This window comes from Nostoc sp., from assembly GCF_036917155.1.
Lineage (GTDB): Bacteria > Cyanobacteriota > Cyanobacteriia > Cyanobacteriales > Nostocaceae > Nostoc.
In genome coordinates, this window is sequence record NZ_JBALDZ010000107.1 from 1 (window position 1) to 57,671 (window position 57,671).

General features: G+C 42.0%; 53 protein-coding genes and 2 pseudogenes. 34 read left to right on the top strand and 21 right to left on the bottom strand.

Annotation, left to right across the window (positions count from 1 at the left end; genetic code table 11):
* Nucleotides 1-189: 189 nt before the first annotated feature.
* On the bottom strand, nucleotides 190-693 hold the full coding sequence (locus V7K67_RS15220; RefSeq protein WP_335167242.1) for a GNAT family N-acetyltransferase: 504 nt from the start codon (nucleotides 691-693) through the stop codon (nucleotides 190-192).
* A 44-nt stretch (nucleotides 694-737) separates the two neighbouring features.
* Nucleotides 738-899, bottom strand: coding sequence for a hypothetical protein (locus tag V7K67_RS15225; RefSeq protein ID WP_334730241.1), 162 nt, complete (start codon nucleotides 897-899; stop codon nucleotides 738-740).
* Nucleotides 900-1,279: 380 nt separating this feature from the next.
* On the opposite strand from V7K67_RS15225, the gene V7K67_RS15230 reads away from it, so the two are divergent.
* Complete coding sequence (locus tag V7K67_RS15230; RefSeq protein WP_334710575.1) at nucleotides 1,280-1,774, top strand: beta-lactamase hydrolase domain-containing protein; 495 nt, start codon at nucleotides 1,280-1,282, stop codon at nucleotides 1,772-1,774.
* Between the two features lie 750 nt (nucleotides 1,775-2,524).
* Here V7K67_RS15230 and V7K67_RS15235 read toward each other — a convergent pair.
* A complete protein-coding gene (locus V7K67_RS15235; protein ID WP_334730240.1) occupies nucleotides 2,525-3,463 on the bottom strand; it encodes an NAD-dependent epimerase/dehydratase family protein in 939 nt (312 codons plus the stop codon).
* A gap of 294 nt (nucleotides 3,464-3,757) precedes the next feature.
* Between V7K67_RS15235 and V7K67_RS15240 the strand changes: the two genes are divergently transcribed.
* The 4 genes from V7K67_RS15240 (at nucleotide 3,758) to V7K67_RS15255 (ending at nucleotide 8,321) form a co-directional block, all read left to right on the top strand.
* Nucleotides 3,758-4,900: a glycosyltransferase gene (locus tag V7K67_RS15240; protein ID WP_334730239.1), complete on the top strand. Its 1,143-nt coding sequence runs from the start codon at nucleotides 3,758-3,760 to the stop codon at nucleotides 4,898-4,900.
* 111 nt (nucleotides 4,901-5,011) lie between these two features.
* The gene (locus V7K67_RS15245) at nucleotides 5,012-5,770 is read left to right on the top strand and encodes a sugar transferase (protein ID WP_334730257.1); all 759 of its coding nucleotides are present in this window, start codon (nucleotides 5,012-5,014) and stop codon (nucleotides 5,768-5,770) included.
* Between the two features lie 503 nt (nucleotides 5,771-6,273).
* On the top strand, nucleotides 6,274-7,353 hold the full coding sequence (gmd, locus tag V7K67_RS15250; protein ID WP_334707342.1) for a GDP-mannose 4,6-dehydratase: 1,080 nt from the start codon (nucleotides 6,274-6,276) through the stop codon (nucleotides 7,351-7,353).
* A gap of 23 nt (nucleotides 7,354-7,376) precedes the next feature.
* Nucleotides 7,377-8,321: a GDP-L-fucose synthase family protein gene (locus tag V7K67_RS15255; RefSeq protein WP_334730238.1), complete on the top strand. Its 945-nt coding sequence runs from the start codon at nucleotides 7,377-7,379 to the stop codon at nucleotides 8,319-8,321.
* On the opposite strand, the gene V7K67_RS15260 is transcribed toward V7K67_RS15255, so the two are convergent.
* Nucleotides 8,306-8,605 carry a hypothetical protein gene (locus V7K67_RS15260; RefSeq protein ID WP_335167245.1) on the bottom strand — a complete coding sequence of 100 codons (300 nt, stop codon included), beginning with the start codon at nucleotides 8,603-8,605 and terminating at the stop codon, nucleotides 8,306-8,308. The two genes, V7K67_RS15255 and V7K67_RS15260, sit on opposite strands and share 16 nt — an antisense overlap.
* A 251-nt stretch (nucleotides 8,606-8,856) precedes the next feature.
* Here V7K67_RS15260 and V7K67_RS15265 point away from each other — a divergent pair, with 251 nt between their 5' ends.
* From V7K67_RS15265 to V7K67_RS15275, 3 genes are all read left to right on the top strand, one after another.
* Nucleotides 8,857-9,432, top strand: coding sequence for a 5-formyltetrahydrofolate cyclo-ligase (locus V7K67_RS15265; RefSeq protein WP_334707345.1), 576 nt, complete (start codon nucleotides 8,857-8,859; stop codon nucleotides 9,430-9,432).
* A gap of 38 nt (nucleotides 9,433-9,470) precedes the next feature.
* Nucleotides 9,471-10,481, top strand: coding sequence for a catalase family protein (locus V7K67_RS15270; protein ID WP_335167247.1), 1,011 nt, complete (start codon nucleotides 9,471-9,473; stop codon nucleotides 10,479-10,481).
* 401 nt (nucleotides 10,482-10,882) lie between these two features.
* Nucleotides 10,883-11,719 (top strand): carbohydrate ABC transporter permease, encoded by an 837-nt coding sequence (locus tag V7K67_RS15275; protein WP_335167251.1) that lies wholly within the window; start codon nucleotides 10,883-10,885, stop codon nucleotides 11,717-11,719.
* Between the two features lie 199 nt (nucleotides 11,720-11,918).
* Here V7K67_RS15275 and V7K67_RS15280 read toward each other — a convergent pair whose 3' ends face one another.
* Together V7K67_RS15280 and V7K67_RS15285 are read right to left on the bottom strand one after the other, a co-directional pair.
* On the bottom strand, nucleotides 11,919-12,572 hold the full coding sequence (locus V7K67_RS15280) for a sugar transferase (RefSeq protein ID WP_334730233.1): 654 nt from the start codon (nucleotides 12,570-12,572) through the stop codon (nucleotides 11,919-11,921).
* 350 nt (nucleotides 12,573-12,922) lie between these two features.
* A complete protein-coding gene (locus V7K67_RS15285) occupies nucleotides 12,923-17,005 on the bottom strand; it encodes a hypothetical protein (protein WP_334730232.1) in 4,083 nt (1,360 codons plus the stop codon).
* A 536-nt stretch (nucleotides 17,006-17,541) separates the two neighbouring features.
* Between V7K67_RS15285 and V7K67_RS15290 the strand changes: the two genes are divergently transcribed.
* The 10 genes from V7K67_RS15290 to V7K67_RS15335 all read left to right on the top strand — a co-directional run bounded on the left by V7K67_RS15290 (nucleotide 17,542) and on the right by V7K67_RS15335 (nucleotide 23,933).
* Entirely contained in the window at nucleotides 17,542-18,243 is a 702-nt protein-coding gene (locus V7K67_RS15290; RefSeq protein WP_179065484.1) for a Crp/Fnr family transcriptional regulator, read from the top strand.
* A gap of 292 nt (nucleotides 18,244-18,535) precedes the next feature.
* Nucleotides 18,536-19,276 (top strand): DUF2232 domain-containing protein, encoded by a 741-nt coding sequence (locus V7K67_RS15295; protein ID WP_334707350.1) that lies wholly within the window; start codon nucleotides 18,536-18,538, stop codon nucleotides 19,274-19,276.
* Nucleotides 19,277-19,408: 132 nt separating this feature from the next.
* Nucleotides 19,409-20,611 (top strand): nicotinate-nucleotide--dimethylbenzimidazole phosphoribosyltransferase, encoded by a 1,203-nt coding sequence (locus V7K67_RS15300; RefSeq protein WP_334730231.1) that lies wholly within the window; start codon nucleotides 19,409-19,411, stop codon nucleotides 20,609-20,611.
* Nucleotides 20,612-20,700: 89 nt separating this feature from the next.
* On the top strand, nucleotides 20,701-20,868 hold the full coding sequence (locus V7K67_RS15305; protein ID WP_334730230.1) for a hypothetical protein: 168 nt from the start codon (nucleotides 20,701-20,703) through the stop codon (nucleotides 20,866-20,868).
* Between the two features lie 18 nt (nucleotides 20,869-20,886).
* Nucleotides 20,887-21,447 carry a Uma2 family endonuclease gene (locus tag V7K67_RS15310; RefSeq protein WP_335167254.1) on the top strand — a complete coding sequence of 187 codons (561 nt, stop codon included), beginning with the start codon at nucleotides 20,887-20,889 and terminating at the stop codon, nucleotides 21,445-21,447.
* Nucleotides 21,448-22,056: 609 nt separating this feature from the next.
* Nucleotides 22,057-22,287, top strand: a complete 231-nt coding sequence (gene vapB, locus V7K67_RS15315; RefSeq protein WP_334730228.1) for a type II toxin-antitoxin system VapB family antitoxin — start codon at nucleotides 22,057-22,059, stop codon at nucleotides 22,285-22,287.
* Entirely contained in the window at nucleotides 22,284-22,670 is a 387-nt protein-coding gene (locus tag V7K67_RS15320) for a type II toxin-antitoxin system VapC family toxin (RefSeq protein ID WP_335167256.1), read from the top strand. The genes vapB and V7K67_RS15320 overlap by 4 nt, the downstream gene beginning before the upstream one ends.
* Before the next feature lie 67 nt (nucleotides 22,671-22,737).
* Nucleotides 22,738-23,319, top strand: coding sequence for a Uma2 family endonuclease (locus V7K67_RS15325; RefSeq protein ID WP_334730226.1), 582 nt, complete (start codon nucleotides 22,738-22,740; stop codon nucleotides 23,317-23,319).
* Nucleotides 23,320-23,389: 70 nt separating this feature from the next.
* The gene (locus V7K67_RS15330) at nucleotides 23,390-23,722 is read left to right on the top strand and encodes a DUF4258 domain-containing protein (protein WP_334707359.1); all 333 of its coding nucleotides are present in this window, start codon (nucleotides 23,390-23,392) and stop codon (nucleotides 23,720-23,722) included.
* Nucleotides 23,712-23,933 (top strand): YgiT-type zinc finger protein, encoded by a 222-nt coding sequence (locus V7K67_RS15335; protein ID WP_334707360.1) that lies wholly within the window; start codon nucleotides 23,712-23,714, stop codon nucleotides 23,931-23,933. Before V7K67_RS15330 ends, V7K67_RS15335 begins: the two co-directional genes overlap by 11 nt.
* Before the next feature lie 261 nt (nucleotides 23,934-24,194).
* Here the strand turns inward: V7K67_RS15335 and V7K67_RS15345 are convergent, their stop codons facing one another.
* Nucleotides 24,195-24,440: a UPF0175 family protein gene (locus V7K67_RS15345; RefSeq protein WP_334730224.1), complete on the bottom strand. Its 246-nt coding sequence runs from the start codon at nucleotides 24,438-24,440 to the stop codon at nucleotides 24,195-24,197.
* A gap of 196 nt (nucleotides 24,441-24,636) precedes the next feature.
* The gene (locus tag V7K67_RS15350) at nucleotides 24,637-25,764 is read right to left on the bottom strand and encodes an ABC transporter ATP-binding protein (protein WP_334730223.1); all 1,128 of its coding nucleotides are present in this window, start codon (nucleotides 25,762-25,764) and stop codon (nucleotides 24,637-24,639) included.
* 293 nt (nucleotides 25,765-26,057) lie between these two features.
* On the opposite strand from V7K67_RS15350, the gene mrdA reads away from it, so the two are divergent.
* The 3 genes from mrdA (at nucleotide 26,058) to V7K67_RS15365 (ending at nucleotide 28,751) form a co-directional block, all read left to right on the top strand.
* Complete coding sequence (mrdA, locus tag V7K67_RS15355) at nucleotides 26,058-27,899, top strand: penicillin-binding protein 2 (protein WP_334730222.1); 1,842 nt, start codon at nucleotides 26,058-26,060, stop codon at nucleotides 27,897-27,899.
* Nucleotides 27,900-28,018: 119 nt separating this feature from the next.
* Complete coding sequence (locus tag V7K67_RS15360; protein WP_334730221.1) at nucleotides 28,019-28,270, top strand: helix-turn-helix domain-containing protein; 252 nt, start codon at nucleotides 28,019-28,021, stop codon at nucleotides 28,268-28,270.
* A complete protein-coding gene (locus tag V7K67_RS15365; RefSeq protein ID WP_335167260.1) occupies nucleotides 28,248-28,751 on the top strand; it encodes a hypothetical protein in 504 nt (167 codons plus the stop codon). Before V7K67_RS15360 ends, V7K67_RS15365 begins: the two co-directional genes overlap by 23 nt.
* Here V7K67_RS15365 and V7K67_RS15370 read toward each other — a convergent pair.
* Both V7K67_RS15370 and V7K67_RS15375 read right to left on the bottom strand, forming a co-directional pair.
* Entirely contained in the window at nucleotides 28,717-29,478 is a 762-nt protein-coding gene (locus V7K67_RS15370) for a DNA cytosine methyltransferase (RefSeq protein WP_334730219.1), read from the bottom strand. The two genes, V7K67_RS15365 and V7K67_RS15370, sit on opposite strands and share 35 nt — an antisense overlap.
* 75 nt (nucleotides 29,479-29,553) lie before the next feature.
* Nucleotides 29,554-30,363 (bottom strand): M15 family metallopeptidase, encoded by an 810-nt coding sequence (locus tag V7K67_RS15375; protein WP_334730218.1) that lies wholly within the window; start codon nucleotides 30,361-30,363, stop codon nucleotides 29,554-29,556.
* Nucleotides 30,364-30,465: 102 nt separating this feature from the next.
* On the opposite strand from V7K67_RS15375, the gene V7K67_RS15380 reads away from it, so the two are divergent.
* Nucleotides 30,466-31,383, top strand: coding sequence for an AEC family transporter (locus V7K67_RS15380; RefSeq protein WP_334707383.1), 918 nt, complete (start codon nucleotides 30,466-30,468; stop codon nucleotides 31,381-31,383).
* A 219-nt stretch (nucleotides 31,384-31,602) separates the two neighbouring features.
* On the top strand, nucleotides 31,603-32,511 hold the full coding sequence (locus V7K67_RS15385) for a nucleotidyl transferase AbiEii/AbiGii toxin family protein (RefSeq protein ID WP_335167263.1): 909 nt from the start codon (nucleotides 31,603-31,605) through the stop codon (nucleotides 32,509-32,511).
* Between the two features lie 253 nt (nucleotides 32,512-32,764).
* Here the strand turns inward: V7K67_RS15385 and tsaB are convergent, their stop codons facing one another.
* Together tsaB and V7K67_RS15395 are read right to left on the bottom strand one after the other, a co-directional pair.
* Nucleotides 32,765-33,421 (bottom strand): tRNA (adenosine(37)-N6)-threonylcarbamoyltransferase complex dimerization subunit type 1 TsaB, encoded by a 657-nt coding sequence (gene tsaB, locus V7K67_RS15390; protein WP_334730216.1) that lies wholly within the window; start codon nucleotides 33,419-33,421, stop codon nucleotides 32,765-32,767.
* A 161-nt stretch (nucleotides 33,422-33,582) separates the two neighbouring features.
* A complete protein-coding gene (locus V7K67_RS15395) occupies nucleotides 33,583-34,179 on the bottom strand; it encodes a 6-aminohexanoate hydrolase (RefSeq protein WP_335167266.1) in 597 nt (198 codons plus the stop codon).
* 239 nt (nucleotides 34,180-34,418) lie between these two features.
* Between V7K67_RS15395 and V7K67_RS15400 the strand changes: the two genes are divergently transcribed.
* The 4 genes from V7K67_RS15400 to V7K67_RS15415 all read left to right on the top strand — a co-directional run bounded on the left by V7K67_RS15400 (nucleotide 34,419) and on the right by V7K67_RS15415 (nucleotide 40,295).
* The gene (locus V7K67_RS15400) at nucleotides 34,419-35,219 is read left to right on the top strand and encodes an RMD1 family protein (RefSeq protein ID WP_334707371.1); all 801 of its coding nucleotides are present in this window, start codon (nucleotides 34,419-34,421) and stop codon (nucleotides 35,217-35,219) included.
* A gap of 299 nt (nucleotides 35,220-35,518) precedes the next feature.
* A complete protein-coding gene (locus tag V7K67_RS15405; RefSeq protein ID WP_334732714.1) occupies nucleotides 35,519-36,316 on the top strand; it encodes a TIGR00297 family protein in 798 nt (265 codons plus the stop codon).
* 545 nt (nucleotides 36,317-36,861) lie between these two features.
* Nucleotides 36,862-37,644: a peptidylprolyl isomerase gene (locus V7K67_RS15410; RefSeq protein ID WP_334710386.1), complete on the top strand. Its 783-nt coding sequence runs from the start codon at nucleotides 36,862-36,864 to the stop codon at nucleotides 37,642-37,644.
* On the top strand, nucleotides 37,593-40,295 hold the full coding sequence (locus tag V7K67_RS15415; protein ID WP_334732713.1) for a type I secretion system permease/ATPase: 2,703 nt from the start codon (nucleotides 37,593-37,595) through the stop codon (nucleotides 40,293-40,295). Before V7K67_RS15410 ends, V7K67_RS15415 begins: the two co-directional genes overlap by 52 nt.
* 273 nt (nucleotides 40,296-40,568) lie before the next feature.
* On the opposite strand, the gene gndA is transcribed toward V7K67_RS15415, so the two are convergent.
* Nucleotides 40,569-41,999, bottom strand: coding sequence for an NADP-dependent phosphogluconate dehydrogenase (gene gndA, locus V7K67_RS15420; protein WP_334710388.1), 1,431 nt, complete (start codon nucleotides 41,997-41,999; stop codon nucleotides 40,569-40,571).
* A 435-nt stretch (nucleotides 42,000-42,434) separates the two neighbouring features.
* Between gndA and V7K67_RS15425 the strand changes: the two genes are divergently transcribed.
* The 5 genes and pseudogenes from V7K67_RS15425 to V7K67_RS15445 form a co-directional block, all read left to right on the top strand.
* A complete protein-coding gene (locus tag V7K67_RS15425; RefSeq protein WP_334732712.1) occupies nucleotides 42,435-43,163 on the top strand; it encodes a Ycf66 family protein in 729 nt (242 codons plus the stop codon).
* Nucleotides 43,164-43,687: 524 nt separating this feature from the next.
* A complete protein-coding gene (locus V7K67_RS15430) occupies nucleotides 43,688-44,080 on the top strand; it encodes a sugar ABC transporter permease (protein WP_334710391.1) in 393 nt (130 codons plus the stop codon).
* Nucleotides 44,081-45,829: a caspase, EACC1-associated type gene (locus V7K67_RS15435; protein ID WP_335167271.1), complete on the top strand. Its 1,749-nt coding sequence runs from the start codon at nucleotides 44,081-44,083 to the stop codon at nucleotides 45,827-45,829.
* A pseudogene (locus tag V7K67_RS15440) lies at nucleotides 45,826-46,050 on the top strand (diversity-generating retroelement protein Avd); the annotation flags it as partial. The gene V7K67_RS15435 and the pseudogene V7K67_RS15440, both read left to right, overlap by 4 nt.
* A gap of 100 nt (nucleotides 46,051-46,150) precedes the next feature.
* A pseudogene (locus V7K67_RS15445) lies at nucleotides 46,151-46,732 on the top strand (RNA-dependent DNA polymerase); the annotation flags it as partial.
* Between the two features lie 246 nt (nucleotides 46,733-46,978).
* On the opposite strand, the gene V7K67_RS15450 reads toward V7K67_RS15445, so the two are convergent.
* Both V7K67_RS15450 and V7K67_RS15455 read right to left on the bottom strand, forming a co-directional pair.
* The gene (locus V7K67_RS15450; RefSeq protein WP_334732708.1) at nucleotides 46,979-48,004 is read right to left on the bottom strand and encodes a GGDEF domain-containing protein; all 1,026 of its coding nucleotides are present in this window, start codon (nucleotides 48,002-48,004) and stop codon (nucleotides 46,979-46,981) included.
* Nucleotides 48,005-48,577: 573 nt separating this feature from the next.
* A complete protein-coding gene (locus tag V7K67_RS15455; protein WP_334710396.1) occupies nucleotides 48,578-48,778 on the bottom strand; it encodes a heavy-metal-associated domain-containing protein in 201 nt (66 codons plus the stop codon).
* A 244-nt stretch (nucleotides 48,779-49,022) separates the two neighbouring features.
* Here V7K67_RS15455 and alaS point away from each other — a divergent pair, with 244 nt between their 5' ends.
* Both alaS and V7K67_RS15465 read left to right on the top strand, forming a co-directional pair.
* A complete protein-coding gene (gene alaS / locus V7K67_RS15460; protein WP_335167274.1) occupies nucleotides 49,023-51,665 on the top strand; it encodes an alanine--tRNA ligase in 2,643 nt (880 codons plus the stop codon).
* 350 nt (nucleotides 51,666-52,015) lie between these two features.
* Nucleotides 52,016-52,141 (top strand): hypothetical protein, encoded by a 126-nt coding sequence (locus V7K67_RS15465; RefSeq protein WP_334710398.1) that lies wholly within the window; start codon nucleotides 52,016-52,018, stop codon nucleotides 52,139-52,141.
* Nucleotides 52,142-52,388: 247 nt separating this feature from the next.
* Here the strand turns inward: V7K67_RS15465 and V7K67_RS15470 are convergent, their stop codons facing one another.
* The 6 genes from V7K67_RS15470 to V7K67_RS15490 form a co-directional block, all read right to left on the bottom strand.
* On the bottom strand, nucleotides 52,389-52,883 hold the full coding sequence (locus V7K67_RS15470; protein WP_334732718.1) for an ureidoglycolate lyase: 495 nt from the start codon (nucleotides 52,881-52,883) through the stop codon (nucleotides 52,389-52,391).
* A gap of 118 nt (nucleotides 52,884-53,001) precedes the next feature.
* Complete coding sequence (locus V7K67_RS15475) at nucleotides 53,002-54,021, bottom strand: RpoD/SigA family RNA polymerase sigma factor (protein WP_334710399.1); 1,020 nt, start codon at nucleotides 54,019-54,021, stop codon at nucleotides 53,002-53,004.
* A 643-nt stretch (nucleotides 54,022-54,664) separates the two neighbouring features.
* Nucleotides 54,665-54,907, bottom strand: coding sequence for a DUF3172 domain-containing protein (locus tag V7K67_RS34405; protein WP_442943842.1), 243 nt, complete (start codon nucleotides 54,905-54,907; stop codon nucleotides 54,665-54,667).
* A 539-nt stretch (nucleotides 54,908-55,446) separates the two neighbouring features.
* Entirely contained in the window at nucleotides 55,447-55,824 is a 378-nt protein-coding gene (locus tag V7K67_RS15480; protein ID WP_335167283.1) for a deaminase, read from the bottom strand.
* Between the two features lie 9 nt (nucleotides 55,825-55,833).
* Nucleotides 55,834-57,021, bottom strand: a complete 1,188-nt coding sequence (locus V7K67_RS15485) for an RNA-guided endonuclease InsQ/TnpB family protein (RefSeq protein ID WP_334732706.1) — start codon at nucleotides 57,019-57,021, stop codon at nucleotides 55,834-55,836.
* A 173-nt stretch (nucleotides 57,022-57,194) separates the two neighbouring features.
* Nucleotides 57,195-57,593, bottom strand: coding sequence for a hypothetical protein (locus V7K67_RS15490; RefSeq protein ID WP_334732705.1), 399 nt, complete (start codon nucleotides 57,591-57,593; stop codon nucleotides 57,195-57,197).
* Between the last annotated feature and the right edge of the window lie 78 nt (nucleotides 57,594-57,671).

Genomic DNA, 57,671 nt, shown 5'->3' on the forward strand with positions numbered 1-57,671 from the left:
TATTTTTATCTCTTTTCATAAATAAATTTAGGGGCTTTAAACCCTGTATTCGGGGCTAATTTTTTTTCTGTTCCCTGTTAAGAGTTCCCTGTTCTCGCCCCGAAGTGGCTTGGTAAAAAAAGCGGTTATAACTTGGGAAAAATAATCTTGATACCAGCATTTTTAAAGTTATTGAAAATCTTTACCCTCTCAAATTGATTTCGGTGCGGTAGCTAATGTTTTACTCATTTTAGTAACTGGAACAACTATCCCACTTCTTAAATAATGAGGCGCTCTTTGGATGGCAGTAAATCCCAGTCGTAAATAAAACCCTTCAGCATAAAGGCTAGCATTTGTAATTACCTTATCTATACCTTGCTCAGTTGCTTCGTCGCAAAAATGTTGAACTAAAATACGCCCAATCCCTTTTCTTTGATATTTAGGATGGACGTACAGCCCGATTAGTTCATCAAGAATGAAACTAGCAAAACCTATAACAGCATCTCCCTCGATCGCAACCCAGAAAGTTTCCGCTTTCATACTTTTCAAGATATTTGAACCATCAGCTTTGTTGCGGTAATGACGCCAAGCTAAAAGTTCTTTTTGGGTGTAAAAAGTTGCAGGTAGAGCCTTGATAGCAGCAATATGAATTGCACTCAGCACCCAGGCATCTGTTTCCTGGGCAGGTCGAAGAGATATTTCGTTATAGCTCATAGGTTGAGAACTGGCATTCAGATTATACCATTTTGGATTTTAGACTATGCGTAGCGTTCCACAGAGAAAAAGTTAATCAACACTTCAAAGTCCCAATCATTTTGTAAATTGGTATTTGGTTCGAGTGTTTCCGCCAGTAGATATAATTGCACCTTTGGCAATTTAGCAAAGACTTCATAGAGTTCAGTGAAATCTAACTGTGTCACATTTGGGAACAATATTATTTCAATAGATTAAAGAAGGAACCTGTTCTATGGCAGTGATGATTTATACCCCTGTCCACAAAAATCTTGATCCAATTGCTTCCCCAACTTGCCCAATAGTATAACTCCTGAAATATAACCTACGGTAATTGTATCGGCATAAAGTATAATAAGCTTTAATCACCAGTAAATCTATCGGCAAACCGTATATTATGGATGAAGCAATAAAATAATCAGCTTCAAAAGACTAATTTTGAAGTAATAAAGCAATATCTTGTGATATTTGGCTAATTTTGCGGTGTTTGTTTGAATATCTTCTCAAAGCTTGCTCCCTTAGAGTATTTATCAAGCTGGAAGACATTAGAAAGTCAAAAGGAGTGAATGTGATCAACGCCATACAGATTAACGAAAACTTGACAACCACAGGACAAGTCATACCGAAACAGCTTGAGCAAGCTATCCAAGAAGGTTTCAAATCCGTTCTAAATTTGCGATCGCCTGATGAACTAGGATTTTCTAAGGATGAGCAAAAAATAGCAGAAGCATTAGGGCTGTATTATCAAAATGTTCCACTCAAGGTGGATCTAAAAAATTTAAATGAAGAAGTGATTACCAAAATCCTCATGACACTAGAGCAAATCCCTAAACCAGCTGTTGTGCATTGTGCTGCCGGGATGCGCTCGACTGGAATTGCGCTGTTGAGTATTGCTATCCAGGAAGGATTAACACCAGAACAAACCTTAGCAAAAGCTAGAAATTTGGGCTTTGGATTCTTTGAACACGCTGGCATTAGTCCCCGATTGAAGCAATTATTTGTAGACTACGTTAACAAGCATGCAAAGGTAACTGTACCTACTAGTACAAGAAGGCAAAAGTAAAAAGGCAAAAGTAAAAAGAAAGAATGCTTATTTTTTAAAAGGGAACAGGGAACGGGCAACAGGCAACAGGGAAATCCCCATAATTAAAATCAGGGGATTTGTACAAGGACACATTGAAACATCGTGGCTGACGCCATCTCGTTTCAAATATTTTTATCTCTTTTCATAAATAAATTTAGGGGCTTTAAACCCTGTATTCGGGGCTAATTTTTTTTCTGTTCCCTGTTAAGAGTTCCCTGTTCCCGCCCCGAAGGGGCTTGGTAAGCTTTCTGGCTATTTTAAATGGGTGGTTTATTTCCGCCGTGTTGTATATGAAAACGCGATCGCATCAGTCAACTTAAGCGAAACGGGCGGTTAGAAACCGCGTCTACACAAACAAAAGCTACCGATCCTGGGTTTCAAACCCTTAATTTGACTTTAGTCTGCGGAGGCGGACAATGCCAGTGTAGCCGCGTACTCCTGCACAGAAGCAAGCTACACGCAGTGTGCCGCAGGCAATTCTATTCGCCCTGGCTACTGCACAGCGATGTACCCCTAAACATCTTTACCATACTCAGCACTGAGTGCTGAGTAAAGAAGATTGAATACTCAGTACTTTTGCACTATGGTAAAAGCCCCGCCCCTTGTGGGTGGAATCTTTTGGTCAGGAGAAGGTTGATACCCCGCCCGCAAGTGGCGCGGTCTTTCAACTCAGCACGGGCTAAACGCCCCGCTATCCATGTACAGCACTATGTACTCAGCACTCTTCATTCACAACGCTTGTAAAATCTCCTCATCTACAGAGAAATCAACATCGGCTTGATCTTTTGCATTAGCCAAATAATCATTTTCTAGAGAGTCTTGTAACCCAGAAATCAAATCATATTCAGGATGCCAGTTTAATTCTGTTTGCGCTTTATTCACCGAAGCAAAGAAATGCTGCACCCGCATGGGAAAAGCTTTGCGCTTGCCGAAATCAAATTTTTTCGGGTCGTAATGGACGATTTTTACAGCATCAGGTGATTTACCAGCTGCTACAGCACTAGCACGGGCTAAACCATCAAAAGTGACAAAGCGATCGCCAGAGATATTATAAATCTGTCCTATGGCTTGTTTATTACCCAAAACCTGAGTCATTGCTAGTGCCAAGTCTTTTACATGACCTAGCTGGGTGATATGCAGGCCATTTCCGGGGATGGGAATGGGGCGATCGCGCACAATTCTGTCAAAAAACCAGCCTTCCAACTCATTATAATTACGAGGGCCGTAAATATAAGTAGGGCGAATCGAAGTAAAGGGCAATCCTAATTGAGTCAGGTAGGCTTCTGTTTCATGCTTGCCCTTATGCCGACTTTTGGGATCTACTGGATCGCCTTCTATGTGGGGCAATTGGTCAGATTTGAGATAAACCCCCGCAGAACTCATATACACAAAATGTTGCACTCGGTCTTGAAAAATCTCTGCTAGTGGTTGAGTATCAGTAAGTTCCCGCGCGTTATTGTCAAAAATGACATCAAAGTTTTCTTGTGATAACTTTGCTTTTAATTGAGTAGCATCTGTGCGATCGCCTATAATTTGTCCTACTCTTTGTAAAGAAGGTGCTGGACGATTCCCACGATTGAACAGCACCACCTCGTGTCCTTGTTCCACTAGTAGTTGAGTTAAATAGACACCAATGAACCGAGTACCACCGATAATCAGAATTCGCATAAATTCACCCTTTATATATCAGTTTTCATCAAGAGATTGGGGAGTAGAGTAGGGACTGGGGATTGAGGACTAGGGAAACAACAAGGAGAATAACCCATGCCCAATGCCCAATACCCCATTCCCAATCTGAGATTATCAGGTTGCAGCATCCATCTGGAACCTCTCAGGGAAAGATACCGTCTTATGTGCTAATCTGGGGCGCTTCCCATTCATTAATCACAAGAGGAAACTTTTCAGTCGGAGTCTAAGAAAACTATCTTGAATTTTGAATTTTGAATTTTGAATTGTTTAGCTGTGCCCTTGAAATATGCTCTAGTTCATGAGTGGCTGACACCCAAAGCCACCGGTGGTTCAGAACTCGTTGTACGAGAAATTTTGAATCACATTGATGCTGATTTGTATGCTCTCATCGATTTTGAATCCAGCAATAGAGAAAGTTATTTATACAAGCGTCAAATTGGCAAGACGTTTCTCCAGAACTTTCCCTATGCCCGTAACGGTATACAAAAATACTTGCCTTTGTGGCCTTTGGCAATTGAACAACTTGATTTGCGGCATTATGATGTAATTCTGTCTTCATCTCACGCTGTTGCCAAAGGAATCCTGACCACTCCCGAACAGATGCATATTTGCTACTGTCACAGCCCTATGCGCTATGCCTGGGACTTGACTTTTGATTATCTGCACCACAGCAAACTAGGTAGTGGCTTACCTGGGTGGGTGACGCGATATTTATTACATCGTTTGCGCCAGTGGGATGTATTGAGTGCCAATCGCGTTGATTACTTCATTGCCAACTCGCAGCATACATCTCGGCGGATTTGGCGTTGCTATCGGCGAGAAGCAACAGTCATTTACCCACCAGTGAATATTGCGGAATTTCCATTTTTATCTGAGAAAGAGGACTTTTACCTGACAGTTTCCCGGTTGGTAAGTTACAAGCAAATATCGTTGATTGTCAAGGCTTTTAATCAACTAAAACGACCATTAGTAGTCATTGGTACAGGAGATGAAATGAACAAGATTCGTGAGATGGCAAACTCCAACATCCAAATACTGGGATGGCAACCCGATAATGTGGTAAAAAAATATATGTCTAGGGCTAAAGCTTTTGTATATGCAGCTTGTGAAGATTTTGGGATTGCCCTAGTGGAAGCACAAGCCTGTGGCACGCCAGTGATTGCCTACGGTGCAGGAGGCGCTCTAGAAACAGTGCGAGATATCCACTCTGGTGTGGATAAAGTGACAGGTATATTTTTCAGAACGCAAACAGAAGCGGCTTTAGTGGAGGCAGTAGAAAAGTTTGAAGTTTATCAGGGTTCGTTCAGTTCCGAGTATATGCGATCGCACGCCGCGCAGTTTTCACCGCAAATCTTTGCCGAGCGTTATCTAGACTTTGTAAACAAATGCAACGAAAAAAGACCGTTTTCGCAATGATGGTCTTGGTTAACCTCTTATTTTTTTAGGCTTTTGGCAATTTCCCCCAGAAGAACCTCATTTTGGCTTTAATATTGGGACTATGTGTGGTGTGGATTATTAAGGAGTATGATGACTGCCCAGAGCTCACTCCTCTCCGGCAAGCGGGGCGTACGGCAAGACACTAAAGCGTCTACGCGTACTTTCTTAAAACGCGGTCAAAAAACAAAGACGCCAAAAGTTAAACCCAAAGGTTTACCTTTTCAGGGTTTAAACGGAGAGTTTGCCAAACGACTGTTCGATATAGTGTTTTCGCTGTCGGTATTAATTTTGTTCTTCCCCGTCTACTTAATTTTGGCTTTGCTGATTGCCTTCAGTTCAGAAGGCCCAATATTTTATGTCCAGGAACGGGTAGGAAAAAATTACAAAGCGTTTAATTGTATTAAATTCCGAACTATGGTAAGCAATGCAGACGAAATCCTCATGCAAATGATGGAAACATCGCCCGAATTGCGACAAGAATTTGAAAGCAGTTTTAAGCTGAAACAAGACCCCCGGATAACCAAAATTGGTCAATTTTTGCGAATTACTAGCTTAGACGAATTTCCCCAGTTCTGGAATGTTTTAAAAGGGGACATGAGTGTAGTCGGCCCTCGACCCTTGGTAGCAGAAGAACTGCCAAAATACGGTTGTCACATTGATGAGATTTTAACAATCCGTCCAGGAATTACTGGTTTGTGGCAGGTATCTGGGCGTAATGACATTCCCTACCCTCGGCGAGTCCAAATAGACCTGCATTATGTCAAATTTCGGAATTTCTGGCTTGATTTATGGATCATCTTGAAAACTATTGATGTGGTCATTTTGCCCAAAAATAACGGGGCATACTGAGTAGCTACTTAGGGTCGATTCTGTGGGGCAGTTAATGCCCCTAAACAGCAATTATTTCCCTAAAACTAAAAAATTGTTCATCTTTCTTTATATAATTATCTATATTTTCTGTCCTTCTACTTAACTCAGAATTCTCTGAGTGTTTATCAGTGGCTCCTTTTGCCCTAATTCAGATTTTTGCCAAAAGTCTAATTTCAAATACCTATTTGATTCAGTCTTCACAAAATCAGAAATATGTGAAGTTTTGACAAAAATAACAAAGTGTACGAAAAGAATCTTAATTTATTTGGTAGGAGAAAAAATATACATAATTAAACAATCTTGATCTATCTAAGGTTGGACTTACGTGTTAGATTACTTTTATTAAGTATATTTATTTACGTAAAAATTTTCATAGCAATCAGAACTCGTAGGTTTCCCATTAGGCAATTGAGCAATTAGTTGCTAGGTTGTATCAGATTGCCTGTAATTTTTTAATCAAATACAATAAGGTATAATTGAACATGACGCAACAGAAGCGAGCGTTAATTACTGGTATTACTGGTCAAGATGGTTCATATCTGAGTGAGTTTTTGCTGGAACAAGGTTATGAGGTTCATGGCATCATTCGCCGGACTTCTACCTTCAACACAGACCGCATCGATCACATTTACGAAGACCCTCACAAAGATGGAGTGCGGTTGTTTCTTCACTACGGAGACTTGACAGATGGTACGACGTTGCGGCGTATTTTAGAAGAAGTAAAGCCAGTAGAGATTTACAACCTCGGCGCTCAATCCCATGTTAGAGTCAGCTTTGATTCACCAGAATACACGGTGGATGCTGTAGGAATGGGAACGCTGCGTCTGTTGGAAGCAATTCGAGACTACCAACATCGTACTGGTATTCAGGTACGATTTTACCAGGCGGGTTCTTCAGAAATGTATGGTTTAGTACAAGCAGTACCTCAAACTGAGACAACGCCCTTTTATCCCCGCAGTCCCTATGCCTGTGCGAAAGTTTACGCCCACTGGCAAACTGTAAACTATCGTGAGTCTTATAATTTATTTGCTTGTAACGGCATACTTTTTAACCACGAGTCACCACGGCGGGGTGAAACCTTTGTAACCCGTAAAATTACTAGAGCCGTGGCTGGTATCGTTGCTGGTAAGCAGAAAAAGATTTATATGGGTAATCTAGATGCCAAGCGAGATTGGGGCTATGCAAAGGATTACGTCAAAGCAATGTGGTTGATGGTGCAGAAAGACCAGCCAGACGATTATGTAATTGCGACTGGTGAAACCCATTCAGTGCGGGAGTTTTTGGAACTGGCCTTTAGTTATGTGAATCTCAATTGGCAAGATTATGTAGAGTTTGATGAGCGTTACCTCCGTCCATCTGAGGTGGAACTGTTGATTGGCGATTCTACCAAAGCACGGCAGAAGTTAGGCTGGGCACCATCAGTAACCTTTGAAGAACTAGTTTCCTTAATGGTAGAAGCAGACTTACAAGCATTGGGTCATACTTCACCTAATGGTAATGGTTCGCAATTTCCAAATGATATTGCGACTATTCGTCAACAACTGGGCGCTTTACACTTCTGATTTACACCACAGAGGATAAAAATATGACCGCCTTAGAACTAAAAAATAAACGCATTCTCGTCACCGGTGGGTCGGGGTTTCTAGGTCGTCAGGTGATAGATCAACTGTGTAAAGCTGGGGCTGATCGTGAGAAGATTACGATACCGCGATCGCGTGATTCTGATCTGCGTGTATGGGAAAACAGCCAACGTGCAGTTGACCAGCAAGACATCATTATTCACCTAGCAGCTCATGTCGGTGGTATCGGTTTAAACCGCGAAAAACCCGCAGAGCTGTTCTACGATAACTTGATCATGGGAACCCAGCTAATTCACGCTGCCTATCAAGCTGGAGTCGAAAAATTTGTTTGTGTTGGTACAATCTGCGCTTATCCTAAATTCACTCCAGTGCCATTCAAAGAAGATGATCTTTGGAATGGCTACCCAGAGGAAACTAATGCCCCTTATGGTATTGCGAAAAAAGCGCTTTTAGTCCAATTGCAATCTTACCGTCAGCAGTACGGTTTTAATGGGATTTACTTACTGCCAGTAAATTTATATGGCCCAGAAGATAACTTTGACCCTGGAAGTTCCCATGTGATTCCCGCATTAGTTCGCAAAGTTCACGAAGCCCAAATTAAAGCAGAAAAGCAACTTCCAGTTTGGGGTGATGGCAGTCCTACCCGTGAGTTTCTGTATTCAGAAGATGCAGCGAGGGGGATTGTTTTGGGGACTAAATTGTATAACGAATCGGAACCAGTTAACTTGGGAACTGGTTATGAAATCTCCATCCTTGATTTAGTAACTCTAATCGCCGAATTGATGGAGTTTAAGGGGGAAATTGTTTGGCAAACTGACAAGCCTAATGGTCAACCCCGTCGCTGTTTAGATACTGAACGGGCGAATCTTGCCTTTAATTTCACGGCTCAGGTGAGTTTTGAAGAGGGGCTAAAAAATACCATTGAGTGGTATCGTCAACACGCTGCTTGACACTTCCCGGACTGAACAAATTTCGCTTTGCTTATTTGTTCGGAAAGTCCGGGGATTCTTGATTCCACGAGTCCACTTAGAACTGTTCCACCAGCATTTTCAGCTTTGCGTACTAGTTCTGATTGAAAACTTGAGGGGGACTTAAAGCTAATAGACTTACCCCAATTTTTCTGCCACGCAATGACCGCCACCTTCTCGGTTTTGATATGTTTACCGAGTTTCAGGGTTTGATTAACTAGCCTGCCATGAGATGATTTACGTTGAGCCGCTTGCTTACGTTCCATAGAGGCAAACTGACCTTTTTGTTTGAATCTGACTTTTTTAGCCTTGCCGAAAGCCATTCTTTCTAAAGCCTTAAAAGCTCTAGTGGCTATTTTCTGAATGGTATTAGCATCAAGGTGAGACTTAATCCAAATACTTGCAATAGCTGTTTTGTTGGCAAAAGATTGTAAATCATAATCACTAAATCCTTTTGCAACTCTTGCTTTTTGGAATGCTGTAGATTTGGCTTTTTTATTTGACGCTATAAATTTTCATGGACAAAGTTAATCATCAATTAAATAAAGCAGAACTACGCCGCACTCTACTCAAAACACGTCAATCAATGTCCGTTGGAGAATGGAGAGAAAAAAGCGATCGCTTATGCTCTCATTTACAAAACTCTACTTTGTTTACCCAAGCAAAAACAATCCTCGCTTATTTTAGCTTTCGCCAAGAACCTGACCTCAGTCCCCTATTTGCAAACACCAAATATCGCTGGGGATTTCCTCGCTGCGTTGATAAATCTCTGTGTTGGCATATTTGGACACCTGATGATTCTGTCCGAAGCGGCGCTTATGGCATTATTGAACCTCACCCCGACGCTCCAATTTTAGATGCTGCCGAAGTAGATTTAATTCTCATCCCTAGTGTAGCTTGCGACTATCAAGGTTATCGCCTCGGTTATGGCGGCGGATATTACGATCGCTTGCTCAGTTTACCGCAGTGGCAGACAAAGCCGACTATCGGAATTGTCTTTGAGTTTGCCTACTTATCCCAAATACCTATTGAACCTTGGGATAAACCACTACAGGCTGTTTCTACGGAAACCGGATTGACTCGGAAAGGCTGAAGGATTCAGGATAATGAAGACACATTATCAAATGTTTTATGACTAACCCAACATCATCTAACACTGAGCAGGAAGCAATAATTGACGAGATTATCGCAGGTAGTCTCCAAGCTCAACAAAAAACCGGCCCAGACCTCCGCCAAATTCATAGCAAAAGTCATGGACTCCTTTCGGGAGAGTTTATTATTGAACCGAATCTTCCTGAAGACCTGAGAGTAGGTTTATTTAAAACGCCCCAAACCTATCCTACATGGATTCGTTTCTCTAGTGGTGGTTCGCCTGAAAAACGTGGTAAATTCCACTCTGATAGCCAACCTGATGTTCGCGGTATCGCCATCAAGGTGATGAATGTGGACGGGCAGAAAGTACTGGATGATGAAGAAAAAACCCAAGATTTTATACTCAACAATTATCCGACTTTTTTGGCCAAAGATGTTCGTGATTACGCGGATCTCTCCAAAGCAGGTAGTGGACAACTTACCCCAGAACGGCTGAAAGAACTTGGTTACGCATTTGCGATCTTGCAAAAAATTGGTAGCCAAAAGGTAGGAAATCCGCTTTTGATTCAATATTGGAGCATGGCTCCGTTTAAATTTGGTAGTCGCATTGTCAAATTATCTGTCAAATCTCAACAGCCTGAACAAACACCAGAAACACTTCCAGAATCGGAAAATTATCTCCGAGAAACGCTGGTCAAATATTTGACTGAAGAAGGACGAGAAGCATTTTTTGACTTCTTCATTCAGTTTTATGTAGATGATGAGAAAACGCCGATTGAAGACCATATTAAAGAATGGCAAGAAGCAGATTCACCATTTATAAAAGTTGCAACTGTCCGCATTACTAGTCAGAAATTTGACTTTGAAGAACGCAAACGCTTAGATGAGGGTTTGCTATTTTCACCTTGGCATACACTGCTAGAGCATGAACCTGTTGGAAGTGTGAATCTTTCTCGCAAGAGGCTTTACAGCGAACTTGCAAAGTATCGACGAGAACAAATTGCCAAGCGCTTGCGGGAACCACAACCTTATGTAGCGGTTGAAGATTAACTACTGTGAATTGGCTTCAAACTGTAGGATGATAGGCTATAAGCTTACTTGATTAGATCCGATTTTTGGTGTTGCTGATTTGATGTATAAAATTTATAAGTTTTGCAACCAAAACTCTTGTAGAGACGTAAGATTTTATGTCTCTACATCTATCTATATGGATTTAGATTCTGATTTATTAAAGAAGTCGGCAATTGCTTTAACCAGATTTTTGATGATAGGTTACGATAAAATTAACCAAATTCTTAAGTAAAGCTATAGGACTCCTATTTGATTGTTGAAATACACGTAGGGTATGAAAGCTTAAAATATCTCAAAAAACTTGGCGATCTTGTTTATAACGAACGATATAGAATTGCTTTAACCAAATTGTATAATTACAATGGAAAATTCGTAATCAAATGCTGAACTGGAAAAAATCACGATCGCAGATTCTACTAATATATGCAGTGTTGGGAGCGATCGCACTGGTGATGCTCTTTCCTTTACTGTGGCTAATTAGTACATCCTTGAAATCGCCGACGGAAAATATTTTTCAGTCGCCGCCACAGTTGCTACCCAGTCAACCGACACTAAATAACTTCTCTAGTGTGTGGAACTCTCTACCTTTTGGACAATACCTCTATAACAGTACATTGGTGTCAGTGCTGACTGTAGGCTTAAATCTGCTGTTTTGCGCCTTAGCTGCCTATCCGTTGGCAAGATTGTCATTTGTGGGGCGAGACTGGATTTTTGTAGCGATCGTCTCCACGATTATGATTCCCTTCCAAATCGTGATGATTCCCCTCTATATTTTGACAGTCCAGTTGGGTTTGACAAATAGTTATTTGGGGATGATTTTTCCCAGTTTAGCTTCTGCCTTTGGCATTTTTCTGTTGCGCCAAGCTTTCATGAGTGTCCCCAAAGAAATAGAAGAAGCCGCCCGCATGGATGGCAGCTCAGAGTTAGGATTGTGGTGGCATATTATGTTACCGGCAGTTCGCCCAGCGCTGGTAACTTTAGCTATTTTTGTATTCATTGGTGCTTGGAGTGACTTTTTGTGGCCTTTAATTGTCATCCAAGACGAAAATTTATACACTCTTCCCTTGGGAGTCGCAAAACTAGCAGGTACATTTTCCCTTGATTGGCGGTTAGTAGCTGCTGGTTCAGTGATTGCGATCGCCCCAGTATTATTACTATTTCTGTTTTTACAACGTTACATTGTACCCACACAAACAGGTAGTGGCGTCAAGGGTTAAAGGAGGCAGGGGGCAGGGAGCAGGGAGCAGGGAGCAGGGAGCAGGGAGCAGGGAGCAAGGGAGCAAGGTAGAAGAGTTTTCCCCTCTGCGCCCCTGCCCCCCTGCTCCTCTGCAATCCTTACGCTGCATACCCTTCAGCTTAACTTAGTGCCATTCGCCCAATGCCCAATGCCCCATTCCCCAATTCCCAATTCCCAATTCAATAAGCACCAGTCTTTTTAAATACCACCCAGATAGTTTTAATAATCAGACTCAGGTCATAAGTTACAGACCACTTGCGTTGATAATCTATATCCATTTTGACAATGGTTTCAAAGTCTGTAATGCTCGAACGTCCATTAGCTTGCCATTCTCCGGTAATACCTGGTTTGACTCGTAATCTATCCCAGTGGTGTAGCTCGTAATGACTAACTTCATCAGGAGTCGGTGGACGAGTACCAACTAAACTCATATCCCCTAACAAAACATTCCAAAATTGAGGAAATTCATCTAAGCTAGTACGCCGTAAAAATTTACCTACAGGAGTAATACGAGGATCGTCAACAGACTTAAAGATGTGACCTTTAGCTTGATTTTTAACCAAATGCTTGAGTTTATCAGCATCGACAATCATGGAGCGGAATTTCCAGATGCGGAAAGTTTTTCCGTTCAAACCACAACGAATTTGGGAATAAAATATTGGACTTGGCCCATGAATAAAGGTAACAATCGCCACAGGAATTGCTACCATAAATGTGATTATCAGCCCCACAATGGCTCCAACAATGTCAATTAATCGTTTTCTTACGCTCAAAGTTGACGGGTGTGAAGGCTGTTGCGAACAATTAACTGAATAAAGATAAAGATTATTCACAGGGGCTAACTTATTTCATAATAGGAATCTTTTCATTAGTAGTCTAGACATAGACATGATTGTTAGGCGATTTTTAGTGCTTTTGTCCCTACTACTGAGTGTTACTATACACAGAATTTAACCAATAGAAAAACCGAAAACTCAAATTTTACAGAATCTTTCAATTAAAGTCATAGATTGTGAATCTACAGTATTTTTCTCTATTACCTAAATAAAAATACTACTATCGTACACATCCAAAAAATTACTGTGCTGAAGTACTACTAGTACTTTCCTAAATTCCAAATGCCGACGTTATGAGCATTTGGAATTTTGGGTAGTATTCTTATTTCTAACGTCATGTACCAGTCTCAATGAGCAACCTCTAAAGCGAAATTCACTGTATATGGTTCCTCCAATGATTGCTGATTACTAGCCTTGATCGCATTTAGATAGCGACGCAAAGATAACAGTTTTTGGGAATTTGGACGATAAGTAAGACTCCCTTGTTTTTCAAAAAGTGATGCAGTGGCGATCGCTTCATAGTCAGGATTTTCTTGCGAACTCTGGGTGAGCCAAGTTGAATCTGTGACTGAAGGTATTAAACCCGAAGGCAATTCACCTTCCAAAAAAGCCAGCAGCCGTTGCTGACAAATGCGAGTATTAATCCCACGACCCTCAAATAACTGAATAACTTCACCAAAAGACAAGGGCCGATCTGGTAGCAGCCGCAGCAATTCTGTAAATAAGAAATAATCAGTGTATTGTTGCCTGGGTATATCTAAAATTTGGGGATGCAGAGGCAGCATCGCCAAACCATAAGCAACTCGACTGCAATTAGGAGCGCCATTTTCACCGAGATATGAATCTTGAATAATCTTAGCGCTGGGGAGTTTTTGGCGTAACCAGCGGTTCACAGTTGCGACACAAGCCACTCCGCCAGTTAGAATAGCTTGATTAATCGCTTCTGTGGGGATGCCACGAGCTACCAATAACTTGTTGAGTTCTCGATTTAGGCGGCGCACAAAGGGGATAAATACCTGGCTTTCTAAGTCTCGTCGCTGCAAAATCCACTGCTGATCGGCTAATTCTAGGGTAAAAGAGTCTTGGTGTTGCAAAATCAGCTTTAGTGCTAGTGCTGCATCTAATACAGCCTGTCCCAGTAGAGAACTTTCTAGACGTTGCTGGAGGCGAATTCGAGCGGTGATATCTGGTTCTCCGACTCTGGGTAGTTCTAATTCTTCTAACCCTAAAGTCTGCCAACGCATTTGATCTAAACCGGGAATTGACGGTTGCCATTGCCAAGGATTACTAGTAGTAGTTTTGCGCTCGCTTGGTGTTTCTGAGCGTGATTGTCGAGATTTCGGTGGCAATAGCAGCTGGCAAATAATATCTTGTTCAATTCCTTTACCAGCATAAGCAAAACTGTGGAGCATGAAATCATTGTATGTCAATTGCACCAAGCTTTCTGGTACATTCACCAGCAACATTTCTGTGGCAGTTGTCCCAATGTTAATCACCAGAGTGTTGCCAATAATCGGCTGTTCGCTAGTTTTTGCTGGACGATCGTCTTGACCATCGGTTAATTTTACTTGCTCACCGTTAGCGGCATCGAGTTCTGGGAGTAGACTAGCGATCGCTTCTTCGACAAAAAAGACTTGCTGCGGATGTTGAATGAGTTTGCTGGTGAGTAAAGCTTCCCGCACGTTAAAGCGGTATTGTTCCGACCAGCTAGATGGACAGGTGCAAATTACACCCGCAATATTATTGATAATCTGGGGAAAGTTTTGTTCGCTGATCCCAACAGCGGCAGCCATTAAACTAGGAGTGGTACTTGTTTTTTCAGATTTGAGGGTTAATAGTAGCTTAGAGAGCGATCGCACAATCCAAATCAAAGGGCCTGCCGAAAATTCATTTAATTGCAAAACAGGTTCCCATTTCTGTCTTTCACTCTTGTAGGGAATAGCTACTTGTAAATAGGGCTTCAACTGCGCCGAGTAGAGATTATTGATCGTCGAATCTGATGTTGATCTCGGTGTTGCAGGAGTGGTGGGGGAGCGATCGGGCACTTTATCTTGAGCAACAGCCGCCGGTGCCGTCTGCTCATGTGTTTCGATACTTTCATTTTCACCGTGGGGTATAGAAGCTGTAGGCAGATAAACCTCTGTTGGCAAACGAAAGGATTGCTGGAACGAACTTGTTCCCGATGGGTTTTCTGCTGACCAGTAGATAGGATGTACAACAAAAGTCGAGCGATTTAATAAGGCGGCAGAAATTCCTGTTGTACCTAAATCAATTCCTAAATACCAGACTGGTTCTATAACATTAGGCGCAACCTCTGGATTATTTATGGAGTTGGAAATTGTTGGTGAAGAACTTTCTTGAACAGGAGTTACGACTTCCTTTTTTTTGTCAGTTTCTATCTGGGGAACTGCCAAACTGGAGAAAGCAGCAGTTGAGGTGTTTTCTGCTATTTGGAGATTTTCAGAGGAAGTTGTGGGAATTGTGTCTTGAGTTGTATCAAGTATTTCCGAGAAAATATCCAAATTGGTGGCTGGTTGTGACTCAGAATTTAGCTGCTGATCAAAATTAGCCAAATCCCGATCTAATTGCTGCAACTGTTCTTCATCTAGGGAAATATCAGGTACGGCTGGAGCCTGGTTTGACTCAATAGAAAGCAAGTTTTCTTGGGGTGAAGCAGCAATGTAGTTATCTGAAGTCGGTTCTGGCTGATCGTCGTTAATTAATACTTCCGATGTAGCGATATCTTCTTTACCAGTCGCTTCGCTTTCCTGTAGGGGTACAGTAGGCTTTTCTTCTCCTGTCGGAGACGCTGCACGAACGGGAGGTTGTGCGTAGTTTTCTTCCCCGTAAGGATATGCCAACGTAATTTCTGCGACTTCTGGAGTAACTGGTGCTGTAGTTGTGACATCCTCCATGAAGGATAATACTTCCAGCGATCGCTGCTCACTACTTGTATCAGGCAATAGGTCAGTTAGGGTATTAATTGTATCAACACTAGCTGGCTGAGTGTCGATTTGCGTGGGTAAACTGTCTGTTTGTGGGGTAGAAAAGCTGAGAGGTGAGTCTAGATCGGTATCCTCTTCAAAAAATAGTTCTTCCTGTGGCTCTGATGAATCTGTGGTTTCTCCTAAAGTTTCTTGGGTTGAAAAACCCGTATCTGGTAATACAACGGCAGAATCCACAGTTGGAGTTACAGATGGGGAGTCTGTGGAAGCAGATAAGTCATTTGTGGCAACATCGAGGCTGGGATTATTAACATCACCAGCGCCAAACAAACTGGCGTAAAGTTGGTCTACTTCATCACCAATTAACGCAGAAATATCTTGCGGTAATTCGGTCGGGGTTTCAGAAGATTCAGACGAGTCTAAACCAAGCTGCAACAGCGCTGCATCTAAATCTTCCGTGAGGGTAGTCTCCTGTTGCTCAGAATTAATAATGAGTGGAGATGAAGTTTCTGGTTGTATCAATTCCAAGGGGTGGGGCGCAACTTCAGCAGCGATCGCGGTTGGCTCAGGCAATGATGGTAGTGTCTCAGATTCTATCCCCAAGAAAGATGGCTGGGAACTAGGGGATTCTTGCTGCAAATGCTGGGTCAAATTATTGAGAAAGCTGGCCATCATCTGTTCGCCTTGCATCCCCTTGCTATGCATTCTTGCCAGTGCTTGCGACAGAGATTCGTAATAAGTATTAATGTTGCGCTGTAGTGCCTCAAAGACTACATTCACCGTCCCATCTAGTGATAATAGGCGCTGATCCAAATCCCTGGCCAGTTGGGTTAACCGCTCCACACTGTCTGGTGATTCTAAAAAAGGTTGAGTTGCAGAGGTTGCGTGATTAATTTCTCCTGAAGAACTGGCAGAATTTTCCCCCGTCTTTCCGACCAGTGCTGTTAAGGTTGGCACAAGGCGACTCATGAGTACCTGTAAAAATTCGGTAATCATTTGCTCTTGGTTAGTCAACTGCTGCGCTAGGGAGTAGTTTTGCAAACGCTTTTGTTCTAGCTGGCGAATTTCTTGTATCAGGTTGGCTCGCTCTTGCAAGAGCAATTCTAATTCCGATCGCAACGGCTGAATCAATCTCGAAAATTCATTTTTTAATTGTCCGGCGTCAACAGTACTCTGTTCCTGACTCGGTTGGAGCTGCGGTAGTGGATATAGGTGATTGTCATGATCAATAAATTTTGTTAACAAAGGCGATGGCGGAGCCATCGCCAAGGGCGAACGCGATTCTTCGGAAGACTGATTTGGGATGCCGTTCTCTAATGCTTCCTTTTCTTGTAACCTCACCAAAAAGTCGCGAATTCGTTCTAAAACTTCTTTAGGCTCTTGCCCCTGACCAGACAAAAATCTAGACAGGCGCTTGCCACTGCTGGCAAGTAAATTGTCAATGTCTGCGATCAGCTTTTGAATTTCATCTGTACTGGAAGTCACTTTTATTACCTTATGTAGAAAACTGTGCCAACTAATATAACAAGTACTTTACAATCACTATTCGCACAGCGTCTCCCATCGGAGAAGTTTTGAGTAGCAAAAGCCGCTGCTTGGACTTGTGACTGTCATTATGTTATGGATTACTGGGAGCCATGGCAATCTTCAGTCAGCCTTTGTTCGAGAAGCTTCGTTTTAGAGGTCATTAGTTGCCTATTTTTGAAAATCGCTAAAATACCTGAGCAATAATTTACTCCCTTTAGTATCATTGATGTTGTTTGCCTATATTCTTAACCAATCAAGTTTGCAGTGCAGCTAGCCCCTAAGCAATACAACCGCCGGCTATAAACTACTTTTTGCAAAACTTTTACTCCGTTTAAACTTATAGGTAAAGATTATTTAGAAAAACGTTCTTGTCGCTTTCTTGTGTAGCATAGTTTAGTTTTCTCTTTGAAAGGGAACTGTGCAATGATAGCTGAGGCTAAAAATGGCGCTCTTGTTTGTTGTGTGTACATAGCAGCTTGAATAAAGATGTTGTAATGGAAGACCGATATAGCTTGCAAGCACAGGCTAATCCCTGGATGATCACCTCCGCTCCCTTTTTTCAAGGGTTGCCAGAAACTGCTGTGGAATCAGCCCTCATCCATCTTGTCACCCGCACTCACCCAGCCAATCAGGTAATTCTCCTGGAAAATGACTGGGGCGGTTCTGTGTATTTTATTATGGACGGATGGGTAAAAATTCGCACCTACAATCTGGAGGGGAAAGAGGTAACGCTGAATATTCTTGGCAAAGGAGAATTATTTGGTGAAATGGCGGCCCTAGATGAAGTGCCTCGCTCTACAGATGTGATTACCTTAGCGCCAACGGTAATAGGCAGTATGCCTGCTCAGGATTTTGTCAAGTTACTTCAGATAGAACCCTTAGCAGGAGTTCGATTGGCGCAACTAATGGCCCGACGTTTGCGACAAGTAAATCGCCGATTGCGGTTGCGGGAATCTGATAGCCAGTCAAGAGTAGCAGATACGTTGTTATTTTTGGCAGAAGGACAAGGAAAAAAAGGGCAAACAGGAACCGAAATCCCCAATTTACCTCATCGGGAATTGAGTAGTTTGAGCGGACTGGCGCGGGAAACGGTGACACGAGTCTTGACAAGGCTAGAAAAAAAAGGCTTGATTAAACGGGATCAAGATACTATTTGTATTCCCGATTTGTCAGCCTTAGAAAGAATGATCGTTTAGCAGGTAACGCCCTTTCCTTCTCCAACTTCTCTACGAGATGCTATGCGAACAGCTAAGAAAAGTTGGCGAGAAATGGGTACTGGGTACTGCAAAAGAAATTCTTTTAAGATTTGGTTGGGGTATAAATCTCAACCAAATCTTCCCAGTAACTAGTACAAGAAGGCAAAAGTAAAAAGGCAAAAGTAAAAAGAAAGAATGCTTATTTTGTAAGCTTTCTGGCTATTTTAAATGGGTGGTTTATTTACGCCTTGCGGTACTAGTCCCCAATCCCCAGTTTAAGAACTTGTCAGATATGAGTATTTTAGATTCTCTCCCAAATGAGCCAGAGGAAGATCCATCCCCTGAATCTCCAACTCCTCAGAATCATTGGTTAGATAAAGAACAGCAGTTAATGCCTCCTCAACTCAAGGCTGATGCACCCTTAAGGATGGTAGAAACAGCATTTTTAGCCAGTACCGCTAGCTTAATTTGGTTTATTAATTTTTACTTTCCCTTGGGGCCAGTTTTGCGGATATTTTTTCCGGTGCCGATCGCTTTAGTTTATCTACGTTGGGGCAAACGTGCGGCATGGATGGCAGCACTCACCTGTGGATTATTGCTGACAGTACTGATGGGACCAGCCCGCAGTTTGCTGTTTGTCATGCCCTACGGGTTCATGGGCGTGCTTTTAGGAGCGACATGGTATCGTCGTCGTGTTCCCTGGATTGTTTCTATCACCTTGGGTACGCTATTGGGTACTTTGGGAGTTTTTTTTCGGCTATGGTTGCTGTCTGTTTTGTCAGGTGAAGATCTGTGGATTTATGTGATTACCCAAGTGACAGAGTTCATTGAGTGGGTATGTTTGAAGCTGAGTTTGTTGGCGAGTCCCAGTGTGTTTTTGATTCAAGTAGGAGCGATCGCTTTAATTCTACTCAACAACTTTATCTACCTTTTTGTGGTACATCTAGCATCATGGTTGCTTTTTGACCGCCTGGGCAACCCCATTCCCCGCCCACCCCACTGGGTACAAGTCCTCATGGATTATGAAGGATAGTGAGGAGTTGTGAGTTAAGAGTTATAAATTAAACTTCTAATTGCTAATTGCTAATTGCTAATTGCTAATTGCTAATTGCTAATTGCTAATTGCTAATTGCTAATTGCTAACTGCTAACTGCTAACTTTCCAAATGATTCGTATTTATACCCAAAAAGAACAGGGTGAAGAATGGCTACAACGGTATCGTGGTTGTCTACCAGTATTTGCCTGTGTTTTAGGATTTACTGAAACTGGTTTAATTCCAGGGATTTCAGCAGCCGGTCGCACTCCAGAGGATCGGAAATATACCGCTTGTGCTGATGCCGAGTTTTTGTATTACGGGCCAGAACATAAAGCCCAATACCCCCTACCACCATTAGCGGCTGGGGCTTCACCTGTGCTGATTTCTCGCGCCGTCTTTGAGTCACTAAAAATACCAGTTCATTTATTTAATGCTGGTTTACCCCAGCCTCCTGCCGCACCAGTAATTGATTTAGGTGGCACTCCTGCTAAGTGTTTAAGTGGAGGTGCTGCTATGGAAATCACAACTGTACACCACTTATTTGAACAAGGGCTACTTTGGGGAGAACGCCTTGCTACTAATATCCAACAGGGATATCTGATTATTGGTGAGTGCGTCGTTGGAGGCACTACAACTGCCCTAGCAATCTTAACTGGTTTGGGTGTAGATGCTGCCGGAAAAGTTAACAGTAGCCACCCTGTTTGTAACCATGCACAAAAGTGGGCACTAGTGCAAAGTGGGCTGGGGGAGATGGGGGGAGATGGGGGAGATGGGGGAGATGAGGGAGATGGGGGAGATGGAGAAGTAAGTTCTCCCTCATCCCCCTCATCCTCCTCATCTCCCCCAGTTAACCCCTTAAAACTCGTAGCCGCCGTGGGCGATCCCATGCAAGTGGTAGTAGCTGGGATGGCGATCGCAGCTAGTCGTAGTTGTGGTGTAATGCTGGCTGGAGGGACGCAAATGTTAGCGGTTTATGCGCTGATGAGTGCGATCGCTCAAGCTTACGCCTTATCATGGCAACCAGAAGCAGTAGTTGTAGGCACAACCCGCTGGGTAGCAGAAGACCCGACTGGCGCTACAGTTGACTTAGCCCTCAACTTAGGAAAAGGCAGCTTAACTGAGAGTGGAAGAACCCCACCCTTATTAGCAACTAATCTAAGCTTTGCTGATTCTCGTTATCCCCAATTGAGAGCTTATGAGCAGGGCTTTGTGAAAGAAGGTATAGGTGCTGGAGCAGCTTGCATAGCCGCCCATCTTAGCCAAGATTGGCAGCAACATGAACTTTTGGCAGCCATTGAAGCCCAACTTGAACGACTAAGGGACTTCCAATAATAATCAATCATTGTGTAGGCAGGGGAGCAGGGAGCAGGGGAAAAAGAAAAATATCATCTGAATAAATTGGGTAATTTAACGTGAATCTTATGCTGACCAATATTCGCCTAATTAGTGTTCAAGAATATCACCAAGAAGCGATAATGAATAAGATGCCATTTACTGTTTTACTTGCTATTGTTGCATATTGCGGCGATCGCGGCGACATAACAAACCGCTTGCACATCACATTAAGCATCTGCGGGATAAAATGTTAGGAAGTTAACCTGAATCTTATGCTTACCAATATTCGCCTAATTAGTGTTCAAGAATATCACCAAATGGCGGAAATGGGGATTTTTCATCCTGAAGAACACTTAGAATTAATCGCGGGACAAATCATCAGAATGTCAGCAAAAGGAACTGCTCACGAATCAGCAATTACCCGCACAGAAAGGTTATTACGTCAACGCTTGGGTGACAAAGTTTTATTAAGAATTCAGTCACCAGTGCAACTTGACGATTATTCGGAACCAGAACCAGATATTTCAGTGGTGAAGCTGAATCCATTAGATTATGACGATCACCATCCCAATGCTTCCGAAGTGTTTTTACTGATTGAAATAGCTGATTCCAGTCTCAAATACGATCGAGAAGTAAAAGCGATCGCTTATGCGAAGTCAGGTATTATTGAGTACTGGATTTTAGATGTCAATGGACGCAAGTTGTATATGTATCGTCTCCCTAGTCCAGACGGATACCACAGCGAGAGCATACTTGCAGAGGATGTGACAATTTCACCTTTAGCTTTTCCTGATTGTGCGATCGCTATTCGGGCATTATTGCGAAAAGTTTAAATAATTCGTAATTATATAGTTAACTGGCTTCATTTCTAATTTGGGGCGCTGTATTAAGGTTATCTGTTGGATTCTTGGTCTTTTGGGTTAGCTGCGTTTTTAGTGATCGCGGAATAAGGTGATTTGAGCAAATTGCTAAACTGAAATTAGCCAGTGATTTGAGTTAGCAAAGAGATAGAAATGACAAACGAAACGACTTCAGATAATGAAGCTGATTCGTTTTGTGAACTGTGTAGCGATTGGATTGATGATCAATAATTTGGTGTTACCCAGTAAACTAACAAGTCTATGAAGCGGACATTTGAGATATCTTGGTAGTGAAGCAAAGGTTAGCTACTACCGCTCATCTTGGGCGTTAGATGGCTTAGGTTTTTTTCTTTTCGAGGCAATCGCCTAATTTGCTATATATCTGAAAAGCACATACCAATTATAAAAAGTATAATCGGCTATAATCGCGATTCTGGCACAGTGTGCGACGCCGAATAGCCCATCGTAGACCTCGCCGATTTGTACTTACAAGTGCAGTTTGAAACCGAAGCCACCGAAAAATAAAATTCCTTTCAGAAATTCCCATAAAATTACAAGTAGGAGAACCTCTCAGGAGAAATTATGGCTATTGATGCAGAAATTTTACAAACACTAGATCAAATGCCAGAGTCACTTAAACAAGAACTCTTGCATTATGCCAAATATTTAGTTGAGAATTATTCAAAGGCTATTTATCAGGAAAGTTTACTACAACAAAAGCGTCGATCTGGCATCTTAAAAGGAACTTTTGTTTTACCTTTGCCTGATGACTTTGATGAACCTCTCGAAGTTTTTAAGGAATATATGGAATGAGTGGTTTCCTTTTAGATACTCATGCCTTTATCTGGCTAACTGAAAATGACTCCAATCTTCTAGATAATCTGAGGATGATGATCAATACCGCAGATATAGTTTATCTCAGTATTGCTAGTCTTTGGGAAATTGCCATCAAGTTGAACCTTGGCAAATTATCGCTTCAACGGACGTATGAAACGATAGGTTCTGCGATCGACGCTTCAGATATACTCATACTTCCGATATCTTTTGCCGATACAGTTCAAGTTAGGAATCTCCCCCTACATCATGGCGATCCATTTGACCGGATGTTGATTGCACAGGCTATCAATCACTCCTTAATTATTATTAGCAGGGATAAAAAATTCGATGCTTATTCTGTTCAGAGGATGTGGGAATAGTCATACCAAAAGAGAACACCCATTTTTCGCTATCCTAAATAAAGTAAATCATTAAGAGATCGCGCCAATGGTTGCTTTACCCGACAACATTTTGATGAGTGCAGAAGAATATCTGGTTTGGGAACCTACCCAAGAGGAACGCTACGAGTATTGGGATGGCGAAGTTGTGATGATGAGTGGTGCTACACGCAACCATAATCGGGTTTCTGGAAATTTCTTTAAGCTCTTAGATGATGCCCTAGCCGATCGCACCTGTGAAGTGTACATTGTAGATGTGAAGGTGCAGATAGAACCGGGGCAAAAATATTTTTATCCAGATGTGGTGGTAACTTGCGATGAACGAGATACTGATCCACAATTGGTACAATTTCCCTGCTTAATTATCGAAGTGCTATCACCTTCAACAGAAGCAGCCGATAGGGGGAAAAAATTTGCCAAATATCGCCAATCTCCAACCCTGCAAGAATATGTCTTAGTACAAGTAGCTCAACCGATTGTAGAAGTGTTTCGACGCAACGAACAGGGAAAATGGGTGCTGTCAGAGTATAATTTGGGCGATATATTGCGGCTAGAATCTGTAGATGTGGAAATTGCGATCGCCCATGTGTACAGACAAGTACAGTTTGAAACCGAACTAACAGATGCGTAGCAAATAAGAGTCTACATGGAGGATAAATAACATCTATACCTGAGCCAGACGGATGTGAAAAAATAGTTATATGACCTCACTTATTGAAGAAATCCGTCAGAAAGTTGCTGATGAACAATTTGAGTTTTCCAAGCACGCCGTTGATCAATCCATCTTGCGACAAGTTCAGGTTCAAGAAATCAGAGAGATAATTGCCAATGGACAGGTTATTGAAGACTATCCAAATGATAAGTACGGACCAAGCTGTCTGATTAGTGGTTTGACCCAAGCTCGAAGACCCATTCACGTTCAATGTAGCTATCCCTCTCGTCCATTAGTCAGAATTATTACTCTGTATCAACCCGACCCACAGAAATGGGATCAAGACTTTACACAAAGGAGAAACCGTGGCGATGACTCATGAGCAAGAAACGCTAGTTGAAAAAAAGGTAACTTACACCTTAGAGCTAAATGGACAGGTCTTCATGATTGAGAACGTACCTGCTCACGTGAATGAAGAAACAGGAGAACAATTTTTTTCTCCATCAACTGTAGAGCATTTACAGCAAATTGTCCTTAGTGGACAACAGCCGGATCGCTTCACTGAAGTTCCTGTCTATAACTATGCAGCATAATTATTGAAGATGCTCATTTGTACAGACAAGTACAGTTTGAAACCGAAGTAACAGATGCGTAGCAAATAAGAGTCTACATGCAATCCTGTTGAAGCTACTAAACGGTGCGATCGCATTAAACATCTGCGAGATAAAATGTTGGGACGCTAATATAAATACAAGCCCCTAGAGGAATAACGATGCTTCCATAGAGTTTCTGCAACAGGTCTAGCTGATCAATGACTACAAGATTTGTGATTGGGGAAGTATCACTAACAACAATCACAGCAACCGCATTGATTGCAAGGTTTTAACATCTGCTTGCAAATCTTCAACATCATAGTTGATGCAAAGTCCCCGTTTTGCCAATTCGTGTTGAAACTCAATCACTGTCAATCCAGTCCAAGCACGGGCTTTGCCACTACTAATTTTTTCCTGTTTGTACAACATGATGGCGATTTCGAGCTTTAATTCATCCTCAGTCATCTTGGTTGATTGGAGGATGTCATCAGGAATTACAACGCTCATTGGATTCTGCCGGAGAAAATTGAGTTATTCTGATTTCAAGATAAACGATTATTACTTCAAAAAGGTCTGTACCCCTACGCGGAAGCAAGCTACGCGCAGCGTATCTCAGAATTGTCCTCAAATTTATACTCGCTCCCCTAAAAGCAATCTATGTGGAATAAATCTTAGCTAAAATCTAAAATCCCAAATTGTTTGACTATTGACTAATTGCTAAACAATCAGTTTCTGCCCACCAGGTATAAATAGGCGTATCGCGGTCTGGTAAAACGCCAAAAGTATTCGGCTGCAACACATGAATGCTAATGCCATTTGTTAATTCCACAACATAATTAACGTGTGTGCCCAAATACATAACGTTGATCAGCCTTCCTTCAAAGCAGTTAGCTGGCAAGTTTGGTGGATAAAACGAAAGCTGTATTTTTTCTGGACGTACACTTACTACTACAGCTTGTGATAATTCAGTTGGTGTATCTTCAGCGCGGCTAATGATAATTGAGAGTCCTGTTTTCGTCGAAATTTGCACATTAGAGGAGTCTACCGCGACAATTTCACCACTGAATAAATTAGTATCGCCAATAAAATCAGCAACAAAAGATGTCTGAGGACGTTCGTAAATTTGGCTGGGAGTGCCAACTTGCTCAATTTTGCCTTGATTCATCACGGCAATGCGATCGCTCAAAGATAATGCTTCTTCTTGGTCGTGTGTCACCATCACAAAGGTCAATCCCAAGTCTTTGTGTAAATTTGATAACTCAACCTGCATTTCTTTACGTAGCTTTAAATCTAACGCTCCTAAAGGTTCATCTAACAATACGACGGTGGGACGATTAACTAAAGCCCTGGCTAAAGCAACTCGCTGCTGTTGACCACCAGAAAGTTGATTAGGAAAGCGCGATCGCAAACTTTCCATTTTCACGAGTTTTAAAGCTTCTTGGACTCTAGATTCAATTTTCGATTTGGGTATTTTTTTTAACCGCAGTCCAAAGGCGATGTTATTCCAGACATTCAGGTGGTTAAATAAAGCGTAACTTTGAAATACAGTATTGACGGGTCGGCGGTAAGGCGGCACATTAGTCATAGACTGACCCTGAATCAGCACCTTACCAGCGTCAGCGATTTCAAACCCAGCAATTAAGCGTAGTGTTGTTGTTTTACCACAACCGGAGGGGCCTAAAATACTAAAAAATTCTCCTTGTCTAACATCCAAGTCGATTCCATTTACTGCTGGTTCTTGGTTAAAAAACTTGAAGACGTTACGCAGTTCAACATCAAGTGGCTGAAAACTTGTTATCCCCCTCTGATTCTGCATGACAATTTGAGCCATAATCTTCAGTAGAATGCCATGATCTTACGTTATTTTGTCAATTTATCTAGTCTATTGGGCAGACTAAATTTGACACTTTGGTTCATTGTATCCGCCAAAAACAATTGTTTAAGAATATACTCGCCCGATTCTTTCATACTCAGTGCTGGGCGTGGAATTACGGTAAATGTATATACTTGCTCTGGTACTTAGGCATTCTTTGATTAAGCTAATAAGCATTAAACTTGCATATTAGCAATTGCGAAAAGGCTAGCTAGGAACTGCATTTATTCATTTTAAATTTTGAATTGCTTATGTTTCCATCACTTGGCAGTAAAAAAGATACCCGTACAGTTGGACGTGGTTTTCAATCAATATTTTTAATCCTATTTACCCTATTAATGACTGCTGGGATTGGGGCGCGTTTGGCATATTTGCAAATTGTTGAAGGGCCAAAACTCCGGGAACGAGCCGAAGCAAACCGAATTCGGATGATTCTCAAACAACCAGAACGGGGTAATATTTTTGACCGGAATGGCAAACTTTTAGCCAGTACTCGCTATCCTAGCTCAGTATATTTGTGGCCGATGGCGCATACTAAGCCTTCCTGGTCTGTAGTCGGCCCGCGTTTAGCGCAAATTCTCAACATTCCGCAAGATGAGATGGAAAAGAAATTAGAACAAGCAGGTGCTAATTCTTCTTCACTCATCCGAGTTGCCCGCGATCTAAATGAAGCAGAAATCACGGCATTAAAGGAGTATAAGAATGAACTCCCGGAAGTGGAAATCAATACAGACTCAGTGCGCTATTATCCACATGGCAAGGAATTGGCACACGTACTAGGTTATACGCGAGAGTTGACCGCTGACCAATTAAAAGACAAAAAGGAGCAAGGCTACCGACTGGGAGATGTAATCGGTCAGATGGGCGTGGAAAAGGCTTATGAGAAAGCTCTACGGGGGGAATGGGGCGGTCAGCAGGTGGAAGTAGATGGTGCTGGTAGACCAATCCGGGTTATTGGGGAGAAACAGGCAAAAGCTGGTAACGATTTGCATCTAACCATAGATTTAGATGTGCAAAAGGCAGCAGAAAAAGCTTTAGGAAATCAACGAGGTGCGATCGTCGCCATTGATCCGAAGAATGGTGCAGTTTTAGCAATGGTATCTTACCCCACCTTTGACCCGAATATCTTCTCCAAACAAAAACTCTCCCAGAAAGATTGGGAAAGCCTGCAAGGAAAAGATCATCCTTTGGTAAATCGTGCCCTGAGTGCCTTTCCTCCCGCCAGTACGTTCAAAATTGTGACTACGACAGCTGGATTGGAATCAGGTGAATTTTCTCCAGACTCAATATTACAGACCTTTGGTTCTTTGACCGTTGGTGGGGTGACATTTGGTGAGTGGAACCACGCCGGATTCGGGCCATTGGGATTTCCCAGAGCGATCGCGATGAGTAGTGATACTTTCTTCTATCAAGTTGGTAGAAAAGTCGGTGGCCCAACTTTAATCGAATGGAGTCGCAAATACGGATTTGGTCAAAAAACTGGCATTGAATTTCCCAACGAAGAATCAAAAGGTTTGGTTCCAGATGAAATATGGAAGCAGAAGGTTTTGAAGACACCTTGGACTGTAGGCGACACCATTAATATGTCAATTGGTCAAGGCGCTTTGCAAGTGACACCCCTGCAATCGGCGATTATGTTTTCTGTTCCTGCTAATGGTGGATATCGAGTTAAGCCACATTTGCTCAAAGATAATGAAGAAGCAAAAAGCTGGCGAGAATCCTTAAATATGAAATCGGAAACTATCAAAGTTCTCCGCGACGGACTGCGGAGGGTGGTAAGTGAAGGTACTGGTAAAAGTTTGAACGTGCCCACAATTGCCCCGGCATCTGGAAAGAGTGGCACTGCTGAAGCCGGTGTTGGTCGCCCAAATCATACTTGGTTTGGTGCTTATGCCCCCAGTAATAAGCCAGAAATTGTGGTTGTGGCCTTTGGTGAAAATACTGGCGAGCATGGCGGAACTATTTGTGGCCCGATGGTTTTACAAGTGCTGGAAGCTTATTTTCAACATAAATATCCAGGTAAGTATCAAAAAACTCAGTCTGAAGGAGCAGAGGCGAAAACTCAGAGTTCAGGACATGGCACTGGAGACTAGTACACGGTGGCAAACTTCCGCCACCATCTTTGTTATGTCGCTGTTATGTCGCTCATCATGCTATTTTGAATACTTTAGTCTGTAGAACTTTTGTATTCAAAATTCTACGCTTTTTCTTTATGCAACCCAGTAAACTAGACCAAATTTTAGGACTAGAACTACAGCGTCATCGCACAAAAAAAGGTTGGTCACAAGAGTATCTTGCAGAAGTGACAGGTCTGCACAGGACTTATATCAGCCAGCTTGAGCGAGGGCTAAAAAGTCCATCTGTTAGAGTTCTTAGCCATATTACCAATGCTTTAGATATAACAATGAGTGAGTTTTTACAAGCTGTAGAGGAATCCCTGAGTGTTGACGGACAACGAGATTGAAAGATTAACCCAAGCCATTATTGCTACCATTGCATCTCCAGTCATCGGCTCGATAGAAGATTATACGTGGGAAGCAATTTTTCATTATGTTAAGCATATTCCTTTATCAGATCCCGCCTTGGGACGTAGCAAGCTTCTCTATGATGCTGTTGACTTGGTGACTAAAACTGGTTGGTCGCTCAAATCCCTGCAACTAAATAGCCTCAACATTGCAAATCCATTTTTCTTTGTAATTCAGAGAGCAGATGTCATCAAGAAGGCTGTCCAACTGGGTTTTCCTGGTCTGACTGAGCAATCTTTGCCTAATGAGCTTGGATCAGCCATTATCCAACATTGGAACGAAAAAATTATTTTGAGTCAGGCAGCACAAAGCATTGTAAATAGTTATGAAGGCATATTACTGAAAACTATCAAAGGCTATGAGTATATTTACTGCGAGTTTCCACTCAATCCTCTTGACGCATCATCCCTTGATATGTAGTTTGTGGAGCAGAAGGATAAACTTCAGCATCATAGTCTTGTCCTGCATCTAGTGGTGGTAAGTCTCCAATCGCATCTCTGACTGTGACAAATGGAGAAATATTTGCCTCTAACAAATTAAGCTGATTACAAGATTTTGTAGTTCTATAGTCACTTCTAATATCACCAAAATGTGTTGGTTCAGGAAAATGAAGGGAGCGATCTAGACTAGCTAGAAAAAAAGCTCTGGTTCTCGTTTGTGGTATTCCATAATGTGCAGCATTTAATGATGAAGAGACAACTTTATAGCCCAATGATTCAAGTTTTTCTGTTATTTCTTCGCTAATTACGCCATTGTAAGCTTTCAAGATTTCAGGCACGTTTTCCATTACTACATAAAGGGGTCTAAACTCCTCTACGAATTTCAAAAACGTTCTATATAGCAGGTTACGAGAATCATTGAGGTAGCGATAACCGGCAGGAATGTTTCTAGAAAATCCCTGACATGGTGGGCCGCCAATCAGCAGTATTGGTGCTTCTCGCCGCAAGCCCAACGCTAATCGTAAGTCATCAGGACTAACCTGACGTATGTCCTGATGAATGATTTTAGTTTTTGGGTAATTGTGCTTGTAGGTCGCCAAGGCTTTTGCATTTACATCGATTGCACATAGAGATTCAAAACCCGCCATGTGAAATCCTTTTGTCAAGCCACCAGCACCAGCAAATAAGTCAATAATTTTGTATATCATTTCTGAATACTATAGTATTCAGAACCTATCGTCAAGCAACTCCTTTATCAAAAATAGTAATCCCTAGATAAACTTTTATTGAGGTATCTTAGCGGGTTTCAAATTTCTGGCTTTGTAGAACATTTCTAAACTATTGCGATCGCCTACAAAACGCCAGTGCCAAGGCTCATAACTCACACCTTGAATATTATCTTTGGGAAAAGACATTTCAAAGCTGAAACGTGCTGCATTTGCTTGCATCCACTGATAAGCCTTGGTATGGTCAAAGTTAGCTTGGAGATTAGTTGCTGGCACTGCTCCGTCTCCAATATCCACAGCATAACCTGTGTGATGTTCGCTATGACCAGGAGGAGCGCTGAGGGCAGCTCGTTCTGCTGGCGTTTGATTTCGTTGGGCACCGACACCAAAAAACAACTGCTCCTGATCTTTGACTGAGCGAAAGCCAGAAATTGGTACTAAAATTACGCCTGCCCTCTGCGCTGTTGCTACCATCTCCTCAAATTTTTGGGCAGCAGCTTTTCGCATTCTAATGCCCCTATTTGCGGAGATGGTTACTAATTCTGACTCAGGCGCTTCTGGGTATGGAAAATGCCCTAACACAGTATCGCTGGAATTATTAGATGCTATTGGAGTTGGAGTTGCAGAAGCAGGAGTAGCTGGTAAGGGTTGAGAATTGGCGGTTTTTTTGGGTGCAGTGACGAAAAACAAAAAACCGCTAAGTAAAGCCAGCAAGACAAATCCCATTACTCCCCCAATCAGCACAATTCGGGGTTGCAACCAAATTTTTGGTGTTGCATCAGGGGTATCGCGTACAGCCACTGGAATATCATCACCAAGGTCATTCGATGAGTTTTGCGGTTTTCCAGAAAACCCTGCCTTATTCAAGGGTAAACTCCTGTTTTTGTGGGATAGCCATAACAGATTTTGCACTGGACAAAAGTAGACGTAACAGGTAGCATTTTACATCTGTGGTTTTTAGGCGCAATTTTGACAAACCTTTTAGAACTATACGTCAAGCTAGGGGGATTAGTCCTGGTAGGTTTTATTCTGGGACGCAAACTACCTGTGACAGTTCCTACACGTTTGGGACAGTTCCTATTTTGGGTGGGAGTACCCATAAGCATAGTATCGTTTTTGCGTCAATCTAACTTGTCAGGGCAAATTTGGATTGCACCTGCGCTCGCTTACCTAGCCATTTTACTCGGAGCCTTTTTAGCTTGGTTAGGAATTAAAGGACAAGCCTATTTTAAAAATACTATCCCCAAACCACCAACTCAGGCTAGCTTGATATTAGCCGCAATGTTGGGTAACACAGGTTATCTTGGTTTTCCCATTACCTTAGCAATGGTAGGCAAGGAATACTTTGCTTGGGCGTTATTTTACGATTTGTTAGGTTCATTCCCCGGAACTTATGCCTTCGGTGTATTACTAGCAGCGCGTTTTGGCGGTGGTGTCCAGAATCATTGGCAGACTGCTAGGGCTATCTTAATTAATCCTGCTCTTTGGGGTTTTGGATTTGGCTTGCTGTTTCGACAGGTGACAATTCCTACAGTCGCGGAATTCTGGTTAGAGAAATTTGCTTGGAGTAGTGTAGCCTTATCTCTGATGTTAATTGGAATGCGACTGGCGCTGCTCAAATCTTGGCGTAGCCTACCGCAAGCAGGGATGAGCTTGGGAATCAAAATGCTGCTAGTTCCCTTGATATTGGGCAGTTTTTTACCACTGTTTGGATTAACTGGGCCGATCGCAAAGATCATCGTGCTACAAATGGCCATGCCTCCAGCTTTCGCCACACTGGTAATTGCTGAAACATTCAATCTCGACCGCGATTTGGCAGTTACAGCCCTAGCGGCTGGGGCTATAGGATTGCTGGTTACTCTCCCAGTTTGGCTGTGGCTATTTTAATTTGGGATTTATGCACTGTGGTGAGGCAGGCGATCGCATAAAACCCCACCCCTCCAAGAAAGGCTACGATGTACACACAAGTCCTAAAAAGCTAGAGAGAGAACTTTGATATCAGTGCCAAGTTCTGAAGAAAACTTAGTAACCACTAAAACAATAGTCGAAAGGTTTGACAATATTTTAAGACAATTAACTACAAGATAAAATTTAAAAATTAATTTTATGCTCAATCCACAAAAGCTACCATTTCTAGAGTCTATTGGTTGGCAGCTAAAAAATGTATATCAAATGAGTGAGAAAGAAATTGTTCAATTGTATCAACGCAATTGGCATCATCAAACTACGTTCAACAATTTAAAACAAGAAGAAAAGGATTTTGTTCATTATTTAGCAAAAAAATATAACTCTTGGATATTACCAGATTTTGAAATGTTTCATCTCGCTCATCACAAGAATATACTTAAAATCCTTAATGCTTTCAATCCAGAAGTTTTTAAAAAAGCTTCTGCATACTTTGGCGGTGGTACACTCTTGGCGTTAGAGTATGATGAATACAGGCTTAGTAAAGATATTGATTTTCTCTTCCCTCATGGAACTGAAAATTACAGGTATTTAAGAAATCTGATTTACGACGAAGGAATTGTAGCATTATTTCAAAGTACAACAGATATCGAATTGGGTGACACTACAATCAATCAATATGGTATTCGTTTCCCTATTTTAGTCAATAAAACAACTATTAAAGTAGAAATTGTAGCCAATGGGATTTTTACTTTAGACCCTCCTGTTTATCCGGAATGGACAAAAATACCTTGTCTGAGTATCAGCGATAGATTTACATCAAAACTAATGGCTAATGCTGACCGATGGAACGATTCAAGTACACAATCTAGAGATTTGATTGACTTAGCAATATTGCGTGTAAATAACGAAATACCCGCACGTGCAATCGCTAAAGCTGAAGAAAGCTACGAAGTAAAAAAGCCATTAGTTAAAGCCATCACTAATTTTACTGAAAAAGAAAGATATAGAGATAAATGTTTTCACGAGCTAAACATAGCTGAAGAAAAATTTCCAATAATCATGGATGGAATCAATTGGCTTCTTGTTGACTTTGAATCTATGAATTAACGATCGCCTCCTTCTCCACCTCTACCCAAGTCTTTCAATCGCATTCTCTGTTGTTTTTGTCAACTCCGCTGCCATTGTTTACTGCTGTCACTCCCTCTGAGTCTGCCTTACAGAAATGTTAAGAAAGATGTGACTAATGGATAGCCGATGCCTTGGGGAGGGGAGACAAAGCGTAGCTTTGGCGGGTTGAGGTTCTTGGGGTTTAGTAAGTAATCAAGCGGACATGATATTACTTGACTTTGGAGAATACTAGTTAAACTTCTACTGGATGCTGCCCATAATATGGTAAAGCCTCTGACCAATTAGGAAATTTGCCCTCTTGCCAATCGAGATTAGCTAATTCTAAAATACTTGTCACCGTCGCTGCTAACCCCGATTGAGCTTGAATCAACTGATAATTAGTGTTCCAATTCGCTAAAGTTTCCCGCCATGCTTCTGGTGTTAACACTCTATCTGAAAAACACACTCTTAGTTTAGAAGTATCTGGCTCAAACTCATAAATAGCAGCAAAAATTTGACCTCGTTGGGCTGGCATTTCCACAGCAAAAGTTTTTAGATTTTGACTTTTGCCTGCTTCTGACCAAGCTACCGCAGCCAAAGTTGAAATCGCAAATACAGGAATATCTAACTGTTGCCCTAAAGTCCGAGCAGTGACAACACCAATGCGAGTTCCAGTAAAACCGCCAGGGCCTTTTGCAACTGCGATAAAGGACAAATCTGCCCAAGCTTGTGGTTTGATAAATTCAATTAAATATTGATGCACTAAGCTGGATAAATCACGCCCCAAATTCCAAACTTGCGAGCGAGTGTCACGAGCAAAATCACTAATTGCCAAACCTAATTCTGGTGTAGTAGTATGTAGTGCCAAAGCGTATTTATTTATTGCAAGTTCTTCTAGTTTCGTTATCAAAGTTATTTGAAATATCTATTTTTATAGAGTTAACGTGATTTATTTAAGCATATAACATAGCGGTTATTAATTGAATAGACTACTAACTAACAAGTAGTCAAATGATATTTTTGCAAAGTTTGTGAAAGCCAATGCTGTTCGCTCTCTAATAGTGATCGCAACTAAGATGGTAAATTTGGATTACCACCTTGCTGTCTCAGTAGATAGTCCAAAATTCGGTCAATTCGCTCTAAGGCAGCACCCGTGGTGAGTTGAAATTCCTGAAACTGAGATTTTTGTTCCTCAAAGCTTCGGTCAAGCTTTAGCATGAGTGCTTCTAATCGCTCAGTTCGCGCCTTTGTTTCCTCTATCTCACCACCTGCTTTTGTAAATAGCCGTTGCGTGTGAATAATAAAATTATCAACCTGATCAGAAAGTTGGTCAACCTTTGAACCTATCTGGTCAAGCTGAGATTGGGTATGGTCTTGTTTGATGGTCAATTGGTCAACACGCACCCCTATTTGGTCAAGATGAGATTGGGTACGGTCTTGTTTGATTGTCAACTCATCAAGCTGAGATTGGGTATGGTCTTGTTTGATGGTCAATTGGTCAACACGCACCCCTATTTGGTCAAGATGAGATTGGGTACGGTCTTGTTTGATTGTCAACTCATCAAGCCGCCTGTTTGCTGATTCGGCATAGCTAGCAGTAGACACTAGCAATCGCTTAACAGTTTCGAGTTCATCTTCTACATGGTCTAGTCGCTGTGCGTTGGTCATGCTGTTTTCTCTTGGCTGACTTCATCTTTTGCGATCGCTTTTCTGATAACATAACATCAACAGCAAGCATACATTGATAGCCGAATAATTTTATTCAGCAGTAAATCGAATGGCTCTGTGTACTGATATTGCTGGATAGGTTTATTGGTAAGCTGAGATTGTAGTAATCTCCCATAACAGGCTTTGGTTGCGATTGCTACCCCCACAGATCAGCAGGCAGAATATAGCATAGGGCGACAATGCAAAAACTCCTTTTTAATGACAGAAATAGATTTAGAGCGCAGGCCCTATTTCTTGGTGAGTATATTAACTTAAAGACGTTGGAGAATTACGTTTGCTTGGCGACTATGCCAGTAATGGTTTCAGTCGGTGAACACGGCTGTGCGGTACTGCTAGACTATGGTGCAGTTGTCCTGTTTAATCTTGAGCCTCTGGAAAAGGCGGTCTTCTTGACCAAACTATCCTCTCAAGTTAGTGACTCTTTTGCTGACCCGGAAACAGAAGAGGTGGAAGTTGACCTCAACGTTGCGGAAAGTGAGCGAGTTAAGGAAGGAAAAATTTCGCTGCATGAATTTAGTGTAGAACGCTTGCAGATAGTGGCAGATATTCTCGCCAAGAGTGTTGTGCTGTCTCATTATGAAACTAGCCTAGCGGCTGTATTTGATCAAATTGAACCGTTTGCAGCTAGTCTCCAGCGTGAAAACAGGGGAAGACGCCAGAGTCGGGAATTACTGCGTCAACTTGGGACTACGCTGTTAGTTCAACATAAGATTGTGGGTCGAGTAGAGATCATCGATAAGCCTGAGTTGCTCTGGGAGTCCCCACAGCTAGAAAACTTATATCTGCGTTTGGAGGATGAATACGAAATCCGTGAGCGTCACAATGCCTTGGAACGCAAACTAGAGCTAATTACCCAAACAGCACAAACAGTACTGGAGTTCATGCAGCATAGCAGTAGTCAACGAGTAGAGTGGTATGTGGTGATTCTGATTGTGGTGGAGATTCTGCTGTCACTTTACGACATCATTTTTAAAGGCTAAGGAGATTAGTGACAAGTTAAGGAAAAGCAAGATTTGTCAAGGGATAGGAAAGGGAGATAAATCAAGGGGTTGAGGCTTTTTCCGTATCGATTTCACAACATCGAGGTTCTTGTTTTCTGAAGCCGCAAAAAATAGAACTGGGTCAGTCGCTCTACCCTTGAAATATGCGTGATTAAAATGATAAAGATAATAATACAAACATATTACTTTAGCTGGAAAGGTTTCAGAAATTAAGCACTAAGTATCATAAATTCGCTATTCTGTTGATATTCAGAAAAATTACTCATGATTAATTGCTGATGTCACCCTTAATTGATTCTGTAAATCCCTGGTTGGTAGCAGTAGTATTAAACACAATTTTACTGGGTTTAGCTTGGATTTCTCCGAAAAAACTACTTACCCCTGCTGGATTATTTCATGCCTGGTTCCTGGCTATCTTAATTTGGGTAACTCTAGGCTGGCAAGGATATGCAGTAGTAATGTTCTATTTTCTGGTTGGTTCTGGCGTTACCCGCATCGGTATGGCGCAGAAAGAGGCAGAAGGAATTGCCGAAAAACGTTCTGGGGCAAGAGGCCCAGAAAATGTTTGGGGTTCGGCTTTAACTGGGGCGCTGTGTGCTTTGGGAGTAGGGATAATAAATTCGGGATTCTTTGTAGCTAGTCCCCAATCCCTAGTACCCAATCCCCAATCCCTATTATTGTTAGCCTATGTAGCAAGTTTCAGTACCAAGCTGGCTGATACTACTGCTAGTGAAGTTGGTAAAGCTTATGGTAAAAGTACCTTTCTCATTACCACACTCCAACCAGTGCCACGGGGTACAGAAGGAGCGGTAAGTTTGGAGGGAACTTTAGCTGGGATTGTGGCTTCTATTGCGATCGCATTTATCGGTTGGGGAGTTGGTTTAATTGATCTATTAGGAGTCGCTTGGTGTGTACTAGCAGCATTTATTGCTACCAACTTAGAAAGTGTAATTGGTGCAACACTGCAATCTAAGTATACCTGGCTGACTAATGAAGTGGTAAATATTTTTAATACATTAATCGGTGCGATCGCATCTGTGCTACTTGCCTGGACATGGATAAGTTTCATTAAGTAAATCGGTGAAAATAACTAGTTGGGCATTGGGTATTGGGCATTGGATAAAACAGTTCCGAGTCTCATTAGCGATAGTGGGGCGTTGAGCCATTACCCAGCCCTGAGTAAAGAAGCGAGATTCCCCACTCAGCACTCTTGAGGGGCATTGGGCATTGAAAAGAGGCAGAGGGGCGGGGTGCAGGGGGCAGAGGGGAAAATTCTTCTCCCTTGCTCCCTGCTCCCTTGCTCCCTGCTCCCTGCTCCCTGCTCCCTTGCTCCCTGCTCCCTGCTCCCTGCTCCCTGCTCCCTGCTCCCTGCTCCCTTACTTCTTCCCCAATCCCCAATCCCCAATCCCCAGTCCCTAGTTCAATCCTGTTTTGTCCTCGCCAGGCTGTAAAAGAGATCAAGAGAAATTATATTATTCACTAGTTATATAATTTTTTGACCATTTAGATGTAATTAGTTCATGGAATCTTTATCATATTTATCCATCAACAACCAGATGATTTCTATATGATTTAAATTAAAAGTCCTATAAGTGTTTAACCATTTTCACATAATTAGTTCATGGAATCTTTATCATTTTTGACAATTAATGACCAAATAATTTCTGTTGAGGAAGCAGTAAAGTACCTGCAAGCCTCTGGAAAGTTGGGACAGTTCATTGGGGATATTCTCCGCCAATACGTAATTGAGGAAGAAATCAGAACACGAGACGATATTGAAATTGGCACAGCAATAACTGAACAGTCAATTATTGACTTTAGGCTGAAAAATCAACTGACTGATCCCGAAAGTTTTCAAGAATGGTTAAAGATCAACAACACAGATTACGCTACATTTCACACATCGGTTACTTTTGGTTACAAGTTAGAAAGGCTAAAAGCTGTAGTAACGGAAACAAAAATCCAAGAATATTTCATTGAGCGCAAAATTTTTTTGGATCGGGTAGTACTTTCTCGGATTGTTGTCAATAATCGAGAATTGGCAGACGAACTCCATACCCAAATTGAAGAAGGAGGTAGTTTTGAGCAACTAGCCAAAGAGTATTCACTTTCAGATGACCGAATTGTAAACGGCATGATGGGAATCGTCAGCCGAGGCAGTATGCCGGATATATTACGCGCAGCTATTGATGTCGCTAGTCCAGGACAATTGGTAGGCCCAATAGAAATCGTTGGCAAAGACTCTCCCCAAGGAGAAGGACCTTATGGTTTGTTTCGAGTAGAACAATTTCTGCCAGCGTCTTTAGAAGATACTCAACTAAAGCAAGTACTACAAAATGAGTTATTTGAAAAATGGCTAGCAGAGAAAATTCAAAAACTGACAGTCAAGTTACAAGTGAGTTAAAAATTCTGGATAATGAATCTTTACGATTAAAAGTTCTAGCTTCTTTGCCTTGGAATCAGCCACCGCTATGCTGGCTGACTCCCGAACAACAATCCCAATTAGAAAATGAATCCCAAGCCCGCCAGTATCGTCTTGGAGAAAAAATCTGGTCAAACGATGTCGGTGGTTATCAATTCTTAATTGTAGCCGGGAAAGTCCGCCTGCGAGAGGAGGGCATTGGCAAACCAATAGCCGCCCTAGATGCAGGGGATTGGTTTGGCGACTTCCAAAAGCTATCTGCGGATTTTAAAGCTGTAGCTGCTAGTAAAGAAGTGATAGTAATTTGTTGGGATACTGCACTTTGGGCAGAATTTTCTCACCCACAAATTCAAGAGTTTTGGCAAGCATTACCAGTACAGACAGAAGGAGAAAGGGAGACATTTTCCTTCTCTTCCACCCCTTCAGTAATATCAACCTCAGACGGAACTTCCAGTCCCCACAGCCTCCAACCCCAAAAAGGACTCCCAGCCGCCAATCTGATCGTTGCAAATTATCCCTTTGTTGCCAGTTGGAATACTGCTGCTGCTTGTTTAACAATGGTGGCACAACAGTTAGAAAATTCTGTGCAACTGGAATGGGTGCAGCGCCAACTCAGAGGACAACGCCCAAAACAGGTTGTGGAAGCAGCAGAAAAGTTAGGGTTAGTGTTGCGGCGGTTACAAGTGAATTGGGGTGAGTTGCGACAGTTGTCATTTCCAGCTTTACTGCTGTGGAATTCTGACTCACCTCAGAGTCCATCCTGGGTGGTGGCTTATGGAGTTAAGGGCGATCGCTTAATTATCGCTAATCCTCTAAATCCCGAAAGAACTTGTGAAAGCTTGCCACAGTCTATAGTTGAAGCCTCTTGGGATGGACAATTATGGCAGGTAGAACTCGTATCTCGGCAAGAAAAATTTAACCTTAATTGGTTCACCCCAGCAGTTTGGAAGTATAAGGGATTACTCGTAGAAGTATTGTTGGCATCTTTTACCTTGCAGCTTTTGGGGTTAACAACACCGCTAATCACGCAAGTCGTCATTGATAAAGTGATGGTGCAGGGGAGTTTGCCGACTCTTGATGTCATGGCGATCGCACTTTTGTGCGTAGCCGTATTTGAGTCCATACTGGGTATTCTGCGCCTATTCATCTTTACCCATACAGCTCGTCGGCTGGATTTAAGTTTATCAGCACAGCTATTTCGCCATCTGATGCGTCTGCCGTTAGCTTATTTTGAGTCGCGGCGCGTCGGAGACACAGTAGCACGAGTCCAGGAACTCGAACAAATTCGTCAGTTTCTCACAGGTACAGCATTAACAGTAATTCTAGATAGCATCTTTACTGTGGTGTATCTGGTATTGATGTTTTACTATAACGTCCCACTCACCTTTGTCGCCTTAGCAGTACTGCCGCTATTTGCCACATTAACGATCATTTCAACCCCCATTCTGCGTAACTGGCTCAACGAAACTTTTAACCGTTCTGCTGATAGTCAATCGTTTCTAGTAGAGACAATCACTGGAATTCACTCCGTTAAAGCCCATGCAGCCGAACCAGTAGCCCGCGATCGCTGGGAAGGCTTATTTGCTCGCTTCATTCGCACAGGTTTTAAAGCCTCCACCACCTCCAATATCAGCAGCAACATTGGTGACTTTCTCACCAATTTGTCCACCATGCTGATTCTCTGGTTTGGTGCCAAGTTAGTCATCGAACAAAAGCTCACAATCGGACAGCTAGTTGCATTTCAAATGCTGTCTGGCAGAGTTACAGGCCCACTTTTGCGTTTAGTACAGTTGTGGCAAAACCTCCAACAAGTGCTACTTTCTGTAGATCGCATTGGTGATATTCTCAACGTCTCCCCAGAAGCAGAACTGGGTACTGGTCTAGTTTTACCACCTCTGAAAGGACAAGTCACCTTCGAGCAAGTATTTTTCCGCTACCGGCCAAACTTTGAAGCAATTCTGCGGGGAATATCCTTCAATGCCGAACCAGGGCAATTTGTCGGCATTGTCGGACGCAGTGGTTCTGGAAAAAGTACCCTATCTAAGCTATTGCAACGCCTCTATCAAATTGAATCAGGACGTATCCTCATTGATGGTTTTGATATAAAAAGTGCCGACTTAGCCTCACTGCGGCAACAAGTTAGTGTAGTTCTCCAAGAAGACTTTTTATTCAACGGTTCCATCTTGGAAAATATCACTCTTGGTACTCCCGACATTACCGCAGAACAAGTAGTAGAAGCGGCAAGACTAGCAGTAGCACACGACTTCATCAGTCAATTACCCTACGGTTACGAAACCAACGTTGGTGAACGCGGTACCGCTTTATCTGGTGGACAGAGACAACGTATTGCCCTAGCAAGACTATTTCTTTCCCAAGCGCCGATTTTAGTTTTAGATGAAGCTACCAGCGCTTTGGATAGTGAAACTGAACAACAAGTACTGCAAAACCTGCAAAAAATTTCCGCTAATCGTACCGTATTCCTGATTGCTCACCGTTTTGCCCCCCTCAAACGTGCTGATTTGATTTTGGTATTGGAGCAAGGTGTAATTGCTGAACGTGGTACTCACTCACAGTTGTTGCAACAAAAGGGTTTGTATTGGTCATTATATCAACGTCAGCAAGCAAACATTTAGCTTGTGTCTACTTGATATCTAGAGAATGGCTGAATAATAGTTTTTGGCGAATGGGGTATAACTCCATTCGCCATTTGAATTTGGTTACAAACTCGCTCATTATTCCATTAATTTAACGCGAGTTCGATAAACCTCTCCCTGCCTTGAACTAAAGTTCAAGGTATCGGCTCAATACCAAAAAAAAGTGACTCTGAGTTTCAGAGTCACCTGTAATATTTATTCTGAAACAGTCTAAATTTTTCCAATCAATTGAGAATTTAGACGTGTGGAAGTTTACTTCTGGGCTTCAGCAATGGGCACCCATTCAGTATGGAAAGTTCCAGGCTTATCAAGACGCTGGTAAGTGTGTGCGCCGAAGTAGTCGCGTTGTGCTTGAGTCAAGTTTTGAGGCAAGCGATCGCGGCGATAGCTGTCAAAATAATCCAAGGATGCGCTAAATGCGGGTACTGGAATTCCCAGTGTTGCAGCGGTTGCAATCACTTCCCGCCAAGCTGTCTGTCTGTCAAGAATTGTCTGCTTAAATTCAGGAGCTAACAATAGGTTAGGTAATGCTGGATTTTCGCTAAAAGCCTTCTTAATCTTATTCAAAAAGCGAGCGCGAATAATACAACCACCTTTCCAAATCCGCGCCATTTCGCCCAGATTCAAATTCCAGTTATATGTTTTGGAAGCTGTGGATAGCAACGCCATCCCTTGAGCATAAGAACAGATTTTTGAGCAATAGAGAGCATCACGTACTTTGTTGATAAAGTCCTTAGTTTGCCCATCATACTTGCCACTGGGGCCTGTAAGGACTTTAGATGCTGCAACCCGCTCCTCTTTAATCGAAGAGATAATTCGGGCATTAACTGCTGCTGTAATTGTGGGAATAGAGACTCCCAATTCCAATGCAGTTTGCACAGTCCAGCGTCCAGTTCCCTTTTGACCTGCTGCGTCAACAATCAAATCTACTAGGGGTAGATTTGTTTCTGGGTCAATATATGGGAAGATATTCTTCGTAATCTCAATCAAAAATGAATCGAGTTCATCGGTGGTGTTCCATTCAGCAAACACGTCATGTAGCTGACTAGGATTTAACCCAGCGACGTTTTTCAGCAAGTCGTAGGCTTCAGCAATTAGCTGCATATCGCCGTACTCAATGCCGTTGTGTACCATTTTGACATAGTGGCCAGAACCACCAGGGCCAATGTAGGTAACACAAGGGCCATCATCGACTTGGGCGGCAATTTTGTTGAAAATTGGTGATAGAAACTCGTAAGAGCTTGTTGTACCTCCAGGCATCAGAGATGGGCCATTCAGCGCCCCTTCTTCACCGCCACTGACACCCATACCAAGATACCGAAGCCCAGTTGGTTCTAATTCCTGAGTGCGGCGTTCCGTATCTTCAAACCAAGAGTTGCCACCGTCGATAATGATATCGCCTTCTTCTAACAAGGGTTTGAGTTGAGCAATCACCGCATCCACTGGCTTACCAGCTTGCACCATTACTAGAATTTTGCGGGGACGTTCCAATAAGGCAACGAATTCTTCTAGAGTAAAGGCGGCTTTGACGTTCCGTCCTGGCGCGCGCTGCGCCATAAACGCATCCGTTTTTTCTCGGGAGCGGTTGTAAACTGCAATTGGGAAGCCATTGCGCTCCACGTTGAGAGCGATGTTCTCACCCATAACGGCTAATCCAATCACACCAAAGCTTTGTAGTGTCATAAAAAATTTCTGGCTAACTCTTGCAGATCCTTTACCTATAAGGGTAGTCCGATATTTTCTGTTCTCCCCTAAAGAAGACCTTAAGACTTGATATAAATGACAAAAATCCACAACTAACATGGATAATTAATTTTAAATTGTATCTAAATCAACAATTAACTTGCAAAATTGTTAGTTAAGGGACTGGGGATTGGGGACTGGGGACTAGGGACTAGGGACTGGGAAGAGATTTAATACCAAGTTGCCAAAGTTAGTACTGTTTAGCATTTAAGCGCTACTGGACTAGCTTTCAAGCAAATAATACTGTCTATCACAACTTGGTATAATTCACTAAATTTAGTTTTTCTTTCTAATCCCCAATCCCCAATCCCCAGTCCCCAGTCCCCAGTCCCCAGTCCCCAGTCCCCAATCCCTAATCAAAGGAGTAACCAAATAATGCTGGCATTTGTCCTAGCTTTGGTGGTCGGTCTTGGTAGTTTAGCCATTTACATAGCAGCTTTCTTTTTTCCAGAAATCCATCGCAAGAATGACTTTATCTGGAGTGGCGTAGGATTATTCTACGCTTTAGTCTTATGGGTGTTTGCACCACGCATTACTGGAGGCTTGTTGCTGGGTCATGTGGCTAGTGTGGCTCTTTTGGTCTGGTTTGGCTGGCAAACTCTATCATTACGTCGGCAATTGACCCCACAGGCACAACAAACCCAAGTACCCAGTGCTGAGACGGTAAAAACTGGCATTCAAGAACAGGTGAATAAGTTGTCCCTTCAGGAACGGCTGGGCCAGTTGCAAAAAGGTCTGGGTAGCACCTTCAGTGGCGCGAAAAACAAAGTGCAACAAACTGTGAGTAACAAGACACCCAAAACCCCCAAACCTGAAGATATTACCTCTGTACTGTCAGAGCAACCTGCTATTGAGATTATCGAAAAAGTTACTGTCATACTAGAACAACCAGCAGAGGAGAGAGTTACTACCGACACTGAAGCAAAAACCGAGAGTGTACCGGAAGCGATTCCCCCACATCCCCCATCTCCTGAATTGGTGGAAGCAGCGCAACCAGATTTTGAAATTGAGGACAAGCAACCGATTCCTGTAGAAGAAATTGCTCCAGACGCGGTACTTGCTCCCCCAGCAGAAACGCCACCGGAACAAATACCGCCTAATTAAGGTAGTTGAATTCTGTGAAACCCAACATTATATTAAGTTAACGTTGGGTTTCACTCAACTTGTATAAAAGTTACCCTATCGATTTTATGCAGCGATCGCAGTACCATCAGAATATATAAAAGCATATAGCGATCGCAATACCATACCCCCAGCTTCAGATATTTTAGTTCTCTAAGGTACGTTACGGCGCAAAATTAGCGTAGGATGAAGTTTTTGCCCATAGGTGTAAACTTAACGTGAAAGTCATGTCTTGCAAGTAACTGAAGTTCTTTGCAAATAGCAAAAGTCATCAAGAGATAACTAAATATACCAAAAATCTTTAGTCTACTTGAGTAGACTTTAGCTATTAGCCTTGAACTTTAGTTCCAGGCGGGTGACGAAGCCAACAGTTAAGCTATTTCTAGGCTTATGTTCACACCAATAGTCTTTGCTGTAGGCATCGCTCCCCGAATATTTACGAAACTAGCCAAAATAACCAATACAATCATTAAAAAACACCCAAAAAATAACTTAAGGGATTCATCATGGCAGCGATATCTAACGTCCAGGTGACGATTTCTCTAGCTGAACTGGGTTTAGAGGATGAGGAATTGCAAACAGAAGTAGAAAATTTATTACCTCAGTTAAGAGAAGTGGATGGGGTAGAAGATGCAGATTTAGTTGCAGTGGAAAACGCACCCAAGGGTACAAAGAGTATCAGCGGCTTTGTATGGGGATTGTTAAAAGCACAAGTTAACGCTTCTAATATCAAGAGTTTGTTTAAATTTTTGAGCGATCGCTTCGGCAACAAACCAATTAAAATCGGGGTGAAAGCGCCTGATGGCAGAGAACTCAATATCGAAGCCAGCAGTCGAGAAGAGTTTGAATTTGCGCTACAGAAAGCACAAGATTTTTTGAATAATAAGTCAAACAGCTAGATGGCAAAAGTCGCACTGCTAATAGGGGTTAGTGAATATGAGCCAGGATTATCACCACTACCAAATGCTGTTAACGATGTTGAGGCGATGCAGCGAGTTTTGGTAAACCCAGAAATGGGTGGTTTTGCCGAGGCGGATGTTAAGGTGCTGAAAAATCCCCAACGGCAGGAGATGGAAAATGCTATTTATGAGTTGTATGCCAATTGTCAGAAAGATGATTTGGTGCTTTTCTATTTTTCTGGTCATGGCGTGACAGTCGAAAGTGGTGATTTTTACTTCTCGACTTCCATCACGCGGAAAAATCAGGGAAAATTAATCCCCACTTCAGCCGTAGCAGCCACAAATGTACATAGTTGGATGAACCACAGCAAGTCTAAGCGACTGGTGGTAATTTTAGATTGCTGCTTTAGTGGTGCTTTTGCCAAGGGTTTGACAGTTAAAGATGGTGGTACTATTGACCTGCAACAGCATTTAGGAGGCGAGGGAAGGGCAATTCTCACTGCTTCCACTTCTACGCAATATGCTTTTGAGTCTGATGGCTTGGAACTTTCAGTTTACACTCACTATCTGGTAGAAGGAATTGAGAAAGGTGCAGCGGATATAGACGGAGATGGCTTGATTGCGGTAGATGAGTTGCATCGGTATGCGAAAAGCAAAGTGCAAGAAGCATCCCCCGCTATGACACCAGAATTTTATCCTTTTAAAGATGGTTATCGGATTTTTCTGGCAAAGTCGCCCAAGGATGACCCTAGCTTGAAATATCGCAAGGAAGTAGAACGGCTGAATCGCGCTGGTAGGTTTACCATTCCAGCCCGTCGCCTGTTAAATTCATTGCGTCTGACTTTCAACCTTACTCCTGATGTTGCTGATGCTATTGAAGCTGAAGTTCAACAACCATATCGAGAATATCAGAGAAAATTAGAAGAGTACGAGGCAACACTGGCTGAGACAATTGAAAGTGAGTCGAGCCTAAGTGAAACAACTTTAAAAGACCTAAGAGACTATCAGCAACATTTAGGTTTGAGAGATGAAGATGTAGCATCAATAGAAGCGCGGATTATTGGTCAACCAAAACCAACTCCATTACCCGAACCCATTAAACAAAATCAAGCCAATCAATTTGAGTTTGATATAGTGACGGTGAATGTTCAGGGACAACCCATCAACCGCAGTCGGGGACGCGTCGAGTTTTTTACAGAAAGTTTGGGTAATGGCGTAGTTCTGGAAATAGTTGCAATTCCTGGTGGTCAATTTCTTATGGGTTCGCCAGAGAGTGAGCCAGAAAGACTTAGCGATGAAAGTCCACAGCACCAAGTTACCATTCAACCCTTTTTCATGGGGAAATTTCCAGTAACTCAGAGTCAATGGAAAGCCGTTGCTGCTTTACCCAAGGTTAGTATTGATTTAAATCCCGACCCATCCTATTTTAAAGGTGCTAATCGACCTGTTGAACAGGTTTCTTGGGATGATGCAATTGAGTTTTGCGCTCGGCTATCTAAAAAGACTGAGACAATCTATCGCTTACCCAGTGAAGCAGAATGGGAATATGCTTGCCGGGCGGGAACGACTACGCCGTTTTATTTTGGCGAAACGATTACAACGGATTTAGCGAATTATCGGGGGACAGACTGGGATTATCAGGGAAAAGTATACCCAGGTAATTATGCTCAGGGGCCAAAGGGTGAATATCGTGAGCAAACAACAGATGTGGGGAAATTTTTTGCAAACCCCTTTGGTTTATTTGATTAGATGTTCTGATCGTAGCACGGTATGCTAAACAAAAATTAGCCCATTTAGAATTATTGAATAGTAAGCTAGATATTTTACGCTATCAAACTCGCCTGCTTTTAGAATTTAACTTAATTAAGATAGAGCGTTATGAATATGCTCAAAAACTTTTAAATGATATTGGCATCGATTTGGGTGGATGGATAAAACAGCAAAAAATTAAACCAGGTATTTCCAATTAACAAATATTCCACCAGCAACTTGGCAATGAAATTATTAATAAACCAGGCGATTAGAAATCGCGGCTATACAGACAAAACCCACCTGCGTGGGTTAATTTAAATGAAACGATATGGAAATCTCTGGAATGAAATTATAGTATTTGAAAATTTACTATCAGCCGCCCAGCAAGCACAACGGGGTAAACGTTTTCGAGAAAATGTTTTAGAGTTTAACTACAATCTAGAGCAAGAGTTATTTCAACTACAAGAAGAATTACAGTCAAAAACATACTCTCCTGGAAACTACACCACATTTCAAATTTTTGAACCAAAACCGCGAATGATTTCAGCGGCTCCTTATCGTGACAGAGTTGTACATCATGCTCTGTGTAACGTCATTGTTCCCATATTTGAACGTACATTTATCAGCGATTCCTACGCCAATCGTGTTGGTTTTGGCTCTCATCGCGCTTTACGTCGTTTTACTAAATTTGCTCGTTCTAGCCGTTATGTTCTGCAATCTGATATTCGTAAATATTTTCCTAGTATTGACCATGAGATTTTGAAATCACTGATATATTGTAAAATCAAATGTCCTGATACACTCTGGTTAATTAATACCATTATTGATAGCAGCAATCATCAAGAGCCAGTACTTAATTATTTTATTGGAGATGATTTACTCACACCTCTCGAAAGAAGATATAGTCCAGGCCTAATCCAGTGAGGTTAATGACGACCTCCAAATATAAAAACCGAGTCGGATAGCTTGGTAGGCTGCAAGGTCGAACAGTTGTCCGCCTCATGCAATAGACATCTCCAGAAATTAAAGATGCGTTACCCAGAACCCTTGTAGAGACGTAGCAGTGCTACGTCTCTACATTCTTTTTCGGAGATGTCTAATATTTAGGACTAATTTCAAAAACCAATTCATTCTCAATGCCCACTTTTAAGAAGAAACAGCTTTCAAATGTGAGGCATGATGAGATAAGTAGTTTGAGTCAATAACCCGATTACGCCCAGAAGTTTTAGCCTGTAACAGCCATTGATCGGCACGATACAGTAGACTCTCTCCTTGCTCATCATCCTCAGCTTGCAGAGAGGCTGTGCCTAGACTAATGGTGATATTAATTGTCAGTTTATTATTGAGTGCAAATGGTTCGTCGCTGACTACGCGATTGAGACGACGGGCTACTAATAGTGCTTCGTCATCGCTAGTGTTAGCCAGAAGAACCACAAATTCTTCGCCACCATAGCGGAATGCTGTATCTTGACAGCGCAGATTGTGGCGCAAGCGCTGGCATAATATTTGCAAGATGCGATCGCCTACTAAATGCCCATGAGTATCGTTAACTTTCTTAAAATGATCTACATCCAGAATAATCAAACTCAGGGAAGTTTTTTGAGTCCTGGCTCTTTGAATTTGTCTGGGTAAGTCCCATTCTAAAGCACGACGATTATTTAATTCTGTCAATGAATCGGCTAAGGCGATCGCAGATAGCATATCATTTGTCCGAATCAAATCTCGATATTTTTGGGCTTTCCGCAAGCCAACTGTCAATTGAGCAAGTATTAGGCCATGATTGGCGGTCAACTCTGCCAAGCTATGGTCTGTTTTATCTTCAATCAGATGCCAAATATAAGCATCGGCTCCTTGTTTTAGTGCCGCAGCACTCATCTCCAATTCCCGATGCCAACCCTTGTTTCGATCAATAAGCTGCTGGGAACGATCCTCGAAGAGAATACAGTATATCCATGATAGTTTTGTCTGGTCTTTCAACCAATTACACAATTCCATACTGTCATCTAGGCTAGCCTGTACCAGTATGATATCAGGAGGCGTCATTTTAATTCGCGACACTGCCTGATTCAGATTGTCTATAACTTCTACATTAAAAGCAGTTGCATAACGGATCTGATCTGGAAGTGTGGCGATAAAATTATTTTTTCCAAAGACCAGAGTAGAAATCTTCATTGGTTTATTTTTTATCCTATTTAAATTTTCAATAGATTAACTTGAGTAACTTACTGCCCTTGTTGCCTAATACTAAATATAATGTTTCAGGCTTAGTTATATTTTTTGATATATGATTTTTTGAACGCCGATTTTACGGTGATTTTCCAAGCTTAATCTCCTTTTCAGGCTGTATTTTTACTATTACGGTTTCTGAAATATCTTCTTCTGACAACTAATGTCTTCTTTACAGTTTGTTTTTAAAACAGTAAAAATACTGAATATTATTTGGAGGTACAAAACCTATTTATGTAGTTTCTCAAGTGCTATTTTCCTGAGAAAAATACCAAAATAAATAGTTCATAATAACCGTTACATCAGGCAGCTAAAATTCTTTATATGTAGAAAAATAAAGAAATTATAAAGTTTTTTTATTGAATTATCAAAGCCAGAATCTTTTCATTGAATTATAAGTATTATTTCCCATAGACTACTTCAGCCTTTTTCTTGAGGAAATAGGCTTTTATAAGAAAAATTTTGTTAGCGTCGCCTGAGATATTAAAATCGAAACTTATGCTAAAAGTTAGAACTCAATCAATAACCTTCAACAGTGTAACCAGCAGCAACAATTACCTGTTTGATTGACTCCTCGGAAGCTGCGGATTCCACCGTGACAGTTTTAGCGTTAACATCGACATCCACCTTGGCATCAGGTTCCATAACATGGATGGACTCAGTAATTGTATCTGCACATCCCTCACAAGCAATATTTGATACCTTCAGTTTTAGTGCCATTTGTTACCTCAGTATGAAAAATTTAAAGTATTTCTTAAGGATTAATATTAACCATTGAAATCTATTTGTGCATCCCACCAGAGTCAGATTATGGTGTAAAAGCGTCCTAATCACTGTATTTTGCTTACTGACTGGCAAAATTCACTGGCAGTAAGATGAAACAAAATGCAAGAATATATAAAGCTATTTATGAAAATACACTTACTTAGTGCCGCTACGCCTAAGTCTGAAGTTAAACACACCTATGTCTTCAAATCCCCAGTACCTAAGCGGTAACGAAATTCGCAACATATTTCTCGACTTCTTTGCCCAACGGGAACACCAAATTCTCCCAAGTGCTTCCCTCGTGCCAGAAGACCCAACCGTGCTGCTGACGATCGCGGGGATGCTACCATTTAAACCAATATTCTTGGGGCAGCGCACACCAGAATTTAAGCGGGCTACGACTTCGCAAAAGTGTATCCGTACCAACGACATTGAAAATGTCGGACGCACCAAACGGCATCACACGTTTTTTGAGATGTTGGGCAATTTCAGCTTTGGTGATTATTTTAAAGAACAAGCGATCGCTTGGGGTTGGGAAATCTCTACGCAAGTCTTTGGCTTTTCCCCTCAAAATCTCGTCGTCAGTGTTTTTGAAGATGATGATGAAGCCTTTGAGATTTGGCGCGATCAAATTGGCGTGTCGGTAGCGAGAATTAAGCGCTTGGGCGAAGATGATAACTTTTGGGTATCTGGCCCCACTGGCCCTTGCGGCCCTTGTTCGGAAATTTATTACGACTTCCACCCAGAACGCGGTGAGGAAAATATCGATTTAGAAGACGATACCCGATTCATCGAGTTTTACAACCTCGTCTTCATGCAGTATAACCGGGATGCTTCTGGGAATTTAACGCCACTGCAAAACAAGAATATCGACACCGGCATGGGTTTGGATCGAATGGCGCAAATTCTCCAAAAAGTGCCCAATAACTACGAAACTGACCTGATTTTCCCAATTATCCAAACAGCAGGGCAAATTGCTGGTGTTGATTACCACAGCAGTGATGAAAAAACTAAAACTTCCTTAAAAGTAATTGGCGATCATATTCGGGCTGTTATCCACATGATTGCTGATGAAATCCGCGCTTCCAATGTGGGAAGAGGTTATGTGCTGCGGCGATTAATTCGGCGGGTGGTGCGTCATGGGCGATTAATTGGGATTTCTGGCGAATTTACTACCCAAGTTGCTGAAACTGCGATCGCTCTTTCAGAATCAGCTTACCCTAATGTGCGCCAACGGGAAGCAGCAATTAAAGCTGAGTTGCAACGGGAAGAATCGAATTTCCTCAGAACTCTGGATAGAGGCGAAAAACTTCTAGAAGAAATCATCCAAGAGGTGAAACAGCGAGGGGAAACTCAGATTAGCGGTGAAAGTGCATTTACCCTCTATGATACCTACGGATTTCCCCTTGAACTGACTCAAGAAGTTGCCGAGGAAAATAATCTGACAGTCGATGACGCGGGATTCAATATCGAAATGCAAAAGCAGGTGGAACGTGCTAAAGCAGCACATGAAACCATCGATTTAACTGTACAAGGTTCCCTCGACAAACTAGCAGAACACATCCACGCCACCGAATTTATCGGATATACCCAACCTGCGACAACGGCAAAAGTTGAAGCGATTTTGGTAGAAGGTGTTTCCCAAGAAGAAGCAGAAGCGGGGACACAGGTACAAATTGTCCTTGACAAAACGCCATTTTATGCTGAATCTGGGGGACAAATCGGCGATCGCGGTTATATCTCTGGTGATGGTATCGTTGTTCGAGTGGAAGATGTGAAGAAAGAGTCTGATTTCTTTGTTCACTCCGGACGCATCGAACGCGGTACACTGCGCGTAGGCGATAATGTTACAGCCCAAATCGATCCCGCTTGTCGCCGTCGCGCCCAAGCTAACCATACCGCAACGCACCTATTGCAAGCGGCTTTGAAGAAAATTGTTGATGAGGGCATATCTCAAGCAGGTTCTCTAGTTTCCTTTGACAGATTGCGCTTTGACTTCAATTGTCCCCGTGCGTTGACAGTAGAAGAAGTCCAACAAATTGAGGAACAGGTGAACACTTGGATTGCTGGAGCCACTGCTGCGAATGTGGAAGTACTACCTTTAGCAGAGGCGAAAGCTAGGGGTGCTGTTGCGATGTTCGGTGAAAAATACGGCGAGGAAGTGCGGGTGATTGACTTCCCTAGCGTCTCAATGGAACTATGCGGTGGAACTCATGTGAGTAACACTGCTGAAATTGGCGTGTTCAAGATTATTTCTGAAGCTGGCGTAGCTTCTGGGGTGCGGCGCATTGAAGCCGTATCGGGGCCAGCAATATTAGATTATCTCAATCTGCGGGATAAAGTAGTTAAAGATTTGAGCGATCGCTTTAAAGTTAAACCTGAAGAATTACCAGACAGAATCACAAGTCTGCAAAGCGAACTCAGAAATAGCCAGAAAGAATTAGAAACCTTAAAGGTACAATTAGCGATCGCTAAATCTGATAGCTTACTACAAACAGCAGAAACCGTAGGCGGCCATAAAATTATTGTCGCCCAATTAGAAGATGTTGATGCAGAATCATTGAAAACCGCAGCCGAACGCTTGTTGCAAAAAATCGGTAACGGTGCAGTGGTACTGGGTTCTGTTCCGGAAGCAGGGAAAGTTAGTATAGTTGCAGCTTTTAGTCCAGAAGTGAACAAAAAAGGACTGCAAGCCGGTAAATTTGTCGGTGCGATCGCTAAAATTTGCGGCGGCGGCGGTGGTGGAAGACCAAACTTAGCCCAAGCAGGCGGACGCGATGCAAGTAAATTACCAGATGCGTTAGGACAAGCGGAAAGTGATTTAAAATCCGCCTTGGGTTAACGTTATAGTGCAATTCCCCACCCTTAACTCGTGAGTTCGGTGGGGATTATTGGTGATAATTAGGAATCCGATTTGATTCCTGAAAAAATCTAAGTATATGTAGTAGCATGACAAGGCTAAAATGTTGCAATAGATTTTTGAGAAAATTGAGATAAATCAATGTTTTCTGCTTTTTTCTTAGACGTAGGTTGGGTGGAGCGGAGCGCAACCCAACATCCTGATATCTGTTGGCTTTGGCAAAGCCTCCACCCAACCTACAATTTTTTGCAACATTTTAGCCTTGATACGCGACTACGTATCTTTTCAAAAATCAAATAGTAGTCCCAATACGGTTCGGTTAAGGTTTTTTGATGAAAATTCTAGATCACAAAGACGCGATAAATCGCCGTCAAGACGAAGAACTGATTATTGTAGAGACGGCGATTTATCGCGTCTCTTGCCTTAACCGAGGCGATTTATCGCGTCTCTTGCCTTAATCGAACCGTATTGATATAGGAATCCTATTTGATTCCTGAAAAAATCTAAGTATAAGTATATGTAGTAGTGTGACAAGGCTAAAATGTTGTAAAAATTGTAGGTTGGGTGGAGGCTTTGCCAAAGCCAACATCCTGATATATGTTGGGTTGCGCTCCGCTCCACCCAACCTACAATTTTTTTTGCTGAGTTCGGGATAAGGAAAGGGACAGGTAGTAAGCTGAAATCTAAAATCCAAAATTGTATTATCTAAACCATCTCAAACTCTAATTGATGACTTTTGAGAAAATCATGACTGAAATGATCTACGACATTTGTATCAGCTAGTTCCAAATTATAAAAATCCACAGCTTCATAGTCAAAATGGGGCCCAGCGTGCCAAGTACCCTCATGTAGCTTGATAAAACAATTCCCCGGAATGCGGAAAGCAGCAATCTCATCTAATGCCGGTTCATTCACATCATTATCAGGAGGACAAACTGCCATTAACCAATCCTTCCCTTCCAAAGAACCCAGACATTGAGTGCATTCGACATGGCGAGTAATTTTGTGAAACTTTCGCCCTCTCTTCTGCAACCGCATAATATAAAATCGTGGAATTCCGTTTTGCAGGCTTAACTGGGCATCTTCTCCATCGTAAGTTTTACCATCAAGACTTGCAAAAATCACCTGTCCATAAGGTCGAAAGTTTTCAGAATTCACCCATTGTGCTTGCAATTGTTGCACTGTCTTTGATGTACTCATATCAGATATTTGAGAGAGATTACTTAGATTTATTTTCTCCCAAAATGACTGAATTTTATCAGTCATGATGGTGACTTCCTGAGTTCAAATGCCCTACATTATGAAAAAATAACTTCAGCTAGCTAGCTAAATAACTACGTACTTGTTCCTTCTGGCGTCTGAGGAGACTGAGAGCTTTTTGCTCTATTTGACGCACTCGTTCTCGACTAATGCCCATGCGATCGCCAATTTGTGCTAAAGAAAGTTCATAGCCATCAGTCAGACCAAAACGCAAGGTTAATATTTCTCGCTGCTGGGGAGACAGTTTTGCCAACAAGTCTTGTAAGTCTTGGTGGAGAGATTCTTCAACGGCGTAATCTTCGGGAGAAGGGCCATCATCTTCCAGGATGTCTTGCAATTCTGTATCTTGTTGTTCACCAACTCGCGCTTCTAAGGAGAAGGGTTGACGCGCCAAGTATAAACACTCTCTAACTTGACTAGGTGTCAAAGATAACGCGGTGGCAATTTCAGCAGTAGTAGGAACACGACCTAACTGTTGAGATAATTCTCGCTGTACCCGCTTAATTTTATTCAGTTTCTCAAAGACGTGGATCGGTAAACGAATTGTCCGTCCTTGTTGAGCGATCGCTCGTGTGATTCCTTGACGAATCCACCAGTAAGCGTAGGTAGAAAACTTATAACCAAGAGCAGGATCAAATTTATCCACACCTCGCTCTAAACCCAAAGTACCTTCTTGAATTAAATCCATAAATTCCAGGTTGCGGTGCTGGTATTTTTTCGCCACAGCTACCACTAACCGGAGATTAGCCTGAATCATTTTCTGCTTGGCTTGGTGTCCTTGACTTAGCTGTTGCTCTAGCACCTCAACGCTTGACTCCACCTGATCTGCCCATTCTTGCAGCGTGGGTTCGTGGTTTAATTTCACAGCCAATTCTTCTTTAGCAGCTAGTAAATTCATCATCTGCTGCACGTGTTGGGCAAAAATAACCTCTTGTTCGCGAGTCAACAAATCTACACGCCCGATCTCTTGCAGATAACTACGCACAATATCATCTGTAGCTCGAGGTTTTTTATCTGCGGCTAAACTTTTTTTCTTCGTTTTTTGAACTTCGGTATGTGGAGATGTTAAGTTGCTCATGGTTATTTGCTCCTCTGTAACCTCATCAATTTATTGGTATCAAGTCTAGATATTCAGACCCATAGCCATTTCACACTGCTAATCAATCAATTGGCAATACTGATGAATTCTGGTCTATGATACATTACAAGTCAATTGTTGGAGATAATAAACCCAAAATCAACCCACCCATTAATAATAACATCATCAGCAGTCACAAATCAATTGCCTAAAGATACGATCGGTATATCCTTGGAAGTAATTACACTCCTTTTTTCTAGATTTTTGCACATTTCCAAACACAATTATGTTTTAGTTTAATTATTCAATTTAGTTCCTAAAAAAAAACAAAAATTTTACCGAAAAATGATTTTGCGATCCCAGGAATAAATTACTAACAGGAACTATCGAGATAAGTCATATTTATTTAATCATAAACAATTATTTATTGGAGTGTTAATAGTCTGCTGATACTTCCATGTAATTCTCATTGAGTAAAAATTAAATATAAAATGCCTATTTTTCATCTCTATTTTTTTGCTAGATAATCCAATCATCTGAAGCTAGGTACGTAGGAGGCGATCGCTAAGGATGAAAGCAAGCACTTTTCTTGTTCCTCCGCGAAAGAATAGCTTTCTTTTGGAGTCCGGTTAAGTACTTGTAATTAGGGATTTAGGATGACCAAGATGCAGGTATCTGCCACAATTGCCCTTGAGTCATACTGCACGCAGATATCCGCATGAAGTTTAGTATTATCAATGTAATTACTCCTGGAAACATTTTCTAGACTAAAAGTAGTAACAGTGGTAACACTAACACCAAGGATAATACTTGGCAAGATCGGGAACACCCGCGATTGCCACCAATATTTTAATTGAAGTGGGTAGTTGACTGTTATGCCTCCCACTTCCAATACGGTTCGGTTAAGGTTTTTTGATGAAAATTCTAGATCGCTAAAGATGCGATAACACAAAGACGCGATAAATCGCCTTAAAAGGGAACAGGGAACGGGCAACAGGGAACAGGGAAATCCCCATAATTAAAATTAGGGGATTTGTACAAGGACGTATTTTTTCTTGCGCTACGCGTCCCCTTAAAAAATGTTTTTATTTCTTTCATAAATAAATTTAGGGGCTTGTACCCTAAATCTTCGGGGCTAATTCTTGCACTGTTCCCTGTTCCCTCTTCCCTGTTCCCGCCCCGAAGGGGCTTGGTCAAGACAATGATCAGTCTTTTGTCTTGACGGCGATTCATCGCGTCTCTTGCCTTAATCGAACAGTATTGCCATCACTTTCGTAGATATTGGCTAAGAAAAGCATTCACTTCATTGGCGCATAATCCGACATTAACCGTTTTTCCTGCTTTTCTGAGAATATCTAATCCTTGACCATTAGACATCTCCGAAAAAGAATGTAGAGACGTAGCAGTGCTACGTCTCTACAAGGGTTATGGGTAACGCATATTTAATTTCTGGAGATGTCTATTGTTGCGGGGGTCTGGATCAACTATAGATACATATATTTCATGTATTCGACGATCTTCAGCGATCGCTAAAGCACATGATGGTGTGCGTCCATGAAAAGAACAAGGTTCAAGAGTGACATACATTTTCAAGAAGTTGAAAGCTTTGCCTTGAATCTGTTGAAGTGCATCAGCCTCAGCATGGTGTTTTCCCGGTATCCGCGTGTATCCTTGAGCTACTATTTCTTGAGCATCTACAATTACACAGCCGACTGGTGGATTTGGCAAACATTCCGACAAAGCTTTTCTGCTTTGAGTTAAAGCAGCCAGCTTGACATCCTCCCCGGCATTTATGCCGGGGATTCCTAAGCCTCACGGATTAGGTTTCTGTTTCTTTCCCCCAGGGGTTTTACGCAACTGCCCTTTAACCTTAAGGCTATCAGGTCTTACGTTCGCTCCACAGACTGAAACTGCGAGTCCCGCAGCCAAAATATTCTTACTTGCGTTAATATCCCTATCGTGATGTGTACCGCATTTTGGGCAATCCCACTCTCTGATATTCAGAGACAACTTATCAACGACATAACCACAATGCCCACATCGCTTAGAACTGGGGAACCATCTGTCAATCTTGACAAAATTACGACCTGCCGCGTCGCATTTATATTCAAGTTGTCTCACGAGTTCCCCCCAACTAGCATCACTAATTGAGAGAGCGAGTTTTCTGTTTTTCACCATATTCTTCACAGACAAATCCTCGACTGCTATCAATTGGTTTTCTCGAACCAATCGAGTTGTCAACTTGTGAAGAAAATCATTTCGTGCATCGCTAATTTGGGCGTGGACAATAGCAACCTTGACCCTTGCTTTATGGCGATTGTTAGACCCTTTCTGTTTACGACTCAAAGATTTTTGCGCTTTACGCAATTTCGCTTTTTTTGCCTTAAATCCCTTGGGATTAGCAATTTTTTCGCCTGTACTCAAGGCAACTAAACTGCTGATACCCAAGTCAATGCCAACTTGTTTAGCAGATTCAGGCAATCTTTGAATCTCAACGTCTACCAAGATTGAAACAGTCCAGCGGCCATTCGGTGAGAGTTTCACCGAAATAGTAGAAGGTTCTGCGCCTTGTGGCAGCTGTCGGCTCCAACGAATAGCTAACGCTGTAGGACTTTTAGCAAGAAATACTTGCCCATCTCTAAACTTAAAAGCTGCCTTGGTAAATTCTGCATTCCCGCCGTTGTGCTTTTTTTTGAAGTTTGGGTATTTAGCCCGACCTGCAAAGAAATTAGTAAAAGCGGTTTGCAGGTGTCGCAACCCTTGCTGTAATGGCACACTACTGACATCATTCAGAAACTGCAAGTCTTCTTGCTTTTTCCAGTTAGTCAGCATGGTTGATGTTTTTTCATATCCGACACGCTCGCTTTTCTCATACCATGCTTCTGTCCTCGCGGCGAGGGCACGGTTGTAAACTAATCGAGCGCAACCCATCGTTCTTTTGAGCAAGGTTTCTTGCTCAAAAGTTGGATAGAATCGATACTTAAAACTGCGTTGTGTCATTCTTACATTATATCAGACTTTCTGTAAGAATACAAATTAATTAAAGCCGTGCTAGAAGCACGGGGTTTTAAACCCATTTTTCTGATAAATATTTCATCCATGTTTGAGCGTAAATTATTGAGATAAATTACACTACCAAGAATTAGTTATCTCTTGTTAAAAAAGTTTATATATTAAAACTGAGTAACTGTCACACTAATACCAGTACCAGAATCCAGTTTAGGAACCTTGAAGTACTCAATTGGCTCTGTACTTTGAGAACTTTGGGTATTTGTTGGCTGCTGACATTGCTTAAAAAAAGAGCCTGGGTCATTGATTAACTCAAGCGGGTTAATTTTTGGGCATCCTCGCTCTCGGACTAGCGAAACTGATTCAGCAGTTTGTTTGGGATGATTAGTCTGTCCGATAAAATTATTCCATGTACTGTTAATCGTGGCTGGTTGTGTCAATAAAACTTCAGCCTGATTGCGATCGCTGGTTGTATTGTGAATATTCTCTTCGTTGCCATAGGCACTCTGGGAAAGAGTAAGTGCGCTAATCACAACGGCTAAGGTGATGAAAGAGGATTTCATAATTTAATCTCTCAAACATTTAATATCAGTTTAATAATTACGGTTGGCTAGATACAGAGGCTAAAAAATAACAGCCTA

Coding starts and splice junctions, on each gene's coding strand:
- V7K67_RS15235 (WP_334730240.1), bottom strand. CDS start 3,463: ATGCGAATTCTGATTATCGGTGGTACTCGGTTCATTGGTGTCTATTTA.
- V7K67_RS15320 (WP_335167256.1), top strand. CDS start 22,284: ATGAGTGGTTTCCTTTTAGATACTCATGCCTTTATCTGGCTAACTGAA.
- V7K67_RS15275 (WP_335167251.1), top strand. CDS start 10,883: ATGCTGAACTGGAAAAAATCACGATCGCAGATTCTACTAATATATGCA.
- V7K67_RS15455 (WP_334710396.1), bottom strand. CDS start 48,778: ATGGCACTAAAACTGAAGGTATCAAATATTGCTTGTGAGGGATGTGCA.
- V7K67_RS15255 (WP_334730238.1), top strand. CDS start 7,377: ATGACCGCCTTAGAACTAAAAAATAAACGCATTCTCGTCACCGGTGGG.
- V7K67_RS15405 (WP_334732714.1), top strand. CDS start 35,519: ATGTCACCCTTAATTGATTCTGTAAATCCCTGGTTGGTAGCAGTAGTA.
- V7K67_RS15310 (WP_335167254.1), top strand. CDS start 20,887: ATGCTTACCAATATTCGCCTAATTAGTGTTCAAGAATATCACCAAATG.
- V7K67_RS15415 (WP_334732713.1), top strand. CDS start 37,593: ATGGCTAGCAGAGAAAATTCAAAAACTGACAGTCAAGTTACAAGTGAG.
- V7K67_RS15335 (WP_334707360.1), top strand. CDS start 23,712: ATGACTCATGAGCAAGAAACGCTAGTTGAAAAAAAGGTAACTTACACC.
- V7K67_RS15300 (WP_334730231.1), top strand. CDS start 19,409: ATGATTCGTATTTATACCCAAAAAGAACAGGGTGAAGAATGGCTACAA.
- alaS (WP_335167274.1), top strand. CDS start 49,023: ATGTCTTCAAATCCCCAGTACCTAAGCGGTAACGAAATTCGCAACATA.
- gndA (WP_334710388.1), bottom strand. CDS start 41,999: ATGACACTACAAAGCTTTGGTGTGATTGGATTAGCCGTTATGGGTGAG.
- V7K67_RS15330 (WP_334707359.1), top strand. CDS start 23,390: ATGACCTCACTTATTGAAGAAATCCGTCAGAAAGTTGCTGATGAACAA.
- V7K67_RS15220 (WP_335167242.1), bottom strand. CDS start 693: ATGAGCTATAACGAAATATCTCTTCGACCTGCCCAGGAAACAGATGCC.
- V7K67_RS15245 (WP_334730257.1), top strand. CDS start 5,012: ATGACTGCCCAGAGCTCACTCCTCTCCGGCAAGCGGGGCGTACGGCAA.
- V7K67_RS15470 (WP_334732718.1), bottom strand. CDS start 52,883: ATGAGTACATCAAAGACAGTGCAACAATTGCAAGCACAATGGGTGAAT.
- V7K67_RS15430 (WP_334710391.1), top strand. CDS start 43,688: ATGGCAGCGATATCTAACGTCCAGGTGACGATTTCTCTAGCTGAACTG.
- V7K67_RS15290 (WP_179065484.1), top strand. CDS start 17,542: ATGGAAGACCGATATAGCTTGCAAGCACAGGCTAATCCCTGGATGATC.
- mrdA (WP_334730222.1), top strand. CDS start 26,058: ATGTTTCCATCACTTGGCAGTAAAAAAGATACCCGTACAGTTGGACGT.
- V7K67_RS15325 (WP_334730226.1), top strand. CDS start 22,738: ATGGTTGCTTTACCCGACAACATTTTGATGAGTGCAGAAGAATATCTG.
- V7K67_RS15265 (WP_334707345.1), top strand. CDS start 8,857: ATGGACAAAGTTAATCATCAATTAAATAAAGCAGAACTACGCCGCACT.
- V7K67_RS15475 (WP_334710399.1), bottom strand. CDS start 54,021: ATGAGCAACTTAACATCTCCACATACCGAAGTTCAAAAAACGAAGAAA.
- V7K67_RS15295 (WP_334707350.1), top strand. CDS start 18,536: ATGAGTATTTTAGATTCTCTCCCAAATGAGCCAGAGGAAGATCCATCC.
- V7K67_RS15425 (WP_334732712.1), top strand. CDS start 42,435: ATGCTGGCATTTGTCCTAGCTTTGGTGGTCGGTCTTGGTAGTTTAGCC.
- V7K67_RS15400 (WP_334707371.1), top strand. CDS start 34,419: ATGCAAAAACTCCTTTTTAATGACAGAAATAGATTTAGAGCGCAGGCC.
- V7K67_RS15395 (WP_335167266.1), bottom strand. CDS start 34,179: ATGACCAACGCACAGCGACTAGACCATGTAGAAGATGAACTCGAAACT.
- V7K67_RS15370 (WP_334730219.1), bottom strand. CDS start 29,478: ATGATATACAAAATTATTGACTTATTTGCTGGTGCTGGTGGCTTGACA.
- V7K67_RS15270 (WP_335167247.1), top strand. CDS start 9,471: ATGACTAACCCAACATCATCTAACACTGAGCAGGAAGCAATAATTGAC.
- V7K67_RS15350 (WP_334730223.1), bottom strand. CDS start 25,764: ATGGCTCAAATTGTCATGCAGAATCAGAGGGGGATAACAAGTTTTCAG.
- V7K67_RS15485 (WP_334732706.1), bottom strand. CDS start 57,021: ATGACACAACGCAGTTTTAAGTATCGATTCTATCCAACTTTTGAGCAA.
- V7K67_RS15450 (WP_334732708.1), bottom strand. CDS start 48,004: ATGAAGATTTCTACTCTGGTCTTTGGAAAAAATAATTTTATCGCCACA.
- vapB (WP_334730228.1), top strand. CDS start 22,057: ATGGCTATTGATGCAGAAATTTTACAAACACTAGATCAAATGCCAGAG.
- V7K67_RS15305 (WP_334730230.1), top strand. CDS start 20,701: ATGCTGACCAATATTCGCCTAATTAGTGTTCAAGAATATCACCAAGAA.
- V7K67_RS15360 (WP_334730221.1), top strand. CDS start 28,019: ATGCAACCCAGTAAACTAGACCAAATTTTAGGACTAGAACTACAGCGT.
- V7K67_RS15385 (WP_335167263.1), top strand. CDS start 31,603: ATGCTCAATCCACAAAAGCTACCATTTCTAGAGTCTATTGGTTGGCAG.
- V7K67_RS15490 (WP_334732705.1), bottom strand. CDS start 57,593: ATGAAATCCTCTTTCATCACCTTAGCCGTTGTGATTAGCGCACTTACT.
- V7K67_RS15465 (WP_334710398.1), top strand. CDS start 52,016: ATGAAAATTCTAGATCACAAAGACGCGATAAATCGCCGTCAAGACGAA.
- V7K67_RS15345 (WP_334730224.1), bottom strand. CDS start 24,440: ATGAGCGTTGTAATTCCTGATGACATCCTCCAATCAACCAAGATGACT.
- gmd (WP_334707342.1), top strand. CDS start 6,274: ATGACGCAACAGAAGCGAGCGTTAATTACTGGTATTACTGGTCAAGAT.
- V7K67_RS15410 (WP_334710386.1), top strand. CDS start 36,862: ATGGAATCTTTATCATTTTTGACAATTAATGACCAAATAATTTCTGTT.
- V7K67_RS15435 (WP_335167271.1), top strand. CDS start 44,081: ATGGCAAAAGTCGCACTGCTAATAGGGGTTAGTGAATATGAGCCAGGA.
- V7K67_RS15260 (WP_335167245.1), bottom strand. CDS start 8,605: ATGGAACGTAAGCAAGCGGCTCAACGTAAATCATCTCATGGCAGGCTA.